The organism is Rhizobium sp. Rhizsp42, from assembly GCF_047304155.1.
Classification (GTDB): domain Bacteria; phylum Pseudomonadota; class Alphaproteobacteria; order Rhizobiales; family Rhizobiaceae; genus Rhizobium.
Map to the genome: position 1 here is coordinate 1 of NZ_JBGLYS010000038.1, position 50889 is coordinate 50889.

Here is a 50889-nt window from a genome sequence, read left to right on the forward strand (position 1 = left end):
CTCGCTACAGCGCGCTAAGGGCGCGCTCGCGAGCGGCTTTGCTACCGTCGACTTACACCACGCTACGGGGCACGATCATCTTCACGGCGTCGCGAAGTCCGCCTGGTGGTTAGGCAGCGCGATGGTGCTCGCCAGCTCGGTCAGGCTTTTCCTTATATTCGAGCGAAAGCCGAGAGAAGGACGCCTCATTCAGGACCTGCTGGTCGCGGTGATCTATCTGGGAGCGGCGCTCTCGATCATCGCCTTCGTGTTCAGCCTTCCCGTTGGCACACTCATCGCCACCTCCGGCGTCTTCGCGATCGTGCTCGGCCTGGCACTTCAGAGCACATTGAATGACGTCTTCTCGGGAATTGCTCTCAATCTTGGCCGCCCGTACAGCGTCGGCGACTGGATTGCCCTGGAGGACGGGGTACATGGCCAAGTCGTCGAAACGAACTGGCGTTCCACGCACTTACTCAATGACGCAAATGACCTTGTCATTGTGCCTAATAGCGCACTGGCGAAAGCCAGGCTAACAAACCTAACGGGCAACGATGCCGTGCACGGGGCCAAGATCACAGTCAGGGTCACGCCCAACCGCGCTCCCGCGATCATCGAGGAAGCGATGAGGGCGGTCCTCCTCAGCGCGAACACCATCCTCAAAACACCCGCTCCTTCAGTGTCGATCACTGGGTTGGACGGGTCGGCGATCGAGATCGAGCTTGCGTTCAAGGTGGCCAGCCTCGCGCGCACCGGAACGGCCAAGAATGAGATATACGACCTCGTGTATCGGCACGCCAAGGCGGCGGGCATCCAGTTCGCGGGTTCAACCAACATCCAGCTCGACGCCGGGCAAGCATTTGAAGTGTCTCCGAAGCACCCTGGCACGCCTTGGCGGCTACTCAGTTCAATCCCACTGTTCTCGACGCTCACCGAAGACGAGATGGAAGCGCTTGCTTCGACGATGCAGCGTCTCACATACAAGAAGGACACCGTCATCGCTCCGCAAGACGCATCGATGACATCCCTGATGATCGTCCGGAGCGGCGTCGTGGTCGTCGAGGACGTGACGGGTCCCGTGCGCTTGGAGCTGACCCGCTTGGCGCCCGGAGATCTGTTTGGTGAGCGCGGCGTCCTCATGGGAGCGGCCGAACCCGCCACCATGCGCGCGCTTACATTCGTTGTGGTCTACGAGATTTCCCGCGCCCATCTGGCGACCGTCATGCATGATAGACCCGCGCTCGCCGAGGAGCTGAGCGAGTTGCTCGCGAAACGCGTCGAGTCCGAGAAGCACCTAGCGGAAGGCGTCACCGGCCCCAAGGCAAACCAGCCGACTTCCTTGGCCGTAAGGATCCGCCACTTGTTCGAGCTGCCTCACGGTGGCTCCGCGCGACCCAATTAAGATTGGCCGTCGTTGATACCCAGGGTGCTACGACCCTAGTAGCGCTGGTCCCACACTGTCGGTATGCGGGGATCCCCTTGGCCGCGCCGGACTTTTCGAGGAACTGGAACCCAGCCAGTCGCCGGCTTGCGCCTAGCTTCATCCGTTGGCTTCGTGCATCCGTTGGACGTCGTTGGAAAACGACAGGCACGGGGTCAGCTGCACGGGTCCATCGCCACCAAGGTGATCGAACGTTTCTCCAACAAACTCGAAAAGTTACAGGCTCCCGCCACGATGTCACAAGGACCCGCGCCGCGTTCTGGCTACGACCGAAGGCCGCGTCCCTTAATTGGACGGATCGTCATGAACCCACGCCCTGGTCGTGAACTTTTTTTTGAAGGGTATCCCGATCAGCGTCACAAACACGGTCTCGTCCAGCGGCCTTCGCCAAGTACAAGGCGCGATCCGCGCGCCGACAAAGATCCTGGAGGGTGGACCCATGGTGCAATGCCCTCGCGATACCGACACTCGTGGTCACCTTGACCTCGAAGCCGAGGCTCGAAACGCGAAGGCCCGAGACGGTCTTGCGTATCCGCTCCGCGTGAAGGAGGGCGTCACCCGCGCTCGCGGGCAGGAAGACGACAAACTCCTCTCCTCCGTGACGTGCAAGCAACGCGGATGGCGGCAGGACCGATTGGACCGCTTCGGCCATCGTCGAAAGGACTTCGTCACCCAGGGCGTGCCCATGACGGTCGTTGAGCTGCTTGAAATGATCAAGGTCCAGAAACAGAACCGCGTCACCAGGCTGTGGGTTGTTCGGTGCGTTCGCGTTGAAGGAGCGGCGATTGTGGAGCCCTGTCAGAGGATCAAGGTCAGCGAGTTTCTGAATCTTGACGCGCTGACGTTCGCTTATGAACATCACGATCGCGATGGCAAGCACGAACTTCGAAAGTATCATGAGGGAAAAGCCCTCGACCACGTCGAGAACCGGGAACGATTGGAAGGAAAACTCCAATCCCATGACCAACGATAGCAGGCTGGTGGCCGCGAGTATCGCGGCGACGAGTTTTCGGATCGGCAGGGGCTCGCGAGACGCATCACGGCGCACGACCCAAGCAGCGGCCGCCATTGTTAGACAACCTAGCAGGGTAAAAGTCGCCGCCCGGTAGGTGTTATCCAGATGAAAATCCGTCGCCAGACCAACCACCAAGGTCGCAGCCGCTGGAAGGAATACGTACCATGTATTGAACTTCCGCCCTGGATTGCTGATCAGAACGAACGCCAACGCCAGGAGGCCATATCCCGACACGGCCAATGCGATATTGACGAGGCTGAGGGCTCCGTAGAGGGCTGGGTAAAGTTCCGCGTACCCCGCCAAGGTCGCGCCTGCGGCCAGCATCAGGAAGCTTGCCGCGAGAAGCCCGACACCTCGACTGTCCGTGGATGTCCGCCGCAGATAGCCCAAGGTCAAGGCCCCGGCTATATAGGACGTTTTCTGCAGAAAGAGCACGGTCGGGAGATCAAGTCCGGAAGTCATCTGGCACCAAAGTCATTTATCGATGCCTACTTACCGCGAATTGCTGAATCTTTTGCAAAGGCTACGTAAGCGGGGAATATTTCAGCAATTCTTGGACGGGACAATTCCCAGGGGCGGCTTAACTTCAACTTGGCCGAACAACCCTTGTATAAACCGGTTCAGCCGGATTGGGGACCGGTCCGTCAAATCCGCAGCTCTAGTACAAAATAGAACGCGAGAAGCCAGGTGAGTGCTGTCAGCGATCCCAGTGAGACAATAATCAAGCGCAAGTGGAGTTCCAATCGGTAAGAGACCGTCTTGAACAAGCAGATGAGGGAATCGTTCCATCAAATCACCGGGGCGAGCAGGAATCCGGCGGACAAAAGCAAGGGGGCCGCGAGTACCGCTCGCCGGTGGCGTCGCCCGAGTTAAAATCGTGATGCTTCAAACTCCGCCGCATCAAGGCCCGCACCCATGCGCGAGAGGCAATCAGTCTTCGGGGAAAAGGTGCTCAAGTCGATGTGAAGGCGAACGAACCCCGCCTTGCCGATGCTTGGTCCCTTTGCACGGGGAGGTGCCGAAAGCCGCGGGACGTCTCGCGACGGCGCCCGGTCTCCTGGAACAATCGGCGCGCGCCCCGATCAGGACATCAGCCGACCACCAAGAATGCTCCTTCAGAGATTGTCGCCCCTCGGCAGCCGTTCGAAATGGGCCGCGCCGTGAGGGTGCGTACCACGTTGGAGGATCATCGGTAGTCTCGTGGCGCGCGCGACGCGCTTGTCTCCGCTTGGCGTGGTATCGCCGCTGCCTTTACCAGGATTGCCGGCAAGGCCGGAACACAGCAGTCATTTCTAAGTTCAGCGCGACGAACTCCGGCGAAGTAGATGGTGTCGCACGCCGACTTTGGCGCGTTGTTCGTGTCCGAGGTGCCTCGTCGGCTCTCGGGTCCAACTGGAACCGCGCCGCGAACGACCGCCGACCTCCAAGCCGGCCGTTCACCGGCGCTTGTTTTCCATGGAATCCCACTGGCGTTGCTTGCGTGACCTTGGTTTCAAGCTCTTCCAGGTCCGATCCAGGAAGCGAAGGAAGCGGGTGACGTCCATCAGGCGATCGACGACCGAGCTCAGGTTGCCGAGCCGTTCGTTGATAATCTCATTGGCGGTCAGCGCGACTTCGGCGGGTCCATACTCGGGAAAGTGCGCGCAGAGATCGGCATAGGGGTTGGACGCATCGCGGCCGACAATGTCGATCTTGCCCTTGCGAAACATCAGTCGCAGCAGCACCTGCTCGAACGTCCAGTCGTGAACATCGAGAACCTTATAGCGCTCGCTGCGCTTCGAAGAGAAGCCGGCCAGCGTTATCCTGGTGCGAAGATTGAGCGTCGTCAGCCAGAAACAGAGCGCAAATCCCGTCGTCGGCACGCTCGAGCGGGGATAGAAAGGCGTGAAGACATCCGTCAGATCGAGGTGCCTGACATGAACATCGCCGAAGTCGGACGCCGGGCTGAGCTGCTCGTTGGGTCCGGCCTTGATGTTCACCACTCCATGAAAAGTGCGGGTGTCGAAATAGGGCAGAACCTTATCGACCTTGCCGCTCTTGACGAGATTGGCGCCCAGCGTTCCGCTTCTCGAGAAGAGCATGGAATGGCGGGTGAAGGGCTCGCTCAGAACCTTGAAGACCTTGTTGAAGAAGATGAAGAGCGTGGTGTCGGGAAAGCGCCTTTTCAGCTCCTCGATATCCACTTCATCGCTGTTTGCGACCAGAACGACATCGCTATACTCCGCCAGCAGGGATTTCCACTCCTCCACGGCAGCGGCAGCGGGGTTGGCCTTCTCGAAGCGAGCGTCTCTGTCGATCATTCTACTCTCCTTAGCGTCTTGTGTTCGGTAGCTCGGGCCGCATCGCTTGGGGCCCCGTCGCGTCGGGCAATGGACGCTTTTTGACCAAACGCGCGGGGGAACCCACATAGACACCAAACGGCTCCGTCGCTCCCTTGATGACGCTATTCGCGCCGATGACGCAGCCGTCGGCGATATTGCTGCCGGCAAGCACCTTGGCGCCGGCGCCGATCCAGACATCCCCGCCGATCACCACCCTGCCCTTTTTGATCGGCTGATCCTTGATGAGAACCGTGGCATCCTCGTAGCCGTGCTCGAACGAGATAATGACGACATGCGCCGCGATCCTGGTACCGTCGCCGATCCTGACGCCGCCATGTCCCAGCACGATCGAGTAATCGTTGATCGAGACATTGTTTCCGATCTCGATCTTACCGCTCTGCGCATCGAGGACCACGCCACTTTGAGTGAAGAGCCGGTCACCGATTTCGATCTTGCCGTGCCGATAGCGAAGCTTTGGCAGATACCGCATGTTCGGTCTCGTCCCGATCCGCAGCGATCCGCCCGACAAAGCGGCGCGGAGGCGGACCAGAAATCCGAGGTTCACGGGTCACACAGGCGCGAAACGGGGGTCGAGCGCGCGTGCCGTTTCCAGCCAGACATCCGCGTATTCGACGTCCTGCCAATTGTGGAACCACGGGCCGCCATTGGTGTAGTGGACGGCCTTCGGAAGGCCTTGGCTCGGCTTGGTGCTCCACCCCTCCAGCCAGTTCCATTCTTCCGGTATCTCGCCGATCTCGCTGTCCTTTGCCCATTGCAAACGATGAAGATAGGCACCGGTCTGTGCATTGACGAGCTCGGGTGTCAGCTGGCGGGTGGAAGGATGCTCGCAATTGAACAGCATGAACGAGGACCAGTTCTTGCGAGGGTAATTGGTCTGCACCTTGCCATCCATCTTCACGCCCTCCTTGGGCGTATAGTCGTGATGAACGCAGGCGACGGCCTTGCTGTCGTCCTTGTAGCGCAGGAGGTCGGCGACATCGCCGAAGAACAGGAAGTCGCAGTCGCAAAACAGCGCCCAGCCCTTGTAACCGGCGAGCCAGGGCGTGAAGAAACGGGAATAGGTGAACTCGGTCGAAGCCAGAGGATCGACTTCACGGGTGTAAACACCACGATCGACCAGCTCCTGCAGCTTGATGGGGTGAACCTCGACGTCGATTGATGCGTTCTTGAGCAACGTGGCCTTGGCAACCTGGTAGGCAATATCCTCGCGGGAATCCCATCCAATATAAACTCTTAGTTCGGCCATTCATCAATTCTCCATGCAGTCCGAGGACAGAAGCTAAAGTGAGCGATGTGGAATGCTTGACCGTAATGTCAACATCTTGAAGTCGAGAAGAATCAGGACCTTTGTGGCGTTCCCACGTACTCGCCCTCTCTCCACTCGCTGCGCGCCTGTTAAGGAGACTGATACGGGCGGCACCTGACGAGCGGTGGCCATGACTGGACAAACCGGTTTGCAGCGATCGCACAGACCGCACGCGCCCAGGCTCGGCGGTGACCATCGATGGCGAAGAAGGTCGAGGTCTCGAAGCCAAACGATCTGCTCGCGGCCCTCCGCGAGAGTGCCGGACTTCTCAAGGCTGGTGCGGCCGCCGACACCAAACCCAAACGCGGCGCGCCAATGCCAACCACGGCAGGGGTGTTGCGGCCAACGAACCGTAGTCGTGTCCCGGCCATCGACGCTATCGTCATCTGCCTCAATCCGCCATACACCAGCCACCATATCCCAATCTTGATTGAACTCGTTGACGGCCAGACCGTTGTCGATAAATCAAACGAGGACAGAGGAGCCACGAGACAATGGCAGAGGAACAAGATCTTGATGCCGCGGGGTTCGAGGACCAACTTTCCGCGATGCCCGATGAGGAACTGTTCGCGCTGATGCGGAAACTCGAAGACGAAAGCGAAAACATACCCTCCGAAGACCGTGACAGCAGCGAGGTCTTTGTCAGGATCGCGATGGTCGAAACCGCGATCGAGGAGCGATTTCCTGGACAGCTATTGGCGCCATATAAAGACTGGCGGCAGCGGCGGATAGATAGCTGAGGAGCGAGGATCGTGACAAATGGATCCGACGATGCCTAAAGACTGTTCCAGGACATATTGGACACGGTAGGACAGAAAGTGCAGCTAACGCGGAGGAGGCGCTTGCGATCTTGCAAGAACCGCCCGTCGATGTGGGCGCCACCGGCATCCCCCGGGTGGAAGGTAACGAGCTGATGGTGGATGTGGTCACGCTGGGAAAGCCTTGCGATTAGTTCGCTCCGGCAACAGCGATCGAACAGATCCAACGCACATCGCGGAAGTAGCACTCATCTCGGATATTCGCGGTCATCCCTGCTGGACGCCGACTGAAATCTCACGGCGTCCTTGCCGGCCGCCTTCGCATTGTAAAGAAGCGCGTCGGCCTCGTTTAGCAGTTCCGAAACGTCGCGCTTGTCGGGCGTCCAGATACCGCCGATGCTCACGCGGACGTCAGCGATATGATTGGCGATCGCGATAGGTTCCCTCATCCGCGCGAGGATCCGTTTAGCTGCCGCCTCCCCCGCTGGTTGATCGCCCGCGATAACCACCACGAACTCATCGCCCCCGGTACGTGCCACGAGATCTTGGACTCTGACAGATGACGTCAGGCGCGACGCGGTGGTCTTCAGGACAACATCTCCCATGGCATGACCATGCGCATCGTTGACCTCCTTGAAGCCATCGATGTCGAGGGCAAGGACAGCGACGCCAGCGGCGGATTGCAAGGCCGCGAATTCGATCGACAGCCCACGCCGGTTTAGCAACCCTGTCAACGCATCCGTTCGCGCCGTCTCCTCCAGCATCTCGATCCGGCGTCGCTCCTCGGTGAAATCGATGGCCATTCCGACAATTTTCACTGGCCGACCGTCGCTATCGCGTAAAAGTCGGCGATCACAGCGCATCCAGCGTTCGCCCTGAACGGTCTCCAGACGATACTCCGCGACATTCTGATCGAGCTTACCTGTGATCAGCGGCGTCAGATCCGCCTGGGCGCCATCATTGACGTTGACCCTGTTGACGTAGCGCTCGAGGTCGAGCCGCGCGGCGGTCGGCCCGCCGATAAATTGAGCCAGTCGATCGGACGTCTCAAACTTGCCCGTGAGGATGTCCATCTGCCAGAAGCCACCACGGACGGCCTCAAGCGCCAGTTCAAGCTGCGCTGCCCGCTCGGCAAGCTGACGCTCATGCTCCTTGTGGCGCGTGATGTCTTCGATCTGGGATATAAAGCGTACAACCTCACCATCGGCATTGCGCATCGCGGCCACGTGGATCAGGACGTGAACGAGTTCGCCGAAGGGTCTTAGATAGCGCTTCTCGATCGTGTATCCGTCCCGTTTTCCCCGCAGGACCTGCTGGAACAGGATTAGGTCTGCCTCGATATCGTCTGGGTGGGTGAAGTCCTTGAAATGTGTCCCGAGCACCTTGTCGATAGGAAGCGATAGAAGCTTGGCGAAAGCGGCGTTGCCGCGAATGATGCGCCCCCCGAGATCCACGAGAGCGATCCCGATTGGAGCGTTCTCGAAGGCAAAATCAAAAAGCGCCAGGCGGGTCTCAGGATCGTCGGCCGTAGAGGCTTGCGCCACTTTCTCTCCTCCATATACAAGAGCTGCACGGCGTTACTTGTGCTTTAGGAGATGATAATCAAGGTGCGAGGAGGCTCCAGCGCGAGGCAACCCTCACTGAGCGCCAGTGGCGATATGCGAGATGGGCCTCATTGCCGGGGCGACGCGGCACGCCTCCCAAATGTTTCCTCAGCGCTCGCGGATTGGTGGTCTTGATCTTGAACCGGACCAAGCAGTGAGTACTTCGCGATGTTTCGATCAACCCAAAGGTTCAGAGTCTCGCCAAGAATATTGACGAGCTGGCCCTGCCCTTCGCACGTCAGGCTCGTTATTGCGAGCATCTCCTGGAGGGCGTCTCGGAGGATCGGCGTGATCTTTTCTTCCGAAAAGATGGCCAAGCTACATCCTCTATGCCGATGTGCGGGAGCTGTCCATCTTCTCGCCGTAAAGCCCGATCCGAGCCCCGCTGTTCTCGCGCATGGATATGGTGTCCTGCCGCAACCTGCTGATCTTTTCGGGCCCCGACATCCAGAACCTGGTAGTCCTGGCCGCCTGCCCGCGTTACCGACGGCGCTTGCCGCGCCAGGTGAAGACGGCAGGCCGCTAGTCTGGAAGTAGAGCGGTCAGGCCGATCCGTTCCGGTTTTTCCCGCAGCCGCCACGGCCTCGGCCATTTAGCGGCCCATGTCGCGCCGGTCTCGTCGGTCGTCGGACCAACGCGCATCACCGACCGTTCCGTAACGTTAAAGGCGACGGGCGTGACCGGTAGGACGCCGGTTGCCTCGAATGTCGACGAGCTGCGTGACAGCCGCGCATCCTCCGAGACCGATTGTGAGCCTTGAAATCCTGCCAATTGGCAGTATATTGATTGTCAACGGAGGCTGACATGGTCGTAGCGCAAGCAATTCATGATAATGGGGTTCCACAGTCACCTGTAAACCTCGGCGACGAAGGGACGCGTGGACGGCTGACCCCGGCAGCGGTGTCTGGCGTCGTTCGATTGGCCAAGATGTGGCGCTTAACCAGCGTCGAGGTTTGCGCACTGATGGGTGATGTTTCAGAGCGCACGTGGTTCAGAATGAAGAAAGGTGAGTGGAGCGGAAGTCTTTCGCAAGACACATTGACGAGGGTTAGTGCCCTGATTGGTATTTTCAAGGCGCTACGACTGCTTTTCTCTGAAACCCTTGCCGACGAATGGATCAGACTTCCAAACAAGGGACCGCTTTTCGAAGGGCGCCGGCCGATTGACGTCATGATTGAAGGTGGCATCCCGAAGCTGCTTCTGGTGCGACGCCATGTTGATGCATTGCGGGGTGGTCTGTGATCGAGCCTGCTCGCACGGACATCGTTCAGCGAGATACCGTACGCCTGATACCGACAGCTAGGCTCAAGGAACCAGTGTTGCTGGCACTCGCGCCCAATCCTGATGCCATGGAGGATTTGGCCGAGCTGGAGGGAGCCACCAGCAGCCGCCTCCAGGCTCAGGAAGGTGGTTTGCTGGATCTCGATCGGAAAGAACTTGTGTTTGGCCGCCCAGGCCATACGTTCATCAATGCCGCCTTCACATACACTCGGCCTGGCGGCAACCGGTTCAACGATGACGAACGCGGCGCATGGTATTGTGCCTTTCAAGCGGAAACGGCCTTAGCCGAGGTCACTTTTCACCTCACAAAAGAACTTGCGGCGATCGACCGGTGGGAGAACGTCACGGACTACGCTGAGCTGCTAGCTGATTTCATCGGGCAATTCCACGACCTTCGCGGTAGTGCTTTTTCAACAGATGACAGTTTAACGGCCGACCCCGCCGTCGCATATCCCGCGGGGCAGGCGCTGGCCAGATGGCTACGAGTGGAAAAGGACAGCCCAGGTCTAATCTATCCTTCCGTCAGATCACCGGGTGGGACATGCCTCGTGGCGTTCCATCCTTCCTTGATCCAAAACCTACGCCAAGGTGGAACATGGCGGCTCGAATGGCAGGGTTCTCCAGAACCGGAAATTTCGAGGCTTTAGGCGATCGTACATATGACGAACGCGATATATCTCGATGGTTTGGCAACTTTCCAAAAGCCCAAGGGGCCATGCTCTCGAGGAAACAGTTGTCCAAACCGGGAATGTGGTGGCTCCCAACGCTTCGGATGAATGAGAAAATTTGGGCGGGCTTATGCGCTAAACAAATTGAGCAGGTTTCCTGGCGCGCTGTTGGCGATCGAGAGAGATTGTATCGCTAGTTTCCGCTGCGTCTGCTTCGCGGCTAGTTTTGACGATTCTTCTTCCATATCCGCATCAACCAATTGCCCAATGCCAGACGACAGCGAGTCCCGTAGATCGCCGATAAATCTCTCCTGAATGCCGATGCGTGATGACAACGATCCTAGGCGCGAGGCCACCTCGGTCATCTTCGACACCATGGCCTCGGTAACGACCAACATTTCCTGGATCTCGTCGTTTGTCGTGTCCTCGGACAACTCCATCTCACGATGCGATTGATGGCGCGCGCCATTGAACAGGACCCAATCGCTCGCGGTCCCCAGCCTATCGGCGAAGGCGGAATTCGTGATGATCCCGGAATCTCCACTCTCATCATCGATTAGAAAGGAAACGTCGGGCGTGTCCCAGTCGGAGTTGAGATCGTAAGTCATCGTTTGGACGGAAACCGCGCCGCTCGTATCGCGGGCAATGCCAGCGGCGATGGAACGGTCCACGTTGTCTGCCGTTGAATTGATATAAAGCCAGTTCTGTCCTGAAAAGGATGCGGAGACGGCGATGGCGCGTAGTTGATTCTTGAGTTGGCTCAGCTCGTCGTTGACCTTCGCCTTGTCAACGCCGTTCTCGGTGGCGGCAACGAACCTCGCTTTGATCTCCGACATGACATCGATCGCCTGGCTCATGCCCGCATACGCGGTGTCGACCATGGCGGCGCCGAGGCCCAACGCGTCGCTGACAGCTGAGAGTGCTTCGTTGTCGGAGCGCATCGTCGTGGCGATCGACCAATAAGCGGCGTCGTCCGAAGCTCGCTCGACGCGAAACCCGGTTGAAACTTTGCGTTGTGTCTCCGTGAGGTCCGAGGCAACTGCTCGGAGTGTCTGGAGGGCAATATCGGCGGAACTGTTGGAATTGATGGACGACATCCGAATCTCAGATGAACATGGAAATCGCGAGTAGGGATGATGATGCTTCACGCATCTTTGAGATGAATTTTATCGCCGAAAGTCGCTTAAAAAATTCTTACCTCATTAAGCAAAAAACATGCAAGTCAGGGCGCGACGTCAGCGAGGTGGTGCTTTCCTCACACCTTGACGACGCGTGCTCGAGCTTCCCGAGCCGGTCGCTTCCGTGCGGCCATGAGGTTTCACCAATTGCCGTGATCTCTTCGTATGCGCAGGTGCTTGTGCTAGGTGAAGCTGATGCTCAAGGATATTGCATATGGCTAGAACTCTGATCCGACCCGGTGGACGCAGCGAGCGTATACAAATCGCGGTTCATAAAGCAGTAAAGGATCTGATGGCCGAGCGGCCCGAGGAATAACTCACGATCGCCATGATTGCCGCGCGTGCGGACGTGACCCCGTCGACGATCTACAGGCGTTGGTCAAGTCTCTCACAACTGCTGAATGATGTCGCTGGCGAACGGTTTGTTTCGATTCAGTTCCTCCAGATACGGGCAGTTTGCGAGGCGATCTTGAAATCTGGGTTGAACAAACCGTCGATGACTTTTCCTCCGCCGCTCTTTGTATGCTGTTTCGAGAGCGTCTGGCGAACAAGAAAATGGCAGAGGTGGCGGCCGGGTACATCTATATGAACTTGCTGTATCTGTGCGACCGGTGCGAGCGTCGGGGCGAAGTTGCCCCTAATCCCGACAGATTGATTGACCTTATCTTCGCCGCTCGTATATCGGATGTTCTTCGTACATCAATCGGTTCCCAAGTTATATCAGATGGACTTGTCCTCAGTCCTAGGACAGAGGACAGTGTTCATGACGAGCCAAGATATCCTCGTCCTGCTAAAGCTGGTAAGCCTACAAGACCAGGAACTCACCAAGGGCATTGATCAGTTGCGATCGGAATCCGTGGGTGAGACCCATATTCTGTTCGGAACCTAGAGGCACTACTCGGGTCAGCAAGACCGAAATAGCGCAGTCGATCAAGCGCAGTGTTGCTTCAGGCATCGCGAGAAAAGACAACAGCAAGAACGAGCCTCGGCCAAGCCGAAGGAACCTATCGAAGACGTGCTGGCAGGCGACGAGCCATTCACGCCGACGATTGAGCGGAAGTTCGATATCTTCTACTTCCGCAGCGACATCTGATATAGCAGGACCCAGCGTTGTTGCTTTTGAATAGCCGCTACCCATGTAAAGGTTGAGCTTCTATGGGGTCGGATGTTGCCATCTCAATAGATCCTTGCGTCGTGCAGGCCTATGTATTATATAGGAATATTGAAAGATCGCGGTGAAAACGATGTCCAGTGTGGCAATCAAGGTTCTGTCGACGGTGAACGCTCCCTATGGGACGAACCTTTCGGCCGAGCAATTGGCTGCAAAGATTTCCGATCCAGCAAGCGTCGAAAATTTCGATCCGTCAGCATTTTCCTTCTACTCCGAGGTCGATGAAGGCCTTCAGAATTCGTTTCTGAGCGAAATGCATATTGATCGTTCCGAAGCGGCTGAGATTGCGCGGAAATTCTCTGCTCTCGCAGGATACTCGATGGCGTTGGCCGCTTAGTGGTCTCGCCGTCTAAAAGTCAGTGGGAAAGCCTGTTTGATCAGGCAGTAGCGATCATAAATCAAGCCAATCGCGAATTTAAGCTCGTTGACGATTGGAGCTTTGGCGGAGGAACCGCCTTGATGATCCAGATCGATCAACGGGAGAGTTTCGACGTGGATATATTTATCGACGATCCTCAACTCCTTCCTTACCTCAATCCACAGGTCCAAGGCTACACATTGGACCTGAACCCCGACGATTACGAAACAGACGGGACGAAGGCACTCAAGATAGTATTTGCGGGCGTAGGCGAGATCGATTTCATCTGCGCTCCCGCATTGACTGACTATCCGACGACAATGGTCCCTGTGCGGGGCGTGTCGGTGGCTCTCGAAACCCCCGCCGAAATCGTTGCGGAGAAAATCTACCATCGCGGTTCATCTATGCAACCGCGCGACATGTTCGACATAGCCTGTATCGTAGAGGCGTTTGGCGAGCAGTGCCTTCTCGACGCGCTCGCGCCGTTAAAGGAACGCGCTGCCGTTGCTCTGGAAGTCGCGGAAAAGATGGACCACCGGCTTGCAAAAACGCTGATGGGCAGTCTTCTTTTTCGTGAGAATTTCTCCCACATCCCAAGCCAAGGTCGCGCGATCACGATCAAGGTTCTCGAGGCTGTCTGCGCTTACGATCCGGCGTCGACCAACAAGGTTGGAACGACGCCCTCTCCGAAGTGACCGTGTATATCGCCAAGAGGAACGAACATCGCCGGGATGACTGATACCCTGACCCCGGCCGCCCGCTCCGCTCGAATGGCGCGGATCAAGAACAAGAACACGAAACCCGAGATGAAGGTTCGAGGGCTCGTTCATTCCCTGGGGTTCCGGTACCGTCTTCATGGGAAGAACATTCCGGGCAGGCCGGATATGGTCTTTTCTGGTCGGCGGAAGGTGATATTCATTCACGGCTGTTTCTGGCATCGCCACGCCGATTCGGACTGCGCCCTCGCGCGCATGCCTAAATCGAGGCTCGATTTCTGGAAACCAAAGCTTGAACGCAACGCCGAGCGTGATGGCGAGACTATGGAACTGCTTCGTCGGGCTGGATGGGACAGCCTGGTGATATGGGAATGTGAGCTGCGTGACATGGTCGCGGTCGAGCAAAAAGTGGTGGGGTTTCTCTGCGATGAAGTCGATTGAATTGTTCGCCGGAGCCGGAGGCCTTGGGCTGGGCCTGCACTCGGCTGGGTTTCGTCCAGCGAACGTCTTCGAGTGGGACCGCTATTGCTGCGACACCATCCGGGAAAACCAGGCTCGTGGCGTGAACGCGGTAAAGGGCTGGAAAGTGGTTGAAGGCGACGTCCGCCAGTCCGATTTCTCGCGGTTCGAGGGCAAGATCAGTCTTGTTTCCGGAGGTCCACCCTGCCAACCGTTTTCCATGGGCGGAAAGCACGCCGCCTATGATGATGCCCGTGACATGTTTCCCCAGGCCATCAGGGCGGTGCGCGAAGCGCGGCCCAGTGCGTTCGTGTTCGAGAACGTCAAGGGGCTGACACGGGCGACCTTCAGCAATTACTTTGAATATATCCGACTGCAGCTTGAACATCCGGAGATCGTCAAGAGGGTCGACGAGCCTTGGCAGGACCACTTCGCGAGGCTGGAGCAACATCACAGCAGCGGCAGCCACGATGGGCTGAACTACCGGGTTGTGACGCAACTGTTGAACGCCGCCGACTTTGGGGTGCCGCAGCGACGCGAACGCGTCTTCTTCGTTGGTTTCCGGGAGGACCTTGGCATTTCCTGGAGTTTCCCGCGACCGACGCACTCGCGCGAGGCGCTCATCTGGGACAAGGCCTCCGGAGCTTATTGGGATCGAGCCCGGATCGCGAAAAAGGATCGCCCTGCCCTCGGGATCGACACCTCCCGCCTTGATCCCGACCGCGCACCGGGGGAACTTGCTTGGATGACCGTGCATGAGGCGATTTCATCATTGCCGGAACCAGGGCGCGCCCATTCGGACATGCCAATCCACAACCATAAGGCCCAGCATGGGGCGCGCTCGTATCCAGGACACACCGGTAGTCCGTTGCACGAGCCCGCCAAGACGTTGAAGGCCGGTGTGCACGGGGTTCCTGGCGGCGAGAACATGCTGTTGAGACCAGACGGGACCGTGCGATACTTCACGGTGCGCGAGAGCGCTCGCCTTCAGACGTTCCCCGACGATTATGTGTTCCACGGATCGTGGAGCGAAACCATGCGGCAACTGGGCAACGCCGTTCCGGTGAACCTGGCGAAAGTGGTCGGTGGTTCCGTGGCGGCGCATTTAAAGGCCGCCGCATGAATGGTGGACCCTACAATCCGCTAGACAAAATCAATCTTGCCCGAAGCATCGAGACGGAGTTGCTATCGCGACAGGCGGTGGGCTTCGACCAACTCAGTGATGTTCGTGGGGCGGGTGTCTACGCGATCTATTATTTCGGTCATTTCCCCGCTTACGCGACGATCGCGGCGAGGAACCTGGACGGGAAGTTCGCGCAGCCGATCTATGTCGGCAAGGCCATTCCCAAGGGCGGTCGAAAAGGCGGTATCTCGGCTGACGCCCTTGCTGGGAAGCCGCTTCTCGACCGCTTGGGACAGCATGCTTCCTCGATCGACCAGGCGACAAATCTTTCCATCGCCGACTTCGCGGTTCGGCACCTGGTGGTGGACGACATCTGGATCCCGCTGGGCGAAAACATGCTCATCGAGACCTACAAGCCAGTTTGGAACCGGGCATTGGATGGTTTTGGCAACAAGGATCCGGGACGTCGTCGCGCCACGCAGTACAAGTCTCCCTGGGACGTACTGCATCCCGGCCGAAGGTTCGCGGAGAAGCTCGCGGACAGCGGCTTATCCGAGGAGTTCCTCGCCGAGCGTGTGGACGACTATCTAAACAACCGACCCATGAAGCGACTGCCCAGGGTGGTGGAGGAACAACAGGCGGAAGAACAAGGAGAAGCCGAGCAGGGCGCGGATGATGGCCTACGTCATCTCGGAACAACGGATCATATCTGATACTGTCAGCGGGCAAATGACGGTAAGAGATCGTAGACACACTGCGCAGCGGCCGGGAAACGCCTAGACCACCATGCGTGGAGGGAGCGTGTCTTCAATCCATCCCCATCACCGGCGAGGGCGGCCACCCGAGCCGGCGCTTCTTCTACTTACAAGAAGCCGGTATAGTCATAAGACAAGCGTGTCGCGATCCTTCGGGTTCGCTCGTCACGCTTTAAGTTTTTGTTCTGTCGCATGTCGCAAAACCGCCGCACGTTTCGCGGCGATACTTTAGGATTCTAAATCGGGGGCCTGGCTGAGCGTGAGCGATACCCAAGCAGTGTGAGCTTGAGAGTGAATTCTCGCAGGTCACCCGACCATTCGACAAAGCCAAGTTCGCGCGCTTTGACCGCCGTCTTCAATCCGACCCCGTGTGGTAATGACTTGAAGGATCTGCGTGATAGGCTGTTCAGGAGAAAGGCCAGGCGCCCATCAAGGAGGATTTCGCTTCGTGACACAGGGAAGCGCTCATCTCAAGCCTGCCTGCTTCTCGAATTGCCGCTCACGAGCCGGATATGCTGCTCGGCAGGACGAGCCACTTCAACACCAGGCTCGCGGATGGTCTTGCGACGGTTCAGCTTGAAGCGGCCCACCAGTCCCGCGAGCTGCTCGGAGTCGGACGCCAAGGCATGGCTTATAGCCGTCGTCTCTTCGACCATGGAGGCATTCTGCTGTGTCATCTGGTCGACGGAGTTCACGGCTGCGCTGATCTCGACAAGACCGACTGACTGCTCCTTCGCGGCAGTGGTAATTGCCTCCACTTTCACATCGATCTCGCTGACGAAGCTGTCGATCCTATGCAGTGCATCGACGGTCTCGGCGACCATCTTCACGCCATCGGAAACGTCTCCCGTGGAAAGCTGGATAAGGCCCGCGATCTCCTTTGCCGCCGTCGCGGATCTTTGCGCGAGTTCGCGAACTTCCTGCGCGACCACGGCGAACCCTTTGCCTGCCTCCCCTGCCCTGGCGGCTTCCACGCCTGCATTCAGAGCGAGCAAGTTCGTCTGAAACGCGATCTGATCGATGACGCTGATGATCTGGCCGATCGCCGCCGAGGAGTTCTCGATCCGGGACATCGCCTTGATCGCCTCCTGGACGACGGCCGTCGATGCGGTCGTGCAGCGACGTGCGTCCCGGACGAGGTCGCGCGTCTCCGCGGTACGTTCACTCGACGCCCGGACGGTTGCCGTGACCTCTTCTAGCGCGGCGGCGGTTTCTTCAAGCGCGGCGGCCTGCTGTTCGGTGCGCCGTGACAGATTGTCGGCCGCCTCCCTCATCGCCTGGGAGTTCTCGGTGATGTGGCGGGTCTTGCCGAGCACCTCCTCGAGCGTCGCCTGGAAAGTCGCGATCGAACTGTTGAAGTCGTGTCTTAGAGCCTCGAACTCAGCCGAGAACGGCACATCGATCGTCATGCGGATGTTGCATTCAGCAAGCCGCCCCAGGCCCGCGCCGAGGGTGGTGACAACCTCCTCCAGACTGGCCGCCTGCTCGGCCTGTTGCTGTTCCCGCAGTTCGCGCTCCTGCTCCGCGCGTTCGCGTGCAGCGTCCATCTCCTCACGCAGCCGCAACCTGTCGAGAGAGGATTGGCGGAATACTTCGACGGATCGAGCCATGACCCCGATTTCGTCCTGGCGAGCCATGTAGGGGACGGCAACCGTGAAGTCGCCCTCGGCCATTTGTCCCATGTACGCCGCGAAAGCGCTTAGGGGCGCGACGGCGCGGCGTCGGATGAACAACAGGCCCGCCGCAAAGATGGCGATGGATGCGACGCCGCCCGTCATCGCCATTCGGCTGTAGAAGGCATCCTTGGAGGCCGCGTAGGCCTCGGTCTCAGCGATCTTCTTGTTCGTGGCCGATACAAGCTCGTCTACAGCTTTTTGGTGGACGTGGAACCGCTCCTCGAGCGTGTCCAGAGTATCGCGCATCCGCATATCGTCATGGGCCGCGGCCGCGGTGAAAAACGGCCCAGTCAAGGCTACCCAGAATAAATCCGCTGTATCCGCCGTGCCTTTGATGCGCTCCTTCAGATCTCCGGGCAAGTCCGACTTCTCCCAAACCCCCCGACGCTCATCGTAGGAGGCCTTCAATGCCTTGATCTTTTCGAGGTTCCCGAGCGTTACGTCCTTGTAAATGAACGCCTCGCTGGCCAAACCGTAAGCCTCGACGACGTAAAGCGGAGGCGGTAGCACGTCGGCCACGAGATCCTTGTTCTGTTCGACGCGAAGGGAGACCGGGCCTCCCACCTTGAGTTCGCCGAGCGCAGTTCGTTGCAACCCCAGCGCAGTCACCATCCCCAAAGGCACGACGAGGCCGAAGGCAAGCGTAAGGCGAGAGATCGATAATGTGGTCATGTCCCGAACCGAGGTGAGAGAAACGTCTGCTTGGGAAGAATGCGTGCGAGCGTTTGCTCAGGCGTAAATTTTTAGCCCGCTTGAAAGCGATCTTTCTGAGCACCTATTGCTCTTGACCTCCACAAAGAACACCCTGTGCTCACAACTCGGTTGTCCGGCCGATTCGGAGAGCACGAAGTGCTCAAACATAAAAGTCCCCGGGAGCCAGCATGCCTATCCGCACAGCCACCACACCGGACAAAAGAACAAAGCTGCTTGAGGTGTTTCTGGGGGCCGGGTCGTGGACCTACAGCATCCAGGCGCGGGATATCTTCTGTTCGCCAGGCCTTTACGCGCTGCTCGGCTTGGATCCACATACCGTCATACCAAGCCGCGATCTTTACGACACCATGATCCACCCGGAAGATAGGTTGTCTCATGACGAAATCGTGGAGCGGGCCGAAGCTGGAGAGCTAGCGGTTCGTCGCTTTAGGATGATCAGGCCCGATGGCCGTCTTCTCTGGCTGGAGAGTAAGTCGCAACGTGAGTACGACAGGCAGGGAGGGCTGAGCTTCCTGCACGGCGTTGTCCAGGATGTGACGGACGATCAGAAGGTCCGCTCCGAGAACGCTAGGATCCGGCAAGCTGTCATGTCGATGAAGAAGATCACCGGAGCAGACTTCTGGCGCACCGATGCCGAAGGCCGGATGCTCGATACCGCTAATTGGGCGCAGTTTACGGGTGTCCCTCCTGAACGTCTGAAGGATCATGAGGCCTTACCCGCGATCCATCCCGATGATCGGGATATCGTCAGGGAGGCGCGGAAGACAGGGATACGGCTGAAGCAGGAGGTCCAGTTCACCGTGCGCGTGCTTGGTGCCGACGGAAACTATCGCAATGTGGAGCACAAGGTCATCCCCGTGGTCATGGACGGCCAGTTGGTTGAATGGCATGGCGTGTCCTGGATAGACAAGCAGGCGGTTTCAGACAGCGATGAGGCGCCGTTGCTCCGCGCCTGTCACATACGAGCGGCGCGAGCCCTCATCGGCATGACAGCGCGTGAACTGGCGGAAGCTGTCGGTCTCTCATTCTCGACGATCCGCCGCATCGAGGATGATGTCGATACACCGAGGTCGTCAGCCATGGACAAGATCAGGTTCGAATTGACGCGCAGAGGGATCAGTTTCAACGCTAGCGCCGACGGCGCCGTGACGATTGCATTTAAGTCGGGAACCGGAAGATAGCCCGAGCCACCCGCGGCGAGACTTGTAGCCAAACAGCTAACATCCGAGCGTCGTGACCCGGTCAAGGTAGCGAAATCGGTGCTTCTCGCGCAACAGCACCCATTTTTTGTAGCTGCATGACCATCTTGGCGATGTCGTACGGCTTATCGAAGAAAATGGCCCGCTCCGGCAACTCGTGAATCCGTGGTCGCTGCATCCCGGATACGACGATGATCTCCACGGGAGGCCACCTGTCCCGAACAGCGGCGGCTAGCTTCAGCCCGTCCATGCTCCCGGGCATATCGACGTCTGTCATAAGGATCCGGATGCCCGGGACCGTTTCCAACAAGATGACTGCCTCGTCCGCATTGGACGCTTCCAGGACCTCGAACCCCGCCTCCTGGGCGACCTCCACGGCGAGCATCCGCACGAGCGGCTCGTCGTCGACAACAAGGACAATGTCACGCATTTTCATTCCTAGCGGTTCGAAGCTCACTAACCTGTTGGCGGCCGTTGGGTTCCCGCAATGCGAAACTAAGGTCGAACACAAGGCCATCCGCTCTGAACTCGGTTCGGCTAGAGGCGCGGGCCGCGGCCGGGAAAGCGCGTTCGATCAGGACGCTTCCAAACCCCTTCCGGCTTGGCTCCTCGACCGGTGGGCCACCTGCCTCCCTCCAAGAGAGATCGATGCCTCGCCCGGTATGCGACCAAGTGATGCTCACCCTGCCGTTTTCGGCACCCAGGCTTCCGTACTTCGTCGCGTTTGTTGCCAGCTCATGAACAACCAGGGATAACGGAAGGGCCAGGTCCGCTGGAAGGACGACGTCCGGTCCTTGAACGGTAATCCTGTCGGCATCCGCAGAGTGAGCCCTCAAGGCGGCTGCCAGGACGTCCCTTATCGAAGATGCGGAGCCTTCCCTTGAGAGGATGAGATCGTAGGTGCTCGCCAAAGCCGATAGGCGCTCGGAGAAGGATTGGTAGTGCGCCGGATCAGAGCGGGCAAAGGTTTGCCGGGCGATTGCTTGAACCAGTGTAAACCCATTTTTCACGCGGTGGGCGAGCTCGCGAACCAGGAGACCGCGGTCTTCCTCGGCCTGCTCGTTCTGGACACGTCGTCGCTCAAGTTCGTCAAGAAGCGCATCGAGACTGGCGCCGACCGCGTGAAGCTCGTCGATTGGCTTCATACCCGTTCTGGCGGTTGTCGACCCCGATCTCCAGTCATCCATCACATCTCCAATGCGAACGATGGGTGAAAGGATAAAGCGGTTGCCTATGAAGAGTGCCAGCAGCAGGGAGACGACAGCGCCGAGCACGATCCCCAAGCTGTTGACGATGGTTGCTCTGTTGATCGGTGCAAATGCCTCGGATGTCGAAACGCCCGCGCTGACGTAGAGCGGACTTCGAGGCTGCGCGATCGGTCGGTACCCCAGGACTCGCTCGGTGCCGTCCTGGCTTGTGAGCTGGATGATGCCCGGTTTGTCGGCGTGGACGAGCCCCTGAAATTCGTCAGGGATAACCGTGCCCACGAAACGTTCCGGCAGCGGGACGCGCGCAACCACGGTTCCGTCCTCATCGGCAAGCGTAACGGCACTCCCGGGCGACAGCCCTCTCTCGACTATCCTGTTTTGAAGCCAGTCGAGCCTAATTCCGCTTACGACAACCGCCGCCACCGCACTGTCTTCGACGATCGGCATCGCCAATGGAAGCACGCCGGCTCCCGTCACCCGGCTTTTGGTGTACCTGCCGACGACAAAGTCCTTTGTTTCGATCGCCTTGCGCACATAGTCCCGGTCGGCGAACGCAATCCCGGCGGGGATGGGAATGCTGCCGCAGACCGGGGTTCCGTCGAGTTTCACGACGAAGATCGTCGCTACGTTCGGCACATTGCCGGCAAGCGACCGGAGAGCATCGTTACAGTTGCCGGCGTCCAGATGACGAACCGATGGCATCGACGTTACGGCGACGAGAAGAGACTGCACACCCTCCACGATGCGCTCGACTTCGGATGATGCCTGCCGGGCGGCTTGAGCGGCTTGGGCGCGCACCTCGTCTCCCCGCTGCTGGCGCATCGCATACTCATTGTATCCCAGCATCGTCACGACGGGGACAAGCGCAGCAACCGCCACGGCAACCAGCTTCAGTCTCATCGAATGTCCCTCAAGCTGGCGACGAACCGGCGGTAGCTCGATACAAATAGGGCACTTCACGACATCAGCCGGAGCGCCCGAGGGCTTCGGCTTCAATTGGGGAAGCGCGACACCCATAAACACAAAGAATAGATTCGTTAAAATAGGGCAAGTCCGCGTTTTGCAAGCGGCCGACAGCCCCAAGGAGCGCCGCTCACGCACATAGCGACCCACCCGATGTCGCGCTCTTCTGGTCGCTCCTATCATAACTGGACACGGGACCGCCCGTGGACTTGGGAAAAGGGTTCTTCTAGGGTCGGCCGCCCGCCACTTACCGAGAGAACTTATGAACTTTCCGATTGTCGCCACGGTCATCTCTATGGTCCTCGGTCTCGCGGTGACCCGCCTGCTGAGCGGCCTTGTAACGGTATTCCGGATCCGCGGAACATGCGCGTTCGACTGGGTGCCGATCGCATGGTGCGGCATTCTCTTCGCGATGCAACTGGATCACTGGTGGGCCATCAACCAGCTCCCCGCGTACCGGAATACGTTTCAGTTCAGCGAATTCATATTCCTGGTCATGATGACCCTGATGCTGTTCCTCGCCGCCGCGCTCCTCCTCCCCAGTCGCGCGGAAGACGAGGCACTTGGGCTCCGGGATTATTTTGAGAAAGACGGCCGTTTCGCCCTCCTCTCGATCGCAGTCTACCTGGTATGCGGCTTCGCCTTGAACGTCATCGGATTCCAGAGCGCGGTCGCGTCCGCGTGGGCGTTCATCGACGTTCCAATGATTGTCCTCCCCGCGCTCGCCTTCTTGCTGCGTCAGCGGCGGTACTACGCGATGATCACCGCGATCTACGTTCCGCTCTGCGCGCTTGATATCTGGGTTTCGCTCACGTCCTAGCTTCCGCGACGCGGTGTGATGGGTTCATTACCAGCGAATGAACATCGATTGCGTCCGCGGCGCCCCGGTATGATGCCAGAACCCCGTCCGTCAGGATGGCGATGTTACCACCCAATGTCTGGAGGATCGCGAGCTGGCCGCCACGACAGTCGCCAGCCCCTGCCAGACGCCCGAGATCGAAAACCGGAATGACCTCGCCCTTGAATGAACTGTAACCAGATGGGCCGCTTTCGGATGAGTGCAGGCTGCTCCACTCTTCGGCGCGGGCAACGATCCGCCCGCCGTCGAACGTATAATACTTGTCCCCCAGACGGGCGACGCTCACGTCTGGTCTCAGAAGGTTTGAAAGAAACACGATGCGCTGTCCCTCGAGGCACAGGTCGTTGAAGCGCACTCGTCGAGGATGGGACCACCACCTGGCTCATCATGAGACCAGCCTTCGCCCGACCGACGTTCTTTAGCACCGGATCATGTAAGACGCGGTTGAAGGATTGCCTAAAGTTTGAGCGATTGCTTTTTTTGCATTGGCGTCGCGCCAAGGGCGCTCAACCCATCATGGGGAGCGCCCTAGTTCACCCGGATGTCCGCAGGGCCCGCGAAATCATTTCGCGGCAAGCCGACAATCGTTGGTTCGGGTGGTGACACATAAATGATGTGTCGGCGACCATTCTTCAAGATCAGAGCGTCTTCGCGGTCGTCTCCATCCAAGCGCGATGCTTCTACTCTGGGCCGAAAAAGACCCTCGACGCCGGGACCGCACCCCTCGTACCGAGCGGCTCTCTCGTATGCGGTGACCGTGTTGTCCTCGTTCGTCTTCATGGCCTTGAGGATAGCGGCGTCACCCATCATGTCAGCAAGCGCAATCTTGCCAGTTGCGCGCATCTGCTTCATGTCGCCTTCCGTCGGCGCCGCGATACCCAGCTCGCGGGCCTTTCCCGTGAGCACATGGACATGCGAAGGCTTCACCTGTCTCATGTAATTCGATGGCATTTCCAGTCATCGCGACAAGGAGCTAGCCGATCCGCGGGGTCTTGGCCTTATCGAGTACGGCTTCTTGTTCCTGGCGCGCGCCGCCCGCATTGACGTGACCGAATGCCGCGTCCACCACGAAAGCGGCGAACGCGGGACGCAGCGCTTCGACCGCGTCGCCAGGGGCCAGAGACGCCACATGCAGTCGCTGCTTCGCCGCGCCAAGACGATTCCAATGCGGCGGGAGCGTATTCCAATTGACGAACGAACGGGTTCCCACTTTCACGCCACCGTTAGGCTTTGTCATGGCCAACGGAGGAATCAAGTCTTCCGCTGGGCCAGTTCGATGATGATGCCATCGGGATCGCGCACGAAGGCGACTTTTTGCAGCACTTCGGGATTATAAGCGAAACGCGGCCTCTCTTTGACATCAACGCCAGCCATCTCGAGCCTGGCGAAGGTCCGGTCGACGTCTTCGTATAGGAATGTCAGATGGCGCAATCCGGCGGTATCGTCGGGCACATCCACCGCGCGCTTGACCCCGTTAGTGGGAGCGATGATCTCAAGCATCCCGCCGCCCGCGTCCAGGAAGGCCAATTCCGCGCCGTCATCCGTCTTTTTCCTCAGATGCAGCTTCAGCCCGAGTAGGTCACAATAGAATGTGACCGCGCGATCCATGTTGCTAACGGTCATGCCCACATGTTCGAAGGATTTCAGCATTCGCGACGCGTCCCCTGCTCAACATCGGTCAAGCTCTCGAAACTAGTCGTCGGGAGCCATTCAACAAGGGTGCTGGCAACCTTGGGCCAGAGCAGGTGGCGACCCAATCGCATTGGATCATGAAATCGGACGGCCACCCCGGGGCAAGAACGTACGACAAGCAACCGCGTTACTGGCAACGAGCTGGATTAGATCAGATGGTTCTGGTTTGCATGGCTGGGCTGCAATCAAGGAGCTTCTCGTCCCAACTCTTTGCGTTTATATCGGCGGCACTTGAGGCCGCCTGCCGAATTTTCGGCGTTCGCGGCCTTTGCAACCAACGGGCGCTCCCCAGATTCTGGGTTGAGCGCCCGCGGTCGTTTTAGAGCCACGCGGCTCGGAAGCTTCCTCTTGTGTTGGCGGTCCGAGAGCTTAATCCGCAAGGCCGAAGATGCTCACCGGCCGTTCAAGGCCACGCAGGTTATGCGATCCGAGATCGAGAAACCCTGACGACGAATTTTCCGCGAGTTTGACGAAGTCGGAGGATAGCAACACCGGCCGCTTCAGTTCCTTCGTGAACTCCTCCAGTCGGGACGCGATATTGACGGCGGGCCCAATCGCCGTGAAATCCAGGCGCTTCCTGGACCCGATGTTGCCATACATCACGTCGCCCACATGGACACCGATACCGTACCGCAGCGGCGATTTCCCGCCTTTCATGAGCTCCCCATTCAAGACGTCCATTCTTTGGCGACCATCCTTGATGGCTTCCAATAGATCCGCGTGGGCATTCGGGTTGGAGAGAGGGAACACAGCCAAGAGGCCGTCGCCCATGAATTTCAGGATCTCTCCGCCCCGGGCCTCGACGGGTTCGCACAGCGCCTCGAAGTAGCCATTCAGTATCTCGATGATGTCGTCTCTTGGCCACAGATCGGACAGGGCGGTGAAATCGCGCAGGTCGCAAATCATGATCGCGGCACTGACGGTCTTGCCACTGCCCCGGGTCGTCGCGCCGGCCAGGATCTCCGCGCTCGCATGTGGACCGACATAGGTCTCCAAAAGCGTGCGGGCCATGGCATTCTTCATGCGGATTTCGCTCGCCAGGGCGAGCGCCGGCAGCAGGTCCCGGAGGTAATCGATGTCATGCTCGCGAAACCCGCCGGCTTTCTTCGTGGCGAAGGTGACGACATGACGCTTCCCCCAGGTGTGCTCCATCGGCCAGGCGACATAATCCGTGAAGCCGTCACGGCGAAGCTCCTCGAAAAGAGGATACGCCGCCACCTCGTTGGCGCTCGCGTCAAGGTGTTGTCGAACTTCCGTTGCCCCATTGTATATCTCGGTCGCTGGCCTGCGCAGGAACAGCTCCGTGGTGTCGACATCGTAATCAAATGTGTCGATATGGGCTTCCTGGACACCGGGTTGCCACAGGATCCGGGCGCCCTGCCATTGTGGGTGCTGGATCCTCAGATGAAGCGAAGACCTCGCGACCGGTACGCCGTCGCGCACGAGGCGCTCGCAGAAGTCAACGAGCAAGTTATCCAGGAAACGCTGCGAACTCGTTTCCTTCATGAGCCAGTCCAGGACTGGGCGACGCTCCCTCGGCCATGTACCCCTAGCCTTTGGTTGCGGCGTCATATGCGTAATGGTGCTCATCAGAATCCTCCGAGCACGCATTCTATGGCGGTTGGCGTGAGTGTGAAAGGAAAGATCGAGCAACAGCGGCACCTGGCGGGCATCCAACCTATCCGCCGGAACATACCCGCCGTCGGTTTTGCCCAAGGCGCGAATGTCTTGCCCCCGTCCCCTGCGCGAACGCTCTCCCGGGTCTAGCGATCGCAGGCATGGTATGGCGGCGGGACATCGCTCCGGCCTCGATCGTGCCGCGACGCCAGCTAAACAGGGAGGGATGAGACCTTTCGAGACGCCGTTTCTCAACCCTGTCTCTGTTTGCGTTCGACGAGGAGGATATGGTCCGCGGCGAGCACGACATCATCGCGCTGGTTCAGGACCTCGCAACGCTCGACGACGCGTCCCATGTCGGGGCGCTTCGGATCGTCCTCCTTCATCGAGATCGTCACGCGCGTTCGGATCGTGTCACCGATATGCACCGGACGCACGAAGCGCAGCCGGTCATAGCCATAGGAGAACGCGACCGGATTGATGAGTGTAGCCGTCAGCCCGACGCCGATCGAAAACACCATTGTGCCGTGGGCGATGCGCTGGCCACCGGGAAGCGTCTTGGCGAATTCGGCATCCATGTGATGTGGAAAGAAGTCACCCGTGTGCCCGGCATGGACGACGAAGTCGGTCTCGGTGATCGTCCGGCCGGTCGTCACGCGAACCGCGTTGAGTTCATAGTCTTCGTAATGGATAATTTGCTCGGACACGTGATTACTCCTTCGGCAAGGGCATTAGCGGCGTCGCCGGGCTCCCGCTGGATTGATAGGCGGCCTCGACGAGCGCCATCGTCCGCCATCCATCCTCGATGGCACCGACAAGCACATCGTCCTCGCCAGAGGCAAAACGCTGAAGGTTCGCCATGCGATTGGCGAAAGCGTCGGGGAACCAGCTTCCCTTAAGCGGCACGGCGGCCCAGTCGTCGGCGCCGTCACCCCTGATCCAAAGTTCATCGGGCTCCCCACGCGGATAGTCGAGATTGACGCCAAGCTTCAGATATGCGGCGCCCTTCGTGCCGCATACGCGGAATTCGCAGGCTTGAAAGCGTCTGCCGAAGTCGTGGTCATGGTTGATGGAGAGCACGCAACGGATCGTCTCGCCGTAGTCGAGGATTGCCGCGGTGCGGGTCTGCGCCACCTCGTGGTTCGGATGACCGATCGTCTTGGCGTGGACGCCAAGCGGGTCGCCAAGCAAATCCCTGACAACGTCCAGGTAGTGGATCGAGTGCATTGCGATCTCGATGCGCGGCAGGCCCTTGAGGAAGGGCCAGAGACCCCATGGCGTCGCGAGCGCGAGCCAGGCATCGAAATCGACGACCTCGCCTAAATATCCACCGGCGATGGCGTCCTTGAGCGCCAGCATCATTGGCGCGAAGCGAAGCTGGAAATTGACCGCGGCTTTAAGGCCGCGGGATCGACATAGGGACAGGATCTCGGTGGCTTCCTCGAGATTGCCGCCCATCGGCTTTTGAAGAAGCGCGAAGGAGCCTTGCGGGAGCTTCGACAATATCGCGGCATGAGCGGCGGGCGGCGTCGCCAGATCGAAGATCGCGCCCTCCACGGAAAGCGCCTGCTCTTGCGAGGCAAAGGCCGCCGTGCCCCATTCCCGCGCCAACGCGCTTGCCTTGGCTAAATTCGGATCGAAAATACCAGCGACCGGGAAACCGGCCTTCTTGTAAGCCGGAAGATGGGCGTCCCCGACAATGCTCCCAGCACCAAAAATCACGATTGGGCGGGGCTTGGCGGGAAGCGGCCATGATTGTCGTAGACGACTTGGATCAAGGGCTTCAACCATGGTGAAAGACCTCTTCCATCATCGCCCACCACTCGCCCGGCTTTCGCGTGTCAAGCGGCTGTTGCTGCGGCATGCAGATGGCCCACCATTCCTTGTTTTTCGGGTGCGCGGCCATCCTTGCCATGTCGGCGTCGAAATCATCCCCGGTATATTCCCAGTATCCGAACAGGAGGTTTTCCGGCTCCTTGAGGAAGATGGAATAGTTGGTGATGTTACATTCGGAGATCAGCGCCAGGATCTCTGGCCATACAGTCGCATGAAGACGCTTGTAATTCGCGATGTTCGCCGGCTTTAATCCGATGACCATTCCCATTCTCCGCATCGCCATTCTCCTCAGCCGCGAAGTTCCTTGGTGAATTCCACAATCGAGCGATCCTCGATGGCTTGCCAGTCCCAGCTGATACCGAGACCAGGCTCGCAGGGCGCGACCGCGCGACCGTCCTTGATCTTCATGCCCTTGGTGGTTAGCTGATCGAGCTGCGGGATATACTCGACATATTTCCCGTTCTGCACCGCGCAGACCAGGCTGACGTGCAACTCCATCAGGAAATGCGGGCAAACGGGAATATCGAAGGCCTCCGCGGCGTGGGCGACCTTGAGCCATGGCGTGATGCCACCGATGCGGGCGACATCGACCTGGACGATCGAACAGGCGCCCTTTTGCATGTATTCGCGAAAATGGCGGATCGAATAGATTGATTCCCCCACGGCAATGGGCGTGGCGGTCGAACGAGAAAGGCGGACATGCCCGTCGAGATCATCGGCTGGGAGCGGTTCCTCGATCCAGGCGAGATCAAGGTCCTTCAGGCGCGCGGCGCGCCGGATCACTTCGTCGACCATGAAGCCCTGATTGCAGTCGGTCATGATCTCGAAGTCATCACCCACCGCTGCTCGTACAGCCGAGAGGCGGGCGTAATCCTCGGCGCCATGCGGCTTGCCGATTTTCACCTTGGAACCGGAAAAGCCCTTCGACTTCGCCTGGAGCGCGTCCTCGACCAGCGCTTGCTTTTCTATATGCAGCCAGCCACCTTCCGTCGTGTAGAGGGGGCAACTATCCTTGGCCCCACCCGCCAGCTTCCAGAGCGGCAGCCCTTGCTTCCTTGCCCTGAGATCCCACAAGGCGGTATCGACGGCGGCGAGCGCCAAGGCAGTTATCGCGCCAATCGTCGTCGCGTGGGTGGAAAATTCCATCTTGCGCCAGATAGTCTCAATGCAATCGGCATCCTCCCCGATCAGAAGCGGAACGAGGTGATCCCATAAGAGCCGCATGATCGATGACCCGCCGGTGCCGATCGTGTAGCTGTAGCCGATGCCGGTCGCGCCGTCGGCGTCGGTGATTGTGACGATCGGCGTTTCCTGACTGACGAAGCTCTGTATGGCGTCGGTTCGCTTGACCTTCGGTGCCAGGTCAACCATGCGGATTTCAATTTTCTCGATACGTGCCATGACTTGTGCTTACCCTCGGATTGCCAGGCTCTTGCCGCTGTCCGCGTCGAACAGATGTGCCTGTGAAAGATCAAAGCTCATCTTGATTTGCTCGCCGGAAGCCAGGGTCCGGGGATTGAGCATGCGCGCCACCCACTCGCGACCGGCGAATTCGACGAAGACAAGCGTCTCGTTTCCAAGCGGCTCGGTGATGGTGACGGGGAGACTAGCTTCGTGAACTTCCGCCGCGTTTCCCGAAACCAGACCGTGACCGGTCGGGAATAGATCGTCCGGGCGCAGGCCGAGTGTCACCTTCCGGCCTTGCGTGACCGCGTTCCTGAACTTTTCGGGCAATGGCAGACGGTCGCCATTGGCAAAGACGACATGGCCGTCATTAATCGTGCCATCCAGGATGTTCATCGGCGGAGAGCCGATAAAGCCGGCGACGAAACGCGACGCGGGGCGCTTGAACACGTCGTCGGGCGTCCCGACCTGTTCGATATGGCCGTCACGCATGATGACGATCCGGTCGGCGAGCGTCATCGCCTCGACCTGGTCGTGGGTGACATAGATGACCGTCGCCTGCACCTTGGCGTGCAACTTCTTGATTTCGGTGCGCATCTGCGTGCGCAGTTTCGCGTCGAGGTTCGACAGCGGCTCGTCGAACAGGAAGACGTCGGGATTTCGCACGATGGCCCGGCCCATGGCGACGCGCTGGCGCTGGCCACCCGACAGCTGCGCGGGTCGCCTGTCCATCAGGGCCTCGAGGCTGAGGATCGCGGCGGCCTCGTTGACGCGCTGATCGATTTCCGGCTGCGCCACCTTGGCGATCTTCAGCGAAAAGCCCATGTTCTCGCGCACGCTCATATGCGGATAGAGCGCGTAGGACTGGAAGACCATCGAGATGTTGCGGTCACGCGGCGGCAGATCATTGACGAGGCGACCGCCGATTTCGATGTCACCACCTGAAATCGGCTCGAGGCCGGCCACCATGCGCAGCGTCGTTGACTTGCCGCATCCAGATGGACCGACGAGCGCGACGAATTCCTTGTCGGCGATATCAAGATCGATACCGTGGACGATTTCGAGCGCGCCGTAGCGCTTGACGAGTTTCTTGAGGGAGACCTGAGCCATGGGATATCAACCTTTGACCGCGCCGAATGTCAGGCCGGATACGAGATGCTTTTGGATGATGAAGGTGAGCGCCAGCGCCGGAACGATCATCACCACCGCCAAGGCGCACATGCCGCGCCAGTCGATCGTGAACTCGGCGGTATAGTCGAGGAGACCGACCGGCAGGGTTTTCGAGTTCACCGACCGCGTCAGCTGAGAGGCAAGGGCATATTCGTTCCAGCAGGTGAGAAAGGCAAAGATGCCGGCTGACGCGATACCGGGACCGGCCAGCGGAAACTCAACCTTCCAGAAGGCCTGCCAGCGCGTGCATCCGTCGATTTGCGCGGCTTCGGCGAGGTCCTTGGGAACCTGACGGAAGAAGCCGTCGATCAGCCAGATGGTGAACGGCACATTGAGGGCCACATAGGTCAGGATGAGCCCGAAATGCGTGTCGATGATGCCAATGCGCGAGTAGAGGATGAAGAGCGGGAGCGAAAGGGCAATCCCTGGGACCGAGCGCGTCAGCATCAGGCCGAGAAACGTCGAGGACTTGCCCGCGAACTTGAAGCGCGCGAACGCGTAGCCGCCGGACATACCGATCGCGAGCGCGATAACCGTGGAGGTAATCGAGATGATCAGCGAGTTGCGGAAGTAATCCCAGATTGGAATCCCGCCCTTGCCGATGCCGGAGAACATCGCTCGGTAGGCATCGAGCGACAGTTCATTCGGGATCCAGACGGGAGGCTTGGCCATGATTTCGACCGGGGGTCGCAGCGAACTGAGCACGATCCAAAAGCCCGGCAGGCAGATGACGAGCATCGCCAGGAACAGACCGATCAAATAAAGGACACGGCCGATACGTCGACGAAGGCGTTGTTGGCTATTGCTGTCCATGGCTACCACTCCGCGCCGATCTGGGTGCGGGCAAGGGCCAGCTTCCGAAAGAAATAGACGGTGAAGGCGATCGACAAGATGATCGAGACGTAGGCCATGGCGTTTGCGAGCCCCATCTGAGCATCGGCGTAGGCGGTGCGTCCGACCAGCGTCCACAAGAGCTCGGTTCGCCGTGCCGGGCCGCCATCCGTCATGATCTTGACGATGTCATAGGCACGCGCGACGTCGAGCGAGCGGATCGTCATGGCGATGAAGGCAAAGGGCATGAGAAACGGCCAGATGACGTAGCGGAACGTTTGCCAGGGCGTGCAGCCGTCGACGCGGGCGGCTTCCACGGGTTCTTGCGGCATGGCCAGGAGACCGGACAGGATAAGTATCGCGAAGACCGCGGTGGACGACCAGACCTCGGCGACAACGATCGAAAAGAGCGCGAGGTTGCCGTCAATCAACCACGGGATCGCGGTGTCGGTCAGTCCGAGCGCCTGAAGCGCGTTGTTGATCAGGCCGACATTGTCATTGAACATGAACTTGAACTGGAAGCCGACGAGCACCGGGGAAAACATCATCGGAAACATCATGAGCGTGCGCAGCAAGCGCTGGCCCATGGTTGCCCGGTTGACGAGAAGCGCCAGCCCAAGGCCGAGCAGCATTTCCAGATTGAGCGCGATCGTCAGCAGCACCACGGTGCGAACGAACGCCGCGAGAAAGACCGGATCGGTCAGGATGCGGACGTAGTTGCGCAGGCCGACGAAGACGAAGAGCGTCTGCGGTCGGGTCAGGCGAAACGGCGTGAAACTGGAATAAAGAGACAGCAGCAGGGGCACCAGGACCACGGCCGCCAGAACAATGATGGCCGGCAGAAGCAGGAAAATGGGTGTCGGAATTTTTTTGAACATCGAACGACCTGTCCACGCCATATCGGGCGCCTGGACTGCGAGAGGGAGCCTCGGCGGGCTCCGTTCCTCCAAAATGGGGCCCGCACCCATTCGCGAATGCGGGACCCTCCATGACGGGATTAAAGCGCGCCGGCGTCCTTGAGGATGTTGGTCGCCTTGTCGGCCGCGGCGTCGAGAGCCTCCTTGGAGGTCTTGTCGCCGAGGATCGCCGACTGCAGTTCCGGATAGACCGCGTTGGAGATCTCGATCCATTCAGGCGTGCGTGGGACCGGGAAGGCATGTTTCATGGCTTCCTGGAAGGCGCCAAGAGCTTCCTTCTTGTAAGGGTCGCTCGCGGCCTGTTGAATATCCCACTCCCAGACCGCCTTGCGGGTCGGCAAGGTCCCCGTCGCGGCCTCGATCTTCTGGGAATCCTCGTTGGTGAGGAACCAGACGAGCGACGCGGCCGCGTCCTTGTGCCCGCAGGCTTCGGTGACCGAGAAGCCGTGGTGACCGGACCAACCAGTCCGCTTGCCGGACGAGCCGGCGGGCTGAACGATGACGCCGACATTGCCGGCGATCTTGGAGTTCTTCGGATCGTTGAAGTAGGAGGCCCAGCCGGGCCAGTCGAGATCAAGAGCGACGGTACCCGACGCGAAGCCGGCACCGAGGTCATCCCAGAGGTAATTGGTGGTTCCGACCGGCACCGCCTTGGCCTTGTACATGTTCACGAACCAGTCGAGGGCGCGTACACCGGCTTCGGAGTTGAAGGTCGGCTTTCCGTCCTTGTCGAGGTATTCACCGCCCTCGGCGACCAGCATTTCGAAGAAGCGACCATTGATCGCCTCTTCCTTGCCGGGGAACTGCGTGCCGAAGAAGTTCGGCGGATTGGAGAAGAAGATTGCCTGATCGGACACCTGCTTCCAGGTATCCGGCGGGGCCAGGTCGTAGCCGTATTTTTCCTTGAAGGCCTTCTTCTTGGCTTCGTCGGTGTAGAGGCTCTTCTGGTAGTACATCGCCGACACATCGAACTGCGCGCGCGGCAGCATGACCAGCTTGTCATCGATCGTTGACGCCGAGATCGTGGAATCGACGAACTCGGCGATTTCCTCGGCGGGAAGAAGCGGCTTCAAGTCGGTATAGAGGCCCTCATAGATAGGCGCGAAGGACGAGTGGTTCGAGCCAACGCACCACTTGATGTCGCCCGAGGCCAGGTCCGATTTCATCTCCTTGTCGAGCTCGAAGTAGTTCTTCTTCGACAGCACATTGACCTTGGCGCCGGTCGCCTTCTCCCATTCGGCGATGCGCGCGTAGAGCGGCTCATACTGCTGGCCGCCGATCAGCTTGGCATCGATCGTCACGCCTTCGAACTTGCCCGGCAAATCGGCGGCATTGGCAACCGACGCAAGCAGCGAAATCCCAGCCGCGAGGCTGGCAACCAACTTTCTCATATTCCTCTCCTCCACAACGACGATCCCTCCAGGAAAGTCGACTCCTCACATATGAGTTTTATTTTCATATACAAACGGCAATAAAGCGCTAGCGTCAAGTGGAACTTTCCCTTCTCGAAACCGCGATCTGCGTATATGCAAATCTTATTCATAGGAGACCGTACATGGAAAACGATGACGCAGACCGTTACCGCGCACCGGCGCTCGACAAGGGTCTCGACATTTTGGAACTATTGGCGAGCGTCGAGGACGGTCTGTCACAGACGGAAATCGCCAAACGGCTCGACCGCAGCGCGAACGAATTTTATCGCATGCTCGATCGACTGGTGCGTCGCGGCTATGTCGCCAAGCTCGAGGGCGACCGCTTCGCGCTGACGCTCAAGCTCTTTGGCCTTTCACAGTTGCATGCACCGACCAGGCGTCTCGCCTCGTTTGCGACGCCCCTCATGCGTGAGCTCGCCCAAAAGACCCGCCAGGCCAACCATCTCGCGGTCTTCGATCGCGGTAACGCCGTTGTCATCGCGCAGCAGGAAGCGCCTGACTATTGGGGGATCTCGATCAGGGTCGGCTCGCATGTGAACCTCTTCGACACCGGCTCCGGCCATGTGCTTCTGGCGTTCAGGGATAAAGACGAGCGCGAGCTGATGATCTCCGAGCACGTGCGAAGCCGTGACGACATCGATCTGTCCGAGGATTTTTATGAGCGCCTCGACCAGATACGAACGCAGGGTTACGAGATGATGCCGAGCGCCCAGACGGCGGGTGTCTACAACCTCTCCGCGCCCGTGCTCGGGGCCGATGGGACATGCATGGCGGCGCTCACCTGCCCCTATATCGCATTGGTCAACGCGCCCGGGGCCCCGGATATCACGCGCACGATCGCGCACCTGCAAAAAACCGCCAAGCAGCTCTCTATCCTGGTCGGATCAGACGAGATCGCGAAATCGCGGCCGTCTTCATAAATGAATCTTTTATTCTGAGTTGGGCAGGCGCGACCGCGCGCGCATTGAAGCCCATCCGTATTGATCGCTAATGATCCGCGGTCAGGGAAGCAAGGAGGAGAAATCAGGCGGACCTGCGGTTCGGGCTCAGCCTAATCATTCCAATCGCGGTAGTGACGGCGATCCCAATCGCGCGCCCGCCGATCGGCTTCACGATGATAGCGGTCCCGATAGTATTGACGCTCGGCGCGCTCAGGGTTTTTGGTGCATCGCCACGGCTCGCGGTGGCAGACGTTCGCGTCACCGCCAAGCAAGCTGTCCTGCCCCTTGCCGTTCACATCAAAGGCGAATGCGGGAGCGGCGATCAGCAACGACAGGCCGAAGGCCGCAATATGGTTCTTCATCAAACACATCTTTCATCCGCGTTGCTAAGTGGGCGTGTTCACTCACTCGCCCCGCATCACCGGAATAACTGGTTTCGAGACCAACTGTTCCACTGCAGGCAACAGCCAGCCTCGCATCGAGAGTGCGACCGCGTCTGCGGAACTGCCGAGAGGCACGGACTTGGCGCGCGGAGTGCAGGCGCGAACGATCAGATTGTCTTGCTGACGTGGCGTTCACGCCCATAGACCGAAACCAGCGCGACGATGATGACACCGAGCGCTGCCTGCACCGCTGACGGTTGGAAGCCTAGACCGATGAGAAGCGTGTTGATTTCCGTCAGCACCAATGCCCCGGCGATTGTTCCGAGATAGCTCCCCTGCCCGCCGATCAATGCCGCACCACCGACCACCACGGCCGCGATCGTCTGGAAAAGATAGGGCTGGCCTACATCGCCGTAGGCCGACCCCGTAAATCCGAGCAACAAGACGCCGGTCACCGCCGAAAACAAGGCACTGATCGCAAAGGTCACGGCCCACATGCCGACAGGATTGATCAAGGCCAGCGGCGCGGCGCCAGGGTTGCTGCCAAGGGCGTAAAGCCTGCGGCCATACGGCGTGCGAGCCAGCATCAACGCGACGATCGCGGCGAGGACGGCCACGCACGGGACCACCCACGGCAAAGGCAACGGCCCAGCACTTCCCCCGATCGAGACGAAGTCAGAAATCGCCCGCGGCGCCGACCCCGACGGAAAGCCGGCTGTCCAAAACAAGACAGCACCCTGGACCACCATGCCAGTTCCGAGCGTCACGATCAGCGGATGGATGTTCAGACTACGGGATACATAGCCGTTGAATGCGCCAATCAGTAAGGCGATCAGCGCGACGATCAGGCAGACGATCGCGAAATTCCATTGCTGCCCATAGAGTTGGGCCGCCACCACGTTGGCGAAGCCAATCACGAAGGGTATCGACAGATCGATGCCGCCAAGGATGACGACAAGGGTCTGGCCGATGCAGGCGATCGCCAGCAGCGATGCGAGCACAAGCAGCGCGCGGATGGCGAAAGGCTGCGAATAACCGGGAATGAGGATCGTGCCGATCACGTGCAGCAGGATGACGATCGCAAAGGCGCCGATTGCCCGGCCAGTCGTCCCCCTCAAGAGTTTGGTCGTCATCATCGGGCGCGCGCTCCCTTGGCGCTCTTTTCCTGAAGCGCGGTCAGCACGACGGCGGCAACCAGGATCGCGCCATATGCGATCTGAAGGACGTAGGTTGAGACATTGAAGGCGGTCAGCGCGCTTTGCAGCAAGAAGATATCGATCGCACCGATCGCCGCTCCCGCAAGGCCGCCGCGCCCACCGGCAAGACTGACGCCGCCAAGAGCGACCGATGCGATGGCGATCAAGGTATAACTGGCGCCAATATTCGGGTCCGCCGACCCGATCAGTGCCGTCAGCATCAGGCCAGCGATCGCGGCGAAGAGACCGGTGATCAGGTAGGCAATGAACCGAACTTTCGTGACCGGCACCCCGGCGGTATAGGCGGCGCGATCGTCGCTGCCAACCGCCATCAACAGGTCGTAGTAAGGAAGCTTCTTGATAAGCAGCCAGCAAAGCGCAACGGATGCAAGGGGCAGGATCGACCAGCTCGCCGACATTGCCTTCAACCAACCAGGGGCTGGACCGACAGGCGACGGCACGATTGTCAGCGTCACCCCGCCGAGCACCAGATAGGTGCCAAGCGTCGCGACGATGGGCTGGATGCGCACGACGGTCGCCAGAAAGCCGTTGATGGCGCCGATCGCAAGGCCCGCGAGGAGTGCCGCGGGTATCACGACGGCGGGCGATGATATGCCCAAGGTGAGAAAGAGCACCTGGATGACGATCGCGTTGACGAAACCCATGGCCGGTCCAACGGAAATGTCGATACCGCCTCGCCCGGCGAGGATCACGGGCGCCGATGCCAGCGAAGCGCCGATCAGCGGCGCCGCGAGCCCGATCAGCGTTCCCCAATTGGCTGGAGCAAAGCGGGTCGGATTGAGGATCAGGTTCAATGCGAGCAGCAGAACGAAGAGAACGCCCGCGAAACCGGCGTTCCTGACGAGATCGGCAAGACCAAAAAAGCGGGCGCCCATATCAAGCGGCCTTTCCAAACATGGCCGAGATAACGTTCCCGGCCGTCATTTCAGCACCGGCCATCTCGGCCGAGATTTCATGCTCGCGAAACACCAGCAATCGACCACAAAGAAGGAGGATTTCCTCTATCTCACTCGACAGGATCACCAACGTCATGCCGTCCGCCGCGAGCTCACGAAAGACGCCGTAGAGCACGTGGCGGGTGGCGACATCGACACCGCGCGTCGGGTCATTCAGGAGGAGCACGTCGGGGCGAAGCGCCAGGGCTCGCGCGAGAAGTACCTTCTGCTGATTGCCGCCTGACAGCGTGGTGATCGGGGCGTCGAGATCCGGAACCTTGATCGAAAGCTTCTGGCGATAGGTCTCAAAGCGCTCGCGACGCCTGGCCGCTGTAATCAGCCCGGCAGTCGTGTCCTTCCAGACGGTCGCGATCGCGAAATTGTCGAGCACGGACATGGATGGGAAGATCCCGGTCGCCCGCCGATCGCGGGGCAAATAGGCTATCCCGTTGGCGACGGCCTGGCGAAAACCTCGCAGCGGCCTGCCTTGGCCTTGGCGCGAGACGGAGACCTGTCCACTTGCCGGCGTCACGAGACCGGCGAGTGCCTCCAGGAATATCTGCTGCCCATGGCCGTCCAGTCCCGCGAGACCGACGATTTCGCCAGCCTTGAACGTCTGAACTATTGGCCGGGCGCCGTCTTTCAGGGTGAGATTGTCGACAGTCAACCGGAAATCAAACATGGCTCAACTCCTCGGCGATGCGTGGGGCCATCGCGGCGAGAAGTTCTTCCGATGAGGAGATGCCGGCCTCCTCGGTGCGAACGACACGCCCGCCCCTGAGGATCGATATCCTGTCGGAGAGCGCCTTGACCTCGTCCATCCTGTGAGTGATGAAGATCAGCAGGCTTCCGGCATCAGCCATTTCTCGCATCAGGCGAAAGACGGATTGGCGGTCGCCAAAATCAAGGGCGGCCGTCACCTCGTCGAGAATCAGGACGCGTGGGCGCCGCACGACGGCGCGCGCGAGGACGACGAGCTGCTGGGCGGCAAGAGGAAGCGATCCGGCCGGCGCGTCGAGCGGAATGTCCGTGATGGCAAAGCGGCTGAGCGCGTTGGCGGCGGTCTCGCGCCGGCTGTCGCGCGCCACGCCGCGCGTCCACAAGCCGTCGAGTCCGAGCAGGATATTGTCGGTCACGTTTCGATCAGGCGCGATCAGGATTTCCTGAAACACAGTGGCGAAACCCGCGCGTTGGAAGCCGGCTGGGTTACTGGCGGCGAAGCGCGCACCGTCGAGCCTGACGACGCCTTCATCCTGGGCAACGATGCCCGAGAGGATCTTGACGAGCGTGCTCTTGCCCGAGCCGTTTTCGCCGAGGATCGTATGTATGGTTCCGGCACGAAACGAGACCGTCGCGTCCGACAGGGCGACAGTCTCTCCGTATCGTTTTGATAGGCCTTCGATTTCTAGCATGTATCCGATCCGGGGTGGCCGCGATCATGGACCGCGGCCCGTCAATCTTACTTGGCGCAGGCGTCGGGCGTCTTGGCGTAGTCCCATCCCGGCGTTGGCTTGGCGCCATCGAAATAGGCGTTGAGCAGATCCTCCGGCATTGGATCCGTCGGCGGCACCGGGAAGATCGACACCGCATCGGGCGTCATGCAGTCCTTGTACCAGTTGGGCAGATCGGCATTGTGGACGGCCGGGATGGGGATCATGAGCGTGTTCAGCTTCGGCTTTTGCCCGTCCAGCATGCGCACGCCCACTCTAAAGAGTGTCTGCGCGGTCCAATGTGGCAACAATGCATGGCCCTCGAACTTGTACTTGTCGGGGTTGGCCTTCCAGTATCCGAGCGCGTCGCCGGTCAAGGATCCGGTGATGAGTGGTGCGGGGCGGCCGGCTTGCGCGAATGCCTCGGCGACGACGCGGCTTTCGCTGCCCGTCGTCCACACAGCATCGACCGGCGCCGGATTGGTGGCAATCGCCTGGAGCACGACCGTCTTCGTGACGTTTGCCGTCCAGTTGCCGTTCACCGAGCGAGCAACCTTCAGGTTCTTGTTCTCGGCGAGAGCCTTGTCGGCGCCCTGACGTTCCTGAGCGACGATCGGATGACCGGCGATCCCCTCCACCATCAGCACGCTACCGCCTTTCGGAAGCGCCTGATTGATGGCTGTCACCATGTCATAGCCCCAGCGGGCATAGTTGGAATCGACATTGATCGCGTTTTGGCTTGTCACCGAGCCGGCCGCGGTCACGAAGGGGATTTTTGCCGCGGCCGCCGCGTCCACCGCGTCGTCGAGCGCGGTCGCGGAGCCCGGGATCGAGGTGATGATCGAGCAACCCTTGTCGACGAAGGCGCGGATCTGGTTGATCTGCTGGCTGACGTCGTTGTTGGAATCGGAGACCTCGAAGGTGGAGACGCTGCCGTCGGCGATCAACCCGTCGACGAGCCGCTTCAGCTCCTTGGTGACGGTGACGCGCCAGGGATTTCCCTGGTAGGATTCCGAATGGCACCATTTCCAAGGCTTGGCCGGTGGCGTCCAATTGCCCCAGGCCGATGGGCCCACCTTTTGTGGCGCGCCCTCATATTGTGCCTTCAAAAGGTCGGGCAGGCCCGACACGACGGTGCTGACATCGTCTTGCGCCATGGCTGGCACGCCCAAAGCCGCCAGGCTCGCGCCCGCCAGCAAACCGCAGATGCTCTTTCTCATTTCACTCCTCCATATGGCGCCTGGTTCCTCCCGCGCCCAATTTCAAAAGCTATTGGCAAACATGCTATTGATATCGGCGACCACCCGCGGTGCCGCTTCTCCATCCTTGAGGCCCTTATTGATGCGGTCGGATGCCGGCTGCTGAAACGCCATGTAGCCGTTGTGCCGCGGCCGCACCCAGGCGCCATCAAGGGTGGCGCGGGTCGCGCGATAAAACTCCGAAGCGTTCCGGTTGACGTCATCGTCCTCCCAGGCGGCGGAATGACCGGGTTGCCCACCGGCCTTGGCATACAGTCCGCGCTGGATTGGGCCGCTCGCGATCCAATAGGCGAAATCGATTGCCTCTTTCGGGTTCCTGGAGAAGGCCGAAACCGCGATACCGGTGCCCCCGAGCGCCGAGCCGATGGGGCCATGGCTGCCCGCGACGGGGATATCGGCAAACCGCACCAGCCGGTCGCGGAAGCCCGCGATCGAATAGCTGACATATCCATAGATAAGGGGCGCGCAGACGATGCGGCTGTCGGCCGAGGACATCTCCTCGAAAACAGCGATCGGGTCCATCTCGAAACAGGCGGGATCGACGAGCGATGCGATCTCGCGCATCATCTCGAAGGTCTGGGCTCCAGCGTCAGGTTCAATCAAGTGACCAGGCTCGACGCGACAGGCATCTCCTCGGTTGGCGGAAAGCGTGTAAAACGTCATCAGCGTGTGCGGAGGGCGAAGCGGCAGCAAGACCCGCCCTTCCCTTGCGAGCGAGATGACCTCCGCCCAGGTGGTGGCGGGCTTGGCCAATTCGTCCGGCCGGTATGCCTGTACCTGCGTCGCCGCGTCGATCGGAAAGCCCCACTGGCGGCCATCGGCATTGTAGCTCGGGTAGGACGCACCGACGCTGCCCGCCGCGAGCGCTTTCCGCTCATCGGCGCGCTCCGTCACATCAAGTGGCAGCAGGCATTTCTCATGGGTGATCTGTCCGACATGTGGATGATCGATGACGATCAGGTCGTAGGCGCGCGCCAACTCTTCGACAGGATATGCCTCGAAGTCCTGCAGGGACCGCTTTTCCCAGTGTACGGCAATGCCTGTTTCCGCGTGAAACAGTTCAGAGCAGGCGACCATGGGATCGTAGCCACGCGGATGGCTCCATGTCATGCCCTTCAACGTCACCTTGCTCATAGTCCAAACTCCTCGCGGATCGCCGCGCTATGCTCGCCGATGCGGGGCGCCGCGCGATCGAATTTCGGGCGGGCACCATCGACACGAAGGGGCGAGCGCGTGGTGAGGATCGATACGTCATCGTCACGGGTGACGGTCTGCAGCATGTCGAGGGACTTGAAGCCGTCGCTTTCCATGAGCTCGTGCCAGTTCAAGACCTTGGCGCACCAGATATCGGCCGGCTCCAGGATGGCCAGCCATTCGTCGATCGTGCGGGTCGCGATCTTATTGGCGATAAGCTCCTTGATCCGGTCACGATCACGGAACCAGCTTGTGGGATCGTCGCGATAGGGATCGAGCTCAGGCATGTCGAGGAGATCGGCGAGCTTGGGTATCGGGGTCATGGCGATCGAGAGGTAGCCGTCGCTGGTGGCATAGACGCCGTAGGGCGCGGAAAGATAAGCGTGGGCGCTGCGAAAATTGGATCGCCTTGGCAGACGCTTGCCATCGTTGAGATGGGTGGTCAGCACCTCGAACTGGAAGTCGACCAGTGCCTCCATCAAGCTTGTCTCGACGAGACTTCCCTTGCCCGTCACGCCCCGGCGCACGAGTGCCGCCAAAATGCCCTGACAGGCGGCGGCGCCCGCCAACATGTCGCCAATCGCCAGGCCGAAGGGAACGGGACCCTGATCCTCGTCGCCATTGAGCCACATGACGCCGGAGCGTGACTGCGCAAGCAGATCCTGGCCTGGTCGCCTGACCCACGGACCCTCGTCGCCATATCCACTGATCGATGCGTAGACGAGACGCGGGTTGAGCGCCTTGACCGCTTCGTAGTGAAGACCGAGCCGCTCGATGACGCCAGGTCGGAAATTCTGGATAACCACATCCGCGCTCTGAAGCAATGTCCTTAATGCCTTCAGATCACTCTCGTTTTTAAGGTCAATCGCCAGGCTTTCCTTTGCGCGGTTGATGGCGTGGAAGATCGTCGAGTCACCGCCGATTTCGGTGTCGCTGAGATAAAGACGCCGCGACAGGTCACCGCCATCGGGACGCTCGATCTTGATCACCCGGGCGCCAAGATCCATCAGCCGGAGCGAACAGTATGGGCCTGACAGGAACTGGCTCATGTCGACGACCACGAGGCCGCTGAGGGGGAGATCATTCGATTGCGTCATCGCAGATTACTTTTCCGTCTTGCCGGCGAAATCGGCCGGGTTCTTGTACTTCACGGTTTGGAGGTGCTCGCAGTAGAGAACGAGTTCGCCCTCGCCCTTGAAGACTTCATAGCTTGCCCTGATCAGGCCGAGTTCCTGGTAGCGAGGGCGTTTGTCGAGGTTGGTACGGATCGTGTAGATCGTGTCGCCGATGAAGACCGGCTTGATGAAGCGCAGCCTGTCATAGCCATATGAAAAGGCATTGACGCAGTTGGTCGCGACCAGGCCAAGCCCAGCGGAAAAGACGAAGGCGCCGGCGACCAGGCGCCGACCGAACACGCCGTCGCTTTCAGCAAACCTCTGATCCTGGACGTAGGGATGAATGTCGGTCACTAGCACATTGAAGAGATGGCTATCGCTCTCGCCAATCGTGCGGCGCAACGAGCGGATCTTCTGTCCCTCGGGCCAGTCCTCGTAAAACCAGTTCTCGGCGTTCCATACCGGCAGATCGGCATGCTCATGCGGCATGTCGGATGGATGCGTTGACGAAATCCCGACGGTCGGCTCCTGGCCCACAACGATGCCCTCCCCGGCAACGAAATTTCTTATGTGAATATCACTTTCACATATGCATCACCTTTGCAAGTCCATTCGATTATGCCATCTAGGAGACGAAGCATGGACGGAACGGGAGGCCGGATATGAGTGACGCCTATTTTCTTTTCATCGGATCCTGTAACCGCAAGACGCCCTACTTCGCGTCGGCCAACGGCGCGGGCGTGAGCATCTATCGGTTCGACGAGGAGAGGCTGGAGGCAACGAAAGTCACCGAATATTCCGACATCGACAATCCGACTTACTTATCCGTGAGCGCGGACGGAAAGGCGGTCTACGCCAATTCCGAGATCTTTGGCTGGAGGGAAGGCCTTGTCACCGCGCTGTCGTTCGAGAGCAAGTCCGGCGCCCTTGGTTATCTGAACATGCAGCCATCTCGCGGCAGCATCACGGCTCATAATGTGGTCTCGCGCGACGGCAAAAACCTGATGGTCGCGAACTACGGCATGGGTGACGGAGGGCCCGACCAATCCCTGGTGGTATTTCCATTCACTGGCGAAGATGGCCTTTATCCACCTAGCGCATCCATACGTCAGATCGGCCAAGGACCCGACACTGCCCGGCAGGAACGCAGCCACGCCCACAGTGTCGTGGAGATCAGCGACAATGTGTTCGTGGTGGCGGATCTCGGCTGCGACACACTGACAAGCTATCGATTGGAGGGCGATCAACTCCACCGTCTTTCGCAAACCCAGTGTGGGGCCGGCGCCGGACCCCGACACACGGCTCTCCACCCGAACGGGCGTTTTCTGTATGTGCTGAATGAACTTAACTCGACTTGCTCAAGTTTTGCCGTGGATGCCCGATCAGGGGCGCTGACACCGATCAGCTCGACGAAAGCGCTTCAGGATACGGGCGGAAACCATTGTTCCGACATCCAGATCTCGTCTGACGGGCGTTTTCTTTACGGTGGGAATCGTGGGCATGACAGCATTTCGGTGTTCAAGACGCTCGACAATGGCGAAGTCGAACTCCTCTCAAGCATCCCCTGCGGCGGCAAGACACCGCGCAACCTTGCGCTTTCCCCTTCTGGTCGTCATCTGTTTTGCGCCAATCAAGATTCCGACCGGATTTCGGTATTCGAACGAAATGCCGAAACCGGGCAACTGCGCGATACCGGGGCCTACATAGAAGCCGGCACGCCAACCTGCATCAAGACATCGGCGGCCTGACTTGGATTATAGTCACGCTTAATCACGACACACATCCCAAACCCAGATGCGCTGATTGAATAGGTCACGGGGATATGCTCAGTGCCGAACCCGGCGACCAAACCGAAGCAGTCCGCGTCGCAGAGCTTTAGCTCCTTGCCTTTGACATGGGCATGCGCCTCATCCTTAAAGGCGCCGCGTGCCTGAACTCCGTACCAAGGCCGAGTTCGGGCGTGACGCACGCTTTCCTCGTGCACGGCCCGGTCTAGCCAACATGGCGCTTGGACAGCCCTCCGACATCCCTTGCCTCCTCGCGGACAATTTAAACGGGGCCATTCTCAAAATTCATGCCTAAAGGTTGCATTAGGTCTTGATTGTGTTTGCACGTTTAGGTAGGCACGCCCTACGAATTGAAATGGCAGATCAGCATAAGAATGAACTTACTCTACAAGTGCCTCGATTTTTTCAGTGCATCGAAGTCAAAGTACCGAAATCACCTTGTCCCCTTCCCAACCCAAGCCGACAGAGCCTTGCCCCAAGCGGTGGCGGGCACGATCGTGGCGTTTTACACGAAGGATTCCCTGTATGAGTTCGAAGCGAGACGAATGGTGTCGTGGGCAAGGCGCCTTGGTCTCTCAGTCGAGACGACTGCTGTCGACAGTACCGGCAGCTGGGTCCGAAACGCATCTCTGAAAGCGGCATTTCTTCTCGAGGCTCGTCGGCAGCATCGCGGACCGCTCCTCTATGTCGACGTTGATGCCGTCTTCCACCGCAACCCTTCGCCACGGCTATCGCGCTATGAGTGCGACATCGCGCTATACCGGGAGAACGGCCGATTGCTCTCGGGGACGATACTATTGAACGACACTCCCCAGACGCTCCACCTCTTGGAAGAGTGGAAGAAAAGGTCCGACACCAACCCCGAAATCTGGGACCAAGTCGTTCTTCAGGAGATCCTTGATCAGGATCAGGCTCTTGAGACCGGTGTCTACAGCGCTGAGAGCCTTCCTGCTACTTTCTGCTGGATCTTCGACCGCCTTTCAAACGTTAGGGACGACCACGTCTTTATTGAGCATCTCCAAGCAAGCCGACAAGCAAAGGTTACGGAGAAACGAGGACGGAACAAGAGCCTGGAGCGTCGAGCGGCGCGGGTCGAGACCATCGAAAAAATACTCGCCGTCGAAGACGCTGGCTAAGCCAGTTGCCTTTCGGCCCTACGCTTTCAACGTCAAGGAGGCATGCTGAAGCCTCCAACAGTCCGGACAGATCTTATGTTTGCAAATTTTACAGCTGAGGACGGGAACAGCGCTGTTGCTGTCCGCATCAATCCGGAGTACGTCGCCTCGGTCCTGGAAATACAATCTGATCGAACGAAAATCACGCTGTCCGGCGGCACGGATCATATCGTGGCACATCCACTCGACGTTGTCGTGCGTCGCCTGCAGGAAGCTCTGGGACCGGTCGCGATATAGAGCGGGGCTTAAGCCCTGGTATCAGAAAACGCGCTCTGATCGATGCTAGAGTAGCCGAGCTAGTCCGGCGTGCTAGCGTGACGTCGGCCTTCACACTAATGTACGTCCGGCGCATCTCCTTGTTGCGACAAAGTTCTCTTTCCTGGATGCTCTGTCGCAAGGAAAGCGGCTCACGCCGCCTCCCCTTCGTCGCTTTCCTCGATGGTGATGCGGGGCTGCAGGTGAGGCAGGTAGTCAACGGCGCGCTGCGCATGGGCCGCGGCTTGAAAGATGGCGCGCTGGTCGCCACGAAGCACGTGCAGCCATCCGTCGATGTAGCTTGCATGGTCGGGTCTCGGTTCGAGCTCGGGCGCGATGCCGAGATCGGCGCAGAGAAACGCACTGCCAAGTTCGGCGATAAGCTCTTCACGGGCACGTTCCGTGCGGTCCTTGCCGTAGCGGGATAGATCGCGGTCCAGACGAGCGGGCGTCGAGGTCCAGTGCGTCATTTCGTGGCTGAGGACGGCAACATAGCTAGCCACATCGACGAAACTATCGAGAAGCAGCATCTGAATGTAGTCTTTGGCGGCCGCGTATTAGGCCGCCCGCCATGGCAAGAGGCGCTTACTTTTCCATGTCCCAGCCTACGAGTGGAACGGCGTGTAATCGTTCTCATTGAAACTCGAGTAACACACCCCGTAAGCCCTGACGATGAGGGTGGAAGACAGACTGCGCAGCCCGGCTGTCATGACAAGGTTGAACATTATCTGCCGCGCTAATCCCCACGCCCTGGTGGCCAGCCAATCCAGGATAACAGAACACTACAATTTTGAGCGCAGCCTTGAGAGCGCAGTAGTCATTTCGCTCGCATGCGTGGTTAGCGGCGGTGTTCGTGGTTGAGTCTTTTTTGTCCGCCCCTCGCTCAAAAGCGGCTTTCAAGCAACTATTGATAAACAAAGCTTGGCCTTTGGGGTACAAATAGGTGTTTTCGTTTTGGAGCTTTACGGGATCAGGAACTAAAAGAAACCCTTAGGATTACTCCGTGGGCAGGCTGGAGGAATACATGTTCGATAACAACCGCTCGAACCGAAGCATTTTTGCGAGGACGACTGGCAAGGTCGATTTCGTAACTTGGATGGCTGCGGCAACTATCATCGCCATCAGCACGATCTCATGTGTTGCATTCCAGCTTGGTTTCCTCCATGGCTAGCTAAGACTGACAGCAAGCACGCAATCTGCCTTCTGCCAGAAGTATCCGAACCACTGGCTTACCTGCTCTGAATTTCACGCTGCGCTAATACTCGCGTGCGGTAGCACTTGTGACCAACAATCTTCGTGACGTGTATTCACACTAGCCCTTGATGACCATCAATACAAAGGTTTTCGCCACTTATCATGTGGGACACCCCGTCGCCGCAGCGTCTTCAATACGGCGCTACTCATGGGCTGATGATAAACAGGCCGCTCTCTCGCGAGCAAGAATGCAAACTGAGCGGGAATCGGATTAATGTGTCAGATACCCAGAAGACCTGAAGTGTCCTTCGTGTCTTGAACCCTTCGTTCGAGTGCTGTCCGGTTTCTAAGTTGCGAGCGATGTAATGTGGTATGGAAACTGGCTTGATCTACAAAATCACGTTCGCACTCGTAGTGCTTGCTTTGGCCGGCATATCTTTGTTCGAGACGGGTCCTGCGGCTGTCTCGTCTGGGTGGCCTGAGATACATACACCAAAGACATCTCGGATTAATTCAGCAACCCGCGCACCCTGAGTGATGTGAGACAATATCTTCGATTCTGGTAGAACAGAAACAAAGGCCGGGGCCAGACAAGCCAGCGCCTGGATTAGGTCACCCTCGCCGCACCATCGATTTCGCGATCTCGACGATATCATCTCGCGACGCCGTTGGATCCTCCTTAGACCAGGCAATGCCAAGCCCGATCTTGAAGTCGATCCCCCTCACCTTCTTGAGCACGAAGCTGCGGTTGGGTATGTCGGTCGTCCACTCCGGTGCAAAGCCGATGCCAAGCCCGGCAGAGACGAGAGAGACCAGCGAGTAGGTGTCATCGCAGCTATAGGCGACGTTCTTCGTCAGATCTTACTCCTCGAACTTCTCATTGAAGTACCGCTCCGTGAAGGAGAGGTTCTGCCGGTTGAAGGCAATGATTTTCTGATCGCGTAGGTCTTCGATGGAGATCTCATTGAGCGTAGCCAGAGGATTGGTCTCGGCAACAGCCAGCAGATAGCGTTCATGGGCAACGGAGAAGAAACGCAGTGAGCCGATATTCTCGACCGGCCTGATGAAGCCAAGGTTGAGCTGTCCGGTCTCCAGTCCGCGGATGATGTCTCCAGTGTTTCCCGAGGCGATATGGATGCGGACATCGGGAAACTTGCGGGCGATCTTGCCGAGGAACAGGGGTAACATGCCCATGGTGGCAGGATAGACGGTACCGATCTTGATCTGGCGAATACGACTGCCGCCTGCGGCGCGTGTCAGCTCGGTCGTCAACTCCATCTCGCTGAGGATGCGAACAGCACGATCGTAGAAGGTCTCGCCTGCCCTCGTCAGCTCGACCCGACGAGTGGAGCGAATGAACAACGGACAGCCAAGCTCCCGTTCCAGCGCCATGACATGATTGCTGAGCGCTGGCTGGGCGATGTTCATCTTGATCGCAGCCCGACCGAAGTGAAGCTCCTCGGCGACGGCTCGGAAAAGAGAGAGCTGGCGTAACTCCATAGAAAGTATCGATCCTCAGCAGATTATCTGAATTTAAGATACCTGAAATTCAGATATAAGTGAAGACCCCATCGGTGTTGATGGGAGGCGACGGTGGCCAAGACACTTGGATCTGAGAAGCATAAAGCGCTAATCTCGCTCCTTATTAAGAAGCGGGAAGCAGCGGGATTGACCCAAGCACAACTCGCGGACACTCTAGGGGAGTATCAATCTTTCGTTGCACGACTGGAAAGTGGACAACGTAGGGTCGATGTGATCGAGTTTTTGGAACTAGCCAAAATTCTTTCGTTCGATCCGTTTTCTGTGCTGCGCGACCTATCGCAAAGCTGATGTTTTAGCTGCCAAGTCCTCAGCGCAATGCCATGATGGGGTATTATCTCACTACCCATCCCTCACCAGCGCTACTGCATTCCACTCTGCGCTCATTGATACCAATCTTTGCCGAGGGCTTATTCAGAATGAAATTTGGGACAAGCGGGCTTCGAGGGCTTTCCGAGGATCTGAAGGGCCGGGCATCGGCGCTCTATGCGACGGCCTTCGGCCGCTATCTCCTCGAAAGCGGCCGGGCGAAGGCGGGAGACCCGATCCTCGTCGGCCGCGACTTTCGCCAATCCAGCCCTGAGATATCAGCCGACTGCATCAAGGCGCTCGGCAAGCTCGGCTTTACGATGATCGATTGCGGTACGGTCCCGACACCGGCGCTGGCGCTTTACGGCCTGCATCACGGCGCCGCCTCGCTGATGATCACCGGCTCGCACATCCCGGCCGACCGCAACGGCATCAAGTTCTATCGGCCGGATGGTGAGATCGACAAGGCCGACGAGGCCGCGATCACGGCAGCGGCAGCCGATCTCGACCGCACCGGCTTCGCATGGCCGCTGAGCAACGTTCGGGCCGAAGATCGGTCGGCCGAGTGTCTCGCTCTCTTCACGAAGCGCAACGCCAGCCTGTTGCCCGCCAATGCGCTCGCGGGCCTAAAAGTCGGCGTCTACCAGCACAGCACCGTCGCCCGCGATCTCATGGTCGACCTGCTCGAGCACTTCGGCGCAGAGGTCAAGGCGTTCGCGCGCTCCGAACACTTCATTCCCGTCGATACCGAAGCCGTCTCGGAAGAGACCATCGCACTGCTGAAGCAGGCGGCAACCAACCACGGCCTCGACGCCATCGTGTCGGCCGATGGCGATGGCGACCGGCCGCTGGTCACCGATGAGACCGGCACGCCGCTGCGCGGCGACCTGCTTGGCCTGATCGCCGCCAACTTTCTCGGCGCCAATGCCGTGGTGTCACCGGTCACCTCCAATTCCGGCATCGAAGCATCAGGATCGTTCAGCGTCATCCGCACCCGCGTCGGATCGCCCTTCGTGATATCAGGCATGCAGGAGGCGCTGGCATCGGGCAAGACCGGCGTCGTCGGCTTCGAGGCCAATGGCGGCACGTTGGTGGCGAGCGATTTCAATCTCAACGGCACGACGCTTCTGGCCCTGCCGACCCGCGATTGCTTCCTGCCTGTTCTGGCGACGCTGGCGCAGGCGGCGGCAAACAAGCGCCCGCTGTCTTCAATCGCATCCGGCTACGCACTCCTCTTCGCCGCAGCCGACCGACTTGAGAACTTCCCGGTCGAGACAAGTGCCAAGCTGATGGCGCATCTGCGTGCAAGCCCAGCCAATCTTTCCGACTTCCTGCAGCCGATCGGCGAAGTCGACAGCACCAGCGACATCGACGGCCTGCGCGTGACGCTTGCCGACAAGCGCATCATCCACTTCCGCCCATCGGGCAATGCGCCGGAAATGCGCTGCTACGTGGAAGCGGAGACGGAGAGCGCGGCCACCGACCTTCTTGCAGCCGGTCTCGGGCGCATCCGCACCTGGGCAAACGCAAACTGATCAACGATTAAAGACCATTCGAGGACACATCCAGATGACGCAGAAGATCGTTCCGGTAATCATGGCAGGTGGCAAGGGCACGCGCCTGTGGCCGCTGTCGCGCGCCGCCGCCCCCAAGCAGTTCATCCGCTTCATCGGCGATACCACGCTGTTTCAGGACACGTTGCTGCGCGTCTCCGACAAGGCGCTCTATGAGCCAGCGATCGTCATCACCAACGAGGAGTTCCGCTTCCTCGTCGCCGAGCAGGCCCGCGAGCTCGATCTGACACTGTCGAGCATCCTTCTGGAGCCGATGGCCCGCAACACGGCCGCCGCCGTTGCCGCCGCCGGCGCGCTGGTGCGCGACCGCTTCGGCGAGAGCGCGATCATGCATGTGCTGGCTTCGGACCACGAGATCGATGCAGACCAGGTCTATTTCGACGCCGTACGCGCCGCGATCGCCGCCGCATCCGCGGGTAAGCTCGTCACCTTCGGCATCAAGCCGACGGAACCCGCAACCGGCTACGGCTATATCGAGGGCGGCGAGGCGCTGCCGAGCGGCGCGCTGACGGTCAAGCGCTTCATCGAGAAGCCGCCGCTTGAAAAAGCCGAGGAGATGCTGGCATCCGGCGGCTTCTACTGGAACTCCGGCATGTTCATGTTTCCGGTCGCCAAGCTGCTCAGCGAAATGACCACGTTTGCCCCCGATGTCCTCAAGGCCGCCGGCGAAGCCGTCATCAAGGGCGTCAAGGATCTGGACTTCATCCGCCTCGACAAGGCGGCCTTCGCCGAAAGCCCGGATATCTCGATCGACTACGCGGTGATGGAGAAGACCAGGAACGCGGCCGTCGTTCCCTCGCCCTTCCAATGGTCGGATCTCGGCAGCTGGGATGCGATCTGGAAGAGCGGCAATCCTGACGAAAAGGGCAATGTCGCCGCCGAAAACACCACTGTCGTCAACACCCGCAA

Annotated in this window: 51 protein-coding genes and 5 pseudogenes; 21 read left to right on the forward strand and 35 right to left on the reverse strand. The window is 59.3% G+C overall.

Features of this window, described 5'->3' with window-relative positions:
* Positions 1-1381 (forward strand): mechanosensitive ion channel family protein (locus ACCD05_RS26275; protein WP_413396416.1); only part of this gene is annotated, 1381 nt, incomplete at its 5' end.
* A gap of 340 nt (positions 1382-1721) precedes the next feature.
* Here the strand turns inward: ACCD05_RS26275 and ACCD05_RS26280 are convergent.
* From ACCD05_RS26280 to ACCD05_RS26295, 4 genes are all read right to left on the reverse strand, one after another.
* Entirely contained in the window at positions 1722-2897 is a 1176-nt protein-coding gene (locus ACCD05_RS26280; RefSeq protein WP_413396418.1) for a GGDEF domain-containing protein, read from the reverse strand.
* Between the two features lie 974 nt (positions 2898-3871).
* Positions 3872-4735 (reverse strand): 3-deoxy-manno-octulosonate cytidylyltransferase, encoded by an 864-nt coding sequence (locus tag ACCD05_RS26285; RefSeq protein WP_413396420.1) that lies wholly within the window; start codon positions 4733-4735, stop codon positions 3872-3874.
* A gap of 10 nt (positions 4736-4745) precedes the next feature.
* Positions 4746-5246, reverse strand: coding sequence for an acyltransferase (locus ACCD05_RS26290; RefSeq protein WP_413396422.1), 501 nt, complete (start codon positions 5244-5246; stop codon positions 4746-4748).
* 78 nt (positions 5247-5324) lie between these two features.
* The gene (locus tag ACCD05_RS26295; RefSeq protein WP_112949246.1) at positions 5325-6023 is read right to left on the reverse strand and encodes a glycosyltransferase; all 699 of its coding nucleotides are present in this window, start codon (positions 6021-6023) and stop codon (positions 5325-5327) included.
* Between the two features lie 264 nt (positions 6024-6287).
* On the opposite strand from ACCD05_RS26295, the pseudogene ACCD05_RS26300 reads away from it, so the two are divergent.
* Together ACCD05_RS26300 and ACCD05_RS26305 are read left to right on the forward strand one after the other, a co-directional pair.
* Positions 6288-6418, forward strand: a pseudogene (locus tag ACCD05_RS26300) (Ku protein); the annotation flags it as partial.
* 159 nt (positions 6419-6577) lie between these two features.
* Positions 6578-6823, forward strand: coding sequence for a hypothetical protein (locus tag ACCD05_RS26305; protein ID WP_112436411.1), 246 nt, complete (start codon positions 6578-6580; stop codon positions 6821-6823).
* 266 nt (positions 6824-7089) lie between these two features.
* On the opposite strand, the gene ACCD05_RS26310 is transcribed toward ACCD05_RS26305, so the two are convergent.
* Positions 7090-8385: a diguanylate cyclase gene (locus ACCD05_RS26310; RefSeq protein ID WP_413396424.1), complete on the reverse strand. Its 1296-nt coding sequence runs from the start codon at positions 8383-8385 to the stop codon at positions 7090-7092.
* A gap of 128 nt (positions 8386-8513) precedes the next feature.
* On the reverse strand, positions 8514-8762 hold the full coding sequence (locus ACCD05_RS26315) for a hypothetical protein (RefSeq protein WP_112436413.1): 249 nt from the start codon (positions 8760-8762) through the stop codon (positions 8514-8516).
* A 487-nt stretch (positions 8763-9249) separates the two neighbouring features.
* On the opposite strand from ACCD05_RS26315, the gene ACCD05_RS26320 reads away from it, so the two are divergent.
* Positions 9250-9687 carry an MbcA/ParS/Xre antitoxin family protein gene (locus ACCD05_RS26320; protein ID WP_413396426.1) on the forward strand — a complete coding sequence of 146 codons (438 nt, stop codon included), beginning with the start codon at positions 9250-9252 and terminating at the stop codon, positions 9685-9687.
* Between the two features lie 77 nt (positions 9688-9764).
* Positions 9765-10373: an RES family NAD+ phosphorylase gene (locus ACCD05_RS26325; RefSeq protein ID WP_413396428.1), complete on the forward strand. Its 609-nt coding sequence runs from the start codon at positions 9765-9767 to the stop codon at positions 10371-10373.
* Between the two features lie 149 nt (positions 10374-10522).
* On the opposite strand, the gene ACCD05_RS26330 is transcribed toward ACCD05_RS26325, so the two are convergent.
* Positions 10523-11491 carry a flagellin gene (locus ACCD05_RS26330; protein ID WP_413396430.1) on the reverse strand — a complete coding sequence of 323 codons (969 nt, stop codon included), beginning with the start codon at positions 11489-11491 and terminating at the stop codon, positions 10523-10525.
* Positions 11492-11900: 409 nt separating this feature from the next.
* On the opposite strand from ACCD05_RS26330, the pseudogene ACCD05_RS26335 reads away from it, so the two are divergent.
* Together ACCD05_RS26335 and ACCD05_RS26340 are read left to right on the forward strand one after the other, a co-directional pair.
* Positions 11901-11966: pseudogene (locus ACCD05_RS26335) on the forward strand (TetR family transcriptional regulator); the annotation flags it as partial.
* 56 nt (positions 11967-12022) lie between these two features.
* Positions 12023-12409: pseudogene (locus ACCD05_RS26340) on the forward strand (hypothetical protein); the annotation flags it as partial.
* On the opposite strand, the gene ACCD05_RS26345 reads toward ACCD05_RS26340, so the two are convergent.
* Positions 12378-12710 (reverse strand): hypothetical protein, encoded by a 333-nt coding sequence (locus tag ACCD05_RS26345; protein ID WP_413396432.1) that lies wholly within the window; start codon positions 12708-12710, stop codon positions 12378-12380. The pseudogene ACCD05_RS26340 and the gene ACCD05_RS26345 sit on opposite strands and share 32 nt — an antisense overlap.
* Before the next feature lie 106 nt (positions 12711-12816).
* Between ACCD05_RS26345 and ACCD05_RS26350 the strand changes: the two genes are divergently transcribed.
* The 5 genes from ACCD05_RS26350 to ACCD05_RS26370 all read left to right on the forward strand — a co-directional run bounded on the left by ACCD05_RS26350 (position 12817) and on the right by ACCD05_RS26370 (position 16112).
* The gene (locus tag ACCD05_RS26350; RefSeq protein WP_413396494.1) at positions 12817-13080 is read left to right on the forward strand and encodes a hypothetical protein; all 264 of its coding nucleotides are present in this window, start codon (positions 12817-12819) and stop codon (positions 13078-13080) included.
* A gap of 122 nt (positions 13081-13202) precedes the next feature.
* The gene (locus ACCD05_RS26355) at positions 13203-13796 is read left to right on the forward strand and encodes a nucleotidyl transferase AbiEii/AbiGii toxin family protein (protein ID WP_413396434.1); all 594 of its coding nucleotides are present in this window, start codon (positions 13203-13205) and stop codon (positions 13794-13796) included.
* A 36-nt stretch (positions 13797-13832) separates the two neighbouring features.
* Positions 13833-14258: a DNA mismatch endonuclease Vsr gene (locus ACCD05_RS26360; protein WP_111563886.1), complete on the forward strand. Its 426-nt coding sequence runs from the start codon at positions 13833-13835 to the stop codon at positions 14256-14258.
* Positions 14245-15399: a DNA cytosine methyltransferase gene (locus ACCD05_RS26365; RefSeq protein WP_413396436.1), complete on the forward strand. Its 1155-nt coding sequence runs from the start codon at positions 14245-14247 to the stop codon at positions 15397-15399. Before ACCD05_RS26360 ends, ACCD05_RS26365 begins: the two co-directional genes overlap by 14 nt.
* Positions 15396-16112: an Eco29kI family restriction endonuclease gene (locus ACCD05_RS26370; RefSeq protein WP_112436419.1), complete on the forward strand. Its 717-nt coding sequence runs from the start codon at positions 15396-15398 to the stop codon at positions 16110-16112. Before ACCD05_RS26365 ends, ACCD05_RS26370 begins: the two co-directional genes overlap by 4 nt.
* A 512-nt stretch (positions 16113-16624) precedes the next feature.
* Here ACCD05_RS26370 and ACCD05_RS26375 read toward each other — a convergent pair.
* Complete coding sequence (locus tag ACCD05_RS26375; RefSeq protein ID WP_413396438.1) at positions 16625-18502, reverse strand: methyl-accepting chemotaxis protein; 1878 nt, start codon at positions 18500-18502, stop codon at positions 16625-16627.
* 209 nt (positions 18503-18711) lie between these two features.
* On the opposite strand from ACCD05_RS26375, the gene ACCD05_RS26380 reads away from it, so the two are divergent.
* Positions 18712-19725 carry a PAS domain-containing protein gene (locus tag ACCD05_RS26380; RefSeq protein WP_413396440.1) on the forward strand — a complete coding sequence of 338 codons (1014 nt, stop codon included), beginning with the start codon at positions 18712-18714 and terminating at the stop codon, positions 19723-19725.
* A gap of 61 nt (positions 19726-19786) precedes the next feature.
* Here the strand turns inward: ACCD05_RS26380 and ACCD05_RS26385 are convergent, their stop codons facing one another.
* Both ACCD05_RS26385 and ACCD05_RS26390 read right to left on the reverse strand, forming a co-directional pair.
* Positions 19787-20173, reverse strand: coding sequence for a response regulator (locus tag ACCD05_RS26385; protein ID WP_413396442.1), 387 nt, complete (start codon positions 20171-20173; stop codon positions 19787-19789).
* Positions 20166-21851, reverse strand: a complete 1686-nt coding sequence (locus ACCD05_RS26390; RefSeq protein ID WP_413396444.1) for an HWE histidine kinase domain-containing protein — start codon at positions 21849-21851, stop codon at positions 20166-20168. Before ACCD05_RS26390 ends, ACCD05_RS26385 begins: the two co-directional genes overlap by 8 nt.
* A gap of 325 nt (positions 21852-22176) precedes the next feature.
* On the opposite strand from ACCD05_RS26390, the gene ACCD05_RS26395 reads away from it, so the two are divergent.
* Positions 22177-22734 carry a hypothetical protein gene (locus ACCD05_RS26395; RefSeq protein ID WP_413396446.1) on the forward strand — a complete coding sequence of 186 codons (558 nt, stop codon included), beginning with the start codon at positions 22177-22179 and terminating at the stop codon, positions 22732-22734.
* Here ACCD05_RS26395 and ACCD05_RS26400 read toward each other — a convergent pair.
* The 13 genes from ACCD05_RS26400 to ACCD05_RS26460 all read right to left on the reverse strand — a co-directional run bounded on the left by ACCD05_RS26400 (position 22724) and on the right by ACCD05_RS26460 (position 33631).
* Entirely contained in the window at positions 22724-23059 is a 336-nt protein-coding gene (locus ACCD05_RS26400; protein ID WP_413396448.1) for a hypothetical protein, read from the reverse strand. The genes ACCD05_RS26395 and ACCD05_RS26400 overlap by 11 nt on opposite strands.
* A gap of 242 nt (positions 23060-23301) precedes the next feature.
* Positions 23302-23625: a hypothetical protein gene (locus ACCD05_RS26405; protein WP_413396450.1), complete on the reverse strand. Its 324-nt coding sequence runs from the start codon at positions 23623-23625 to the stop codon at positions 23302-23304.
* Between the two features lie 121 nt (positions 23626-23746).
* Positions 23747-24016, reverse strand: a complete 270-nt coding sequence (locus ACCD05_RS26410; RefSeq protein WP_413396452.1) for a hypothetical protein — start codon at positions 24014-24016, stop codon at positions 23747-23749.
* Positions 24017-24024: 8 nt separating this feature from the next.
* Entirely contained in the window at positions 24025-24423 is a 399-nt protein-coding gene (locus ACCD05_RS26415) for a VOC family protein (protein WP_111563878.1), read from the reverse strand.
* 411 nt (positions 24424-24834) lie between these two features.
* Positions 24835-26055: an adenylate/guanylate cyclase domain-containing protein gene (locus ACCD05_RS26420; RefSeq protein ID WP_413396454.1), complete on the reverse strand. Its 1221-nt coding sequence runs from the start codon at positions 26053-26055 to the stop codon at positions 24835-24837.
* A gap of 278 nt (positions 26056-26333) precedes the next feature.
* Entirely contained in the window at positions 26334-26789 is a 456-nt protein-coding gene (locus ACCD05_RS26425) for a MaoC/PaaZ C-terminal domain-containing protein (protein WP_111563876.1), read from the reverse strand.
* A 4-nt stretch (positions 26790-26793) separates the two neighbouring features.
* On the reverse strand, positions 26794-27873 hold the full coding sequence (locus ACCD05_RS26430) for a Gfo/Idh/MocA family protein (RefSeq protein ID WP_413396457.1): 1080 nt from the start codon (positions 27871-27873) through the stop codon (positions 26794-26796).
* Positions 27866-28195 carry an L-rhamnose mutarotase gene (locus tag ACCD05_RS26435; RefSeq protein ID WP_112989390.1) on the reverse strand — a complete coding sequence of 110 codons (330 nt, stop codon included), beginning with the start codon at positions 28193-28195 and terminating at the stop codon, positions 27866-27868. Before ACCD05_RS26435 ends, ACCD05_RS26430 begins: the two co-directional genes overlap by 8 nt.
* Before the next feature lie 11 nt (positions 28196-28206).
* Positions 28207-29319 (reverse strand): mandelate racemase/muconate lactonizing enzyme family protein, encoded by a 1113-nt coding sequence (locus tag ACCD05_RS26440; protein ID WP_413396459.1) that lies wholly within the window; start codon positions 29317-29319, stop codon positions 28207-28209.
* A gap of 9 nt (positions 29320-29328) precedes the next feature.
* Positions 29329-30432, reverse strand: coding sequence for an ABC transporter ATP-binding protein (locus ACCD05_RS26445; protein WP_413396461.1), 1104 nt, complete (start codon positions 30430-30432; stop codon positions 29329-29331).
* A 6-nt stretch (positions 30433-30438) separates the two neighbouring features.
* Positions 30439-31305, reverse strand: coding sequence for a carbohydrate ABC transporter permease (locus ACCD05_RS26450; RefSeq protein WP_111563871.1), 867 nt, complete (start codon positions 31303-31305; stop codon positions 30439-30441).
* Positions 31306-31307: 2 nt separating this feature from the next.
* Entirely contained in the window at positions 31308-32201 is an 894-nt protein-coding gene (locus ACCD05_RS26455; RefSeq protein WP_112949233.1) for a carbohydrate ABC transporter permease, read from the reverse strand.
* Positions 32202-32320: 119 nt separating this feature from the next.
* The gene (locus tag ACCD05_RS26460) at positions 32321-33631 is read right to left on the reverse strand and encodes a sugar ABC transporter substrate-binding protein (RefSeq protein WP_413396464.1); all 1311 of its coding nucleotides are present in this window, start codon (positions 33629-33631) and stop codon (positions 32321-32323) included.
* A gap of 164 nt (positions 33632-33795) precedes the next feature.
* Here ACCD05_RS26460 and ACCD05_RS26465 point away from each other — a divergent pair, with 164 nt between their 5' ends.
* Complete coding sequence (locus ACCD05_RS26465) at positions 33796-34593, forward strand: IclR family transcriptional regulator (RefSeq protein WP_413396466.1); 798 nt, start codon at positions 33796-33798, stop codon at positions 34591-34593.
* A gap of 131 nt (positions 34594-34724) precedes the next feature.
* On the opposite strand, the gene ACCD05_RS26470 is transcribed toward ACCD05_RS26465, so the two are convergent.
* From ACCD05_RS26470 to ACCD05_RS26510, 9 genes are all read right to left on the reverse strand, one after another.
* Entirely contained in the window at positions 34725-34979 is a 255-nt protein-coding gene (locus ACCD05_RS26470) for a hypothetical protein (RefSeq protein WP_162724568.1), read from the reverse strand.
* A gap of 185 nt (positions 34980-35164) precedes the next feature.
* Positions 35165-36133: an ABC transporter permease gene (locus ACCD05_RS26475; RefSeq protein ID WP_413396468.1), complete on the reverse strand. Its 969-nt coding sequence runs from the start codon at positions 36131-36133 to the stop codon at positions 35165-35167.
* Complete coding sequence (locus tag ACCD05_RS26480; RefSeq protein WP_413396470.1) at positions 36130-37089, reverse strand: ABC transporter permease; 960 nt, start codon at positions 37087-37089, stop codon at positions 36130-36132. Before ACCD05_RS26480 ends, ACCD05_RS26475 begins: the two co-directional genes overlap by 4 nt.
* Before the next feature lies 1 nt (position 37090).
* Positions 37091-37831, reverse strand: a complete 741-nt coding sequence (locus tag ACCD05_RS26485; protein ID WP_413396472.1) for an ATP-binding cassette domain-containing protein — start codon at positions 37829-37831, stop codon at positions 37091-37093.
* Positions 37824-38561 (reverse strand): ATP-binding cassette domain-containing protein, encoded by a 738-nt coding sequence (locus ACCD05_RS26490; RefSeq protein ID WP_413396474.1) that lies wholly within the window; start codon positions 38559-38561, stop codon positions 37824-37826. Before ACCD05_RS26490 ends, ACCD05_RS26485 begins: the two co-directional genes overlap by 8 nt.
* A gap of 47 nt (positions 38562-38608) precedes the next feature.
* The gene (locus ACCD05_RS26495) at positions 38609-39799 is read right to left on the reverse strand and encodes a substrate-binding domain-containing protein (protein WP_413396476.1); all 1191 of its coding nucleotides are present in this window, start codon (positions 39797-39799) and stop codon (positions 38609-38611) included.
* Between the two features lie 42 nt (positions 39800-39841).
* Entirely contained in the window at positions 39842-40972 is a 1131-nt protein-coding gene (locus ACCD05_RS26500) for an extracellular solute-binding protein (RefSeq protein ID WP_413396478.1), read from the reverse strand.
* A complete protein-coding gene (locus tag ACCD05_RS26505) occupies positions 40969-42129 on the reverse strand; it encodes a CaiB/BaiF CoA transferase family protein (protein WP_413396480.1) in 1161 nt (386 codons plus the stop codon). The genes ACCD05_RS26500 and ACCD05_RS26505 overlap by 4 nt, the downstream gene beginning before the upstream one ends.
* Positions 42130-42135: 6 nt before the next feature.
* Positions 42136-42636 (reverse strand): MaoC family dehydratase, encoded by a 501-nt coding sequence (locus ACCD05_RS26510; RefSeq protein ID WP_413396496.1) that lies wholly within the window; start codon positions 42634-42636, stop codon positions 42136-42138.
* Positions 42637-42809: 173 nt separating this feature from the next.
* Between ACCD05_RS26510 and ACCD05_RS26515 the strand changes: the two genes are divergently transcribed.
* Positions 42810-43895, forward strand: coding sequence for a lactonase family protein (locus tag ACCD05_RS26515; RefSeq protein WP_413396482.1), 1086 nt, complete (start codon positions 42810-42812; stop codon positions 43893-43895).
* A gap of 413 nt (positions 43896-44308) precedes the next feature.
* On the forward strand, positions 44309-45070 hold the full coding sequence (locus ACCD05_RS26520; RefSeq protein WP_413396484.1) for a putative nucleotide-diphospho-sugar transferase: 762 nt from the start codon (positions 44309-44311) through the stop codon (positions 45068-45070).
* Positions 45071-45516: 446 nt separating this feature from the next.
* Here ACCD05_RS26520 and ACCD05_RS26525 read toward each other — a convergent pair.
* Positions 45517-45921, reverse strand: a pseudogene (locus ACCD05_RS26525) (zincin-like metallopeptidase domain-containing protein); the annotation flags it as partial.
* Positions 45922-46388: 467 nt separating this feature from the next.
* Here ACCD05_RS26525 and ACCD05_RS26530 point away from each other — a divergent pair.
* Entirely contained in the window at positions 46389-46535 is a 147-nt protein-coding gene (locus tag ACCD05_RS26530; RefSeq protein ID WP_413396486.1) for a hypothetical protein, read from the forward strand.
* A 635-nt stretch (positions 46536-47170) separates the two neighbouring features.
* Here the strand turns inward: ACCD05_RS26530 and ACCD05_RS26535 are convergent.
* Positions 47171-48058: pseudogene (locus tag ACCD05_RS26535) on the reverse strand (LysR family transcriptional regulator).
* A 93-nt stretch (positions 48059-48151) separates the two neighbouring features.
* Here ACCD05_RS26535 and ACCD05_RS26540 point away from each other — a divergent pair.
* The 3 genes from ACCD05_RS26540 to ACCD05_RS26550 form a co-directional block, all read left to right on the forward strand.
* Positions 48152-48388: a helix-turn-helix domain-containing protein gene (locus tag ACCD05_RS26540; RefSeq protein WP_413396488.1), complete on the forward strand. Its 237-nt coding sequence runs from the start codon at positions 48152-48154 to the stop codon at positions 48386-48388.
* A 128-nt stretch (positions 48389-48516) separates the two neighbouring features.
* Entirely contained in the window at positions 48517-49941 is a 1425-nt protein-coding gene (locus tag ACCD05_RS26545) for a phosphomannomutase (protein WP_413396490.1), read from the forward strand.
* A 34-nt stretch (positions 49942-49975) separates the two neighbouring features.
* Positions 49976-50889: mannose-1-phosphate guanylyltransferase/mannose-6-phosphate isomerase (locus tag ACCD05_RS26550; protein ID WP_413396492.1), on the forward strand; the 914-nt coding region annotated here is incomplete at its 3' end.

Excerpts from the sequence above, each read along its gene's own strand:
- ACCD05_RS26280 (WP_413396418.1), bottom strand. The coding sequence starts at position 2,897 with ATGACTTCCGGACTTGATCTCCCGACCGTGCTCTTTCTGCAGAAAACG.
- ACCD05_RS26285 (WP_413396420.1), bottom strand. The coding sequence starts at position 4,735 with ATGATCGACAGAGACGCTCGCTTCGAGAAGGCCAACCCCGCTGCCGCT.
- ACCD05_RS26290 (WP_413396422.1), bottom strand. The coding sequence starts at position 5,246 with ATGCGGTATCTGCCAAAGCTTCGCTATCGGCACGGCAAGATCGAAATC.
- ACCD05_RS26295 (WP_112949246.1), bottom strand. The coding sequence starts at position 6,023 with ATGGCCGAACTAAGAGTTTATATTGGATGGGATTCCCGCGAGGATATT.
- ACCD05_RS26305 (WP_112436411.1), top strand. The coding sequence starts at position 6,578 with ATGGCAGAGGAACAAGATCTTGATGCCGCGGGGTTCGAGGACCAACTT.
- ACCD05_RS26320 (WP_413396426.1), top strand. The coding sequence starts at position 9,250 with ATGGTCGTAGCGCAAGCAATTCATGATAATGGGGTTCCACAGTCACCT.
- ACCD05_RS26330 (WP_413396430.1), bottom strand. The coding sequence starts at position 11,491 with ATGTCGTCCATCAATTCCAACAGTTCCGCCGATATTGCCCTCCAGACA.
- ACCD05_RS26345 (WP_413396432.1), bottom strand. The coding sequence starts at position 12,710 with ATGGGTAGCGGCTATTCAAAAGCAACAACGCTGGGTCCTGCTATATCA.
- ACCD05_RS26350 (WP_413396494.1), top strand. The coding sequence starts at position 12,817 with ATGTCCAGTGTGGCAATCAAGGTTCTGTCGACGGTGAACGCTCCCTAT.
- ACCD05_RS26355 (WP_413396434.1), top strand. The coding sequence starts at position 13,203 with ATGATCCAGATCGATCAACGGGAGAGTTTCGACGTGGATATATTTATC.
- ACCD05_RS26360 (WP_111563886.1), top strand. The coding sequence starts at position 13,833 with ATGACTGATACCCTGACCCCGGCCGCCCGCTCCGCTCGAATGGCGCGG.
- ACCD05_RS26365 (WP_413396436.1), top strand. The coding sequence starts at position 14,245 with ATGAAGTCGATTGAATTGTTCGCCGGAGCCGGAGGCCTTGGGCTGGGC.
- ACCD05_RS26370 (WP_112436419.1), top strand. The coding sequence starts at position 15,396 with ATGAATGGTGGACCCTACAATCCGCTAGACAAAATCAATCTTGCCCGA.
- ACCD05_RS26375 (WP_413396438.1), bottom strand. The coding sequence starts at position 18,502 with ATGACCACATTATCGATCTCTCGCCTTACGCTTGCCTTCGGCCTCGTC.
- ACCD05_RS26380 (WP_413396440.1), top strand. The coding sequence starts at position 18,712 with ATGCCTATCCGCACAGCCACCACACCGGACAAAAGAACAAAGCTGCTT.
- ACCD05_RS26385 (WP_413396442.1), bottom strand. The coding sequence starts at position 20,173 with ATGCGTGACATTGTCCTTGTTGTCGACGACGAGCCGCTCGTGCGGATG.
- ACCD05_RS26390 (WP_413396444.1), bottom strand. The coding sequence starts at position 21,851 with ATGAGACTGAAGCTGGTTGCCGTGGCGGTTGCTGCGCTTGTCCCCGTC.
- ACCD05_RS26395 (WP_413396446.1), top strand. The coding sequence starts at position 22,177 with ATGAACTTTCCGATTGTCGCCACGGTCATCTCTATGGTCCTCGGTCTC.
- ACCD05_RS26405 (WP_413396450.1), bottom strand. The coding sequence starts at position 23,625 with ATGAAGCAGATGCGCGCAACTGGCAAGATTGCGCTTGCTGACATGATG.
- ACCD05_RS26415 (WP_111563878.1), bottom strand. The coding sequence starts at position 24,423 with ATGCTGAAATCCTTCGAACATGTGGGCATGACCGTTAGCAACATGGAT.
- ACCD05_RS26420 (WP_413396454.1), bottom strand. The coding sequence starts at position 26,055 with ATGAGCACCATTACGCATATGACGCCGCAACCAAAGGCTAGGGGTACA.
- ACCD05_RS26430 (WP_413396457.1), bottom strand. The coding sequence starts at position 27,873 with ATGGTTGAAGCCCTTGATCCAAGTCGTCTACGACAATCATGGCCGCTT.
- ACCD05_RS26435 (WP_112989390.1), bottom strand. The coding sequence starts at position 28,195 with ATGCGGAGAATGGGAATGGTCATCGGATTAAAGCCGGCGAACATCGCG.
- ACCD05_RS26440 (WP_413396459.1), bottom strand. The coding sequence starts at position 29,319 with ATGGCACGTATCGAGAAAATTGAAATCCGCATGGTTGACCTGGCACCG.
- ACCD05_RS26445 (WP_413396461.1), bottom strand. The coding sequence starts at position 30,432 with ATGGCTCAGGTCTCCCTCAAGAAACTCGTCAAGCGCTACGGCGCGCTC.
- ACCD05_RS26450 (WP_111563871.1), bottom strand. The coding sequence starts at position 31,305 with ATGGACAGCAATAGCCAACAACGCCTTCGTCGACGTATCGGCCGTGTC.
- ACCD05_RS26455 (WP_112949233.1), bottom strand. The coding sequence starts at position 32,201 with ATGTTCAAAAAAATTCCGACACCCATTTTCCTGCTTCTGCCGGCCATC.
- ACCD05_RS26460 (WP_413396464.1), bottom strand. The coding sequence starts at position 33,631 with ATGAGAAAGTTGGTTGCCAGCCTCGCGGCTGGGATTTCGCTGCTTGCG.
- ACCD05_RS26465 (WP_413396466.1), top strand. The coding sequence starts at position 33,796 with ATGGAAAACGATGACGCAGACCGTTACCGCGCACCGGCGCTCGACAAG.
- ACCD05_RS26475 (WP_413396468.1), bottom strand. The coding sequence starts at position 36,133 with ATGATGACGACCAAACTCTTGAGGGGGACGACTGGCCGGGCAATCGGC.
- ACCD05_RS26480 (WP_413396470.1), bottom strand. The coding sequence starts at position 37,089 with ATGGGCGCCCGCTTTTTTGGTCTTGCCGATCTCGTCAGGAACGCCGGT.
- ACCD05_RS26485 (WP_413396472.1), bottom strand. The coding sequence starts at position 37,831 with ATGTTTGATTTCCGGTTGACTGTCGACAATCTCACCCTGAAAGACGGC.
- ACCD05_RS26490 (WP_413396474.1), bottom strand. The coding sequence starts at position 38,561 with ATGCTAGAAATCGAAGGCCTATCAAAACGATACGGAGAGACTGTCGCC.
- ACCD05_RS26495 (WP_413396476.1), bottom strand. The coding sequence starts at position 39,799 with ATGAGAAAGAGCATCTGCGGTTTGCTGGCGGGCGCGAGCCTGGCGGCT.
- ACCD05_RS26500 (WP_413396478.1), bottom strand. The coding sequence starts at position 40,972 with ATGAGCAAGGTGACGTTGAAGGGCATGACATGGAGCCATCCGCGTGGC.
- ACCD05_RS26505 (WP_413396480.1), bottom strand. The coding sequence starts at position 42,129 with ATGACGCAATCGAATGATCTCCCCCTCAGCGGCCTCGTGGTCGTCGAC.
- ACCD05_RS26510 (WP_413396496.1), bottom strand. The coding sequence starts at position 42,636 with ATGCCGCATGAGCATGCCGATCTGCCGGTATGGAACGCCGAGAACTGG.
- ACCD05_RS26515 (WP_413396482.1), top strand. The coding sequence starts at position 42,810 with ATGAGTGACGCCTATTTTCTTTTCATCGGATCCTGTAACCGCAAGACG.
- ACCD05_RS26520 (WP_413396484.1), top strand. The coding sequence starts at position 44,309 with ATGAACTTACTCTACAAGTGCCTCGATTTTTTCAGTGCATCGAAGTCA.
- ACCD05_RS26530 (WP_413396486.1), top strand. The coding sequence starts at position 46,389 with ATGTTCGATAACAACCGCTCGAACCGAAGCATTTTTGCGAGGACGACT.
- ACCD05_RS26545 (WP_413396490.1), top strand. The coding sequence starts at position 48,517 with ATGAAATTTGGGACAAGCGGGCTTCGAGGGCTTTCCGAGGATCTGAAG.